Origin of the sequence: Rathayibacter sp. AY1B8 (assembly GCF_002932775.1) — a bacterium.
Lineage (GTDB): Bacteria > Actinomycetota > Actinomycetes > Actinomycetales > Microbacteriaceae > Rathayibacter.
Genome location: NZ_PSWJ01000008.1, coordinates 54158 through 110901, shown reverse-complemented (window position 1 = coordinate 110901; position 56744 = coordinate 54158). Strand labels below are relative to the sequence as shown.

Genomic DNA, 56744 nt, shown 5'->3' with positions numbered 1-56744 from the left:
ATGCCCACGGTGTCCGCGGCCTGCGGGTGCTCGCCCACTGCGCGCAGGCGGAGGCCCCACTTGGTCTTGAACAGGCCCCACCACACCGCGAAGATCGCGAAGTACATCAGGTAGACGATCACCGTCTGGTTGAACAGGACGGCGCCCACGATCGGCACCTGGCTGAGCACCGGGATCGGGAGGCGGTCGAACTTCACCGGCGAGTTGAACGTCGACGCGTCGGCGGAGAGGACCTGGGAGTAGAGGAAGCTCGTCAGGCCGGTCACCAGCACGTTCAGCACGACTCCGACGATCACCTGGTCGACCAGGTACTTGATCGCGAAGGCGGCCAGCACGAACGACACCAGGACGCTCGCGACCATCGCCGCGAGCAGGCCGAGCACCGGCTGGCGGGTGAGGGAGCCGACCATCGCCGCGGTGAAGGCGCCGGCGAGCAGCTGACCCTCGATCGCGACGTTGACGACTCCGACCCGCTCCGAGATGACGCCGCCGAGCGAGCCGAAGATCAGCGGAGTGGCGAGCCCGACGGTCCCGAGCAGCAGCCCCGAGACGGGCAGGGCGGCACCGGCCGACGCCCAGACGAGGAACCCGATCAGGAAGACCAGGGCGAAGACCGCCGAGAGCCAGAGCGGGATCCGGCGGCCGGCGCGGGTGAGCGCGGCCGACGCGACTGCCAGGGCGACCAGGAGGATCGCGACGACCACGCCCGTCCCCCGCGTCGGGAACGGGATGTCCGGCAGCGCGAAGAAGTCGGTCCCCGCGGCGAGGCGGAACGAGCTCGTCCCGTCGCGGCCGAGGGCCACGAAGAGGACGACGGCGAGCAGCGCGAAGACGCCGAACGCGATCGGCGCCTTCCAGCTGCGGATCACGACGCGGTCGGGGGCGGTGGCGACGGCGGTGCTCATGCGGACACCTCCGAGGTGCGGCGGGTGCGGCGCTTCGGGGCTGCCCCGGGCGTCGGGAGGCGGAAGATCGCGCGCACCAGCGGCGGTGCGGCGATGAAGAGGACGATCAGCGACTGGACGACGAGGACCACGTCGATCGGCACGCCCTCGGCGGCCTGCATCGAGTAGCCGCCCGCCTTGAAGGCGCCGAAGAGGATGCCGGCGAAGAACACGCCCCAGGGTCGGGAGCGGCCCAGCAGCGCGACCGTGATCGCGTCGAAGCCGATGCCCGCGTCGATCCCGGAGGTGAATCCGGTCGTGACCGTCCCCATCACCTGGGCGCTGCCGGCGAGGCCGAGCAGGCCGCCGGAGAGGAGCATCGCGTACACGTAGCTGTTCTTCACGTCGATGCCCGCGACCCGGGCCGCGTGAGGGTTCTCCCCCACCGCGCGGAACTTGAAGCCGATCGTCGAGCGGTTCAGGAGCCACCAGACGAACACGGTCGCGAGGACCGCGAAGACGAAGCCGAGCGTGAGCGAGTAGCCGGGGCCGAGGAGCGCCGGGAAGACCGCGGTCTCCTTCATCCCGGGCGACTTCGGGTTGTTCGAGCCGGGCGCCTGCAGCGCGCCGGGCGTCCGCAGGAGGTAGGAGATCAGGTAGAACGCGACGTAGTTGAGCATGATCGTGAGGATCACCTCGTGCGCGCCGGTGCGGGCCTTGAGCAGTCCCACGAGTCCGCCCCAGAGCGCGCCGCCCAGGATGCCGGCGGCGAGCGCGACGATCAGGTGCACGCCCCATGGGAGGTCGAAGGAGAAGCCGACCCAGCCCGCGCAGGCGGCGGCGATCAGCATCTGGCCGCGGCCGCCGATGTTGAACAGGCCGACGCGGAAGGCCAGCGCCACTCCGAGGCCGCCGGCGATCAGCGGGGTCGCGAAGGCCAGGGTGTCCGTCAGTGGCTTGATGCCGTTGGCGAAGCCCTCGCGGCGGAAGTTGTAGACCGAGCCCTGGAAGAGCGAGGAGTAGGCACCGGAGACGGACTGCCAGATCGCCTGCAGGGTGTCGAGCGGCCGGGCGAAGAAGTAGCCCGACGCCGCCTGGACGTCCTTGTCGGTCGCGGCGATCAGCACGCCGCCCGCGATGAGGGAGAGCAGCACGGCGAGCACCGACATCAGCGCGGTGCCGGAGAGGATCTCGCGCAGGACGCGGGAGGCGCCGCTCTCGAGCGGGCCGGTGCGCACCTCCTGATCCGGCTTCTGGCCGGGCTCGAGCCCGGACGCCTTCTCGGTCTCCGCGTCGGGATCGACCGCGGGCAGTTGCGCGTCGCTCACGCCGCCGCTCCCTTCTCGGCGGGCGTCTGCCCGGCCATCATGAGCCCCAGGACCTCGCGGGGCGTGTCGGCGGGGACGATGCCGATGATCCCGCCCTTGTACATGACCGCGATGCGGTCGGCGAGCGCCGCGACCTCGTCGAGCTCGGTCGACACCACGATCACGGGGACCCCGGTGTCGCGCGTCTCGACGATGCGCTTGTGGACGAACTCGATGGAGCCGACGTCGATGCCGCGAGTGGGCTGCGCCGCGATGAACAGCCGCAGCTCCCGGCTGAGCTCGCGCGCGAGCACCACCTTCTGCTGGTTGCCTCCGGAGAGGCGGCCGACGTGGGTGCCGATCCCCTGGGCGCGCACGTCGAACTCGCGCACCCGCTCCTCGGCGAAGCGCTCGAGCTCCTTGAGCCGCAGGCCCAGTCCCTTCACGAACGGACCGCGGTCGCTGCGGTCGAGCATGAGGTTCTCGGCGATCGTGAACTCGGCGACCAGACCGTCCTCGGTGCGGTCCTCGGGGACGAAGCCGACCCCCGACTCGAGGACGCGGCGCACGGACAGCCCGTCGAGGCGGCGCCCGTCCAGGGTCACCGAGCCCTCGACCCGCTCCTGCAGGCCCATGATCGCCTCGGTGAGCTCCGTCTGGCCGTTGCCCTGCACGCCCGCGATCGCGAGGATCTCGCCGCGGCGGACCTCGAAGGAGACGTCGTCGACGACGGCCTGACCGTTGGCGTCGCGCACGGTGAGGTTCGAGACGACGAGGGCCTCGTCGCCCGGCACCGCCTGCTCCTTCTGCACCGTCAGCTCGACGGCGCGGCCCACCATCAGCGAGGCGAGCTCGGCGTTGCTCGCCGTCGGCGACGCCTCCCCCACGACTCTGCCGAGGCGGATGACCGTGATGCGGTCTCCGACCTCGCGCACCTCGCGGAGCTTGTGCGTGATGAAGACGATGGCGGTCCCGGCCGCACGCAGCTGGCGCATGATCGCGATCAGCTCGTCGGTCTCCTGCGGGGTCAGCACCGCGGTCGGCTCGTCGAACACGAGCACCCGGGCGTCGCGCGAGAGCGCCTTGATGATCTCGACCCGCTGCTGCACGCCGACGGGGAGGTCCTCGACCAGGGCGTCGGGATCCACGTCGAAGCCGAAGCGGTCCGAGATCTCGCGCACCCGGGCGCGCGCGGCGGAGAGGTCCAGGCGCCCGCCGGCCTTCGTCTCCTCGTGGCCCAGCATGACGTTCTCGGCGACGGTGAACACGGGGACGAGCATGAAGTGCTGGTGGACCATCCCGATGCCCGCCTTCATGGCGTCACCCGGACCGGAGAAGTGCTGGACCGCGTCGTCCAGCAGGATCTCCCCCTCCTCGGCCTGGTACAGGCCGTAGAGCACGTTCATGAGCGTCGACTTGCCCGCGCCGTTCTCGCCGAGGAGGCAGTGGATCTCACCTGGTTCGACGGTGAGATCGATGTGGTCGTTGGCCACGAGCGCGCCGAAGCGCTTCGTGATGCCACGCAGTTCGAGCTTCATGGGACCAATCTAACTTTCGGTTCGCGCCACGATGCGCCGTCGGCCGGGATCGAGGGACGCAGCGGAGCCGATCGGCCCGCCGGACCGACGAAGAGGCCGGCGGGCCCGAGGTGTGCTCGGGCCCGCCGGCCTCTTCGAGGAAGCGGCTAGGACGCCGCGGGAGCGGACGGGGAGGTGACGGTGATGGAGCCGTCGATGATGCCCGCCTTGATGGTGTCGAGCTCGCCCTGCAGGTCGCCCGAGACCTTCGACTCGAAGTCGTGGAACGGCGCGATGCCGACTCCGTCGTTCTCGAGGGTGCCCACGAAGGGAGTGGGGTCGAAGTCGTCGGCTCCGGCGGAGCTGGTGACGTCGGTCGTGCCGGCCTCGATGCCCTTGAGGATCGAGGTCAGGTACAGGTCGGCGCCGTCGGGGTAGGTCTCGTACAGGTCCGCGTCCACGCCGACCATCGCGATGTCCTTGCCGGAGTCGCGGATCGCCTCGATCGCCGACTGGAAGATCGGACCGCCGACGGGGAGGATGACGTCCGCGTTCTGGTCGATCAGCGACTGCGCGGCCGACTTGGCCTCGACGCCCGCCGCGAAGCCGCCGGTGAAGGAGCCGGTCTGCGCGTCGACGTCCCAGCCGACGACCTTGACGTCCTTCCCCTTCTGCTCGTTGTAGTACTTCACGCCGTCGGCGTAGCCGTCCATGAAGATCGTGACGGTCGGGAACTGCTGGCCGCCGTAGGTGCCGACGACGCCGGTCTTGGAGTACGACGCGGCCGCGTAGCCGGCGAGGAACGCCGCCTGCGAGGTGTCGAAGGTGATCGGCTTGACGTTCGGCAGGTCGATCGACGCGTCGTCGATGATCGCGAAGTCGATGTCCGTGTTCGCCTCGGCCGCGGCCGACGTGGCCTCGGCCAGCGCGAAGCCGACGGTGATGATCAGGTTGCAGCCCTGGTCGACGAGGCTGGTCAGGTTCGGGGCGTAGTCCGTCTCGGACTCCGAGGTGACGGTCTTCGGCGTGACGCCGAGGTCCTCCGAGGCCTTCACGAGGCCGTTGTAGCCGAGCTCGTTGAACGACTTGTCGTCGAACCCGCCCGCGTCGGAGACCATGCAGGGCAGGAAGTCGCCACCGGCGGCGGCGCTGGAGCCGCTCTCCTCGGGGGCGGAGGCGCAACCGGCGAGAAGCGCGGTGACGCCGAGGGCGGCGAGACCGCCGAACGCGGCCTTACGCGAGGTGATAGTCAAGATGTCGTCCTCCAGGAATGCGGCCCCGCGCGACGAGCGCAGCAGGGCGTCGATTCCCACACGTTACCCAATGTGACAAGCCGCTCAGCCGCCCGGACGGTGGTGGTCAGGAAGAGTTACACAGTGTTGATCTTCGCGACATGCTGAGCGTGTCGCGGGGTGCGGGCGGCTGTGCTCGATTCCGAGCCGCGGAGCGGCTCGGCGCGGTCGGCTGGGCTCGATTCCGAGCCGCGGAGCGGCTCGGCGCGGTCGGCTTCGCGACGGGTGCGTTCCGCAGAGCGGGTCGCGTCGGGCTGGCCTGAATCGCTGGCACGCGATTCCGGCTCGCGGCCCTCTCCCCTGCTGCCGGATGTCGAAGGCGTTCGGAGGAGCTCCGCGCTGCGCGCGGTCGGGCTTGACGCGATGCTCCTCCATGGTGGTCGAGTTGCCGCGGAAGCGGCGGATCGAGACCCAGCCACCAGCACCCAGGGCGACGGCCGAGGCCCTCATCGAGGGTGGTCGAGTCGCCGCGCGAACGGCGGATCGGGACCGCCGCACGCGCATGAGGCGAGGGGCGGAACGGCGAAGCGCGGCGCCTCCGAGGGGAGGGCCGCGCTTCGACGGGTGGGACGGAGGGCTAGAGGACGTCGGTGCGGCCGGAGAGGCGCAGGGCGTCGACGACGCCCTTGACCTTCTGGGCGTTCTCGGTCGTGGTCACCAGGAGCGCGTCGGGGGTGTCCACGACGACGATGTCCTTCACTCCGATGAGGGCGATGGTGCGGTTGCCGCCGCTGACGACGATGCCCGTCGCGGAGTCGGCCAGCACGCGGGCGTCCTCGCCGAGGATGGCGAGGTCCGAGCGGAGTCCGCTCGAGTGCAGCTTCGCGATCGAGGCGAAGTCGCCCACGTCGTCCCAGGAGAAGTGGCCGGGCACGACGGCCAGCTTGCCCGCGGCCGCGGCCGGCTCGGCGACGGAGTAGTCGATCGCGATCTTCTCCAGGCCCGGCCAGATGCGGTCGACGACCGCGCCGCGCTCCGGGGTGTCCCACGCGGCGGCGAGCTCGAGCAGTCCGGCGAGCAGCTTCGGCTTGGCGCGGCCGAGCTCCTCGAGGAGGCGGTCGGCGCGGGCGATGAACATGCCCGCGTTCCAGAGGTACTGACCACTGGAGAGATAGGCGCGCGCGGTGTCGGCGTCGGGCTTCTCGACGAAGGAGTCGACGGCGAGCGTGTGCGTCGCCCCGTCGATCCCGAGGTGCTTCCCCGTGCGGATGTAGCCGAAGCCCACGGCAGGCTCGGTCGGCGTGATGCCGATGGTCGCGATGTAGCCCGCGTCCGCCGCGACGACGGCCTCGGCGACCGCGTCGTGGAACAGCTGCTGACCGCTGATGACGTGGTCGGCGGCGAACGAGCCGATGATCACGCCCGGCTGGCGGCGCTCGAGGATGGCGGCGGCCAGGCCGATCGCGGCGGACGAGTCGCGCGGCTCGCTCTCGAGGACGACGTTGAGGTCCTCGAGGCTCTCGAGCTGCTCCTCGACGGCGGCGCGGTGCGCGCGCCCGGTCACGACCATGATCCGGTCGGCGCCCGAGATGGGCGCGAGGCGGTCCCAGGTGTCACGGAGGAGGGTCTGTCCCGATCCCGTCAGATCGTGCAGGAACTTCGGGGCGTCGGCCCGGGAGAGCGGCCACAGCCTCGAGCCGATCCCGCCGGCGGGGATCACGCTGTAGAAGCGGTCGAGCGGGGCGCGGCCATCGGTCTCAGGTGATGTCATGTCCGCAGGATACAAGGGAGCCCGAGCGCGACCGTCCGTTCACCCGAGCGCGCGCCGCCGTTCATCCCGCCGCCGTAGCGTCCGGGGCGTGAGAGTCGCGGTCGTCACCGAGAGCTTCCTGCCGTCCTTGAACGGCGTGACCACGAGCGTCCTGCGGGTGCTCGACGAGTTCGCGAAGCGCGGGATCGAGGCGCTCGTCGTCTGCCCGGCCGCGGGGGCGCCGGGCCACTACGCGGGCCACCGCGTCGTGGAGCACCCGGCGATCGCCTACCGCGACTTCCCGGTCGGGATCCCCACGCTCGCCCTCACCCGGGAGCTGGCCGACTTCGAGCCCGACGTGGTGCACGTCGCCTCGCCCTTCCTCCTCGGCGCCCGCGCCATCGCCTCGGCCGGCCGGCTCGGGGTGCCGAGTGTCGCGATCTACCAGACGGACGTCGCGCGATTCGCGGCCCGCTACGGCATCCGCGGCGCCCGCGCCCTCGCCTGGCGGGTGATCCGCCAGATCCACGCCGGGGCGGACCTGACCCTCGCCCCCTCCACCAGCGCCCTCGACGACCTCGCCGCCGCCGGCATCGAGCGCACCGCGCTGTGGGGCCGCGGCGTGCAGAGCGAGCGCTTCCACCCGCGCCGCCGCTCCTCCCCCTACGCGCAGGCCGTCCGAGCCGGACTCGGCGCCGATGACGCGCTCGTCGGCTACATCGGGCGCCTCTCCCCCGAGAAGAGGGTGGAGCGGATGGCGGCACTCGCCTCCCTCCCGCACGCGGAGCTGGTCGTGGGCGGCTACGGCCCCTCCTCCGCCCGGGTCGCCGCCGCCCTCGGCCCGGCGGCGCGGATGCTCGGCCGGCTCGACGGCGACCGGCTGCCGGCGGTCTTCGCCGCGCTCGACGTCTTCGTGCACACCGGCACGGAGGAGACGTTCGGCCAGACGGTCCAGGAGGCGCAGGCGTCCGGCACCGCCGTGGTCGCGCCGCACGCGGGCGGCCCCACCGACCTCATCGAGCACGGCGTGGACGGCCTGCTCTACGCGCCCGAGAGCGACTCCGACCTCCGCCGGCAGGTGGAGCGCCTGGTCCGAGATCCCGCACTGCGCGCCCGGCTCGGCGAGGCGGGCCGCCGCCGCGTGCTCCACCGCACCTGGAGCGCGCTCACCGACGAGCTCCTCGCGCACTACGCGACCGCGGGGGCGCCCGCCCTCGCCCTGCCCCGCAGCTAAGGCTCGCCTAAGCCGCGCCCGCCTGCGAGCGCGCTTAGAATCGGAGGGCGAGTTTCTCGTCGCTCCCCGCCCCGTCCCCGTCCACGCGACGTGGGAACAGGTCAGGCCGTCGGAGCACAACCAGGGAGGGTTGTTCGTGTCAGTTCAAGCTGCTCAAACCCTCGCACCCCGGAAGCAGGGGAAGATCCGGCGTCCGGCCGGAACCCTGTACCGCGGTCGCGAAGGCATGTGGTCGTGGGTGCTCCACCGGATCACCGGTGTCGCCATCTTTTTCTTCCTCCTCGTCCACGTCCTCGACTCCGCTCTCATCGCCGTGAGCCCCGAGGCGTACAACGCGGTCATCGGCACGTACAAGAACCCGATCATGGGACTCGGCGAGACCGGGCTCGTGGGCGCCATCGCGTTCCACGCGCTGAACGGCCTGCGGATCATCCTGGTCGACTTCTGGAGCTGGGCGACCCGCAATCAGCGCGTCCTCTTCTGGGTCGTCATGGGCCTCTGGGTCGTGCTGATGCTCGGCTTCGCGCCGCGCCACCTGATCAACGTCTTCAGCGAGGGGGGTGCGCATTGAGCACCGTCGCCGCACCGCGGACCCCGCACACCCCGACCCGCTCCTCCGGCACCAACTGGGAGAAGTGGGGCTGGATCTACATGCGCGCCTCCGGCGTCGTGCTGATCGTCCTGATCTTCGGGCACCTCATCTACAACCTGCTGCTGGGCGACGGCATCAAGGCCATCGACTTCGGCTTCGTCGGCGGCAAGCTGGCGAACCCGTTCTGGCAGTGGTGGGACGTCCTCATGCTGTGGCTCGCGCTGATCCACGGCGGCAACGGCATGCGCACGCTGGTCAACGACTACGCGACCTCGCCCCTGCTGGCCAAGGCCTTCAAGGGCGGCATCCTCGTCGCCGTCGTCGCGCTGATCGCGCTCGGCACCTGGGTCGTCTTCGCGTTCGACCCGTGCCCCGCCGGCACCGCCGCGGACCTGCTGCCCTCCTTCTGCGCAGCGTGACCACGGTGCCGCGGATCGGAGAGGGGCCCGCGCCCCTCCCGGTCCGCGGCATCACGTCCCGGCACCTCCCCCTCCCATCCCCGTACGACGGAGCACCCACCCCGTGAGCACACCAGGCCACTCCCACACCGGCGCCGACCAGAGCGCCTTCGCGCAGACCGTCGGACCCGACGGCGTCCACTACCACCAGTTCGACGTCGTCATCGTCGGCGCCGGCGGTGCCGGGATGCGCGCGGCCATCGAGGCCGGCCCCAAGGCGAGGACGGCCGTGATCTCGAAGCTGTACCCGACCCGCTCCCACACCGGAGCGGCGCAGGGCGGCATGGCAGCCGCCCTCGCGAACGTCGAGGAGGACAGCTGGGAGTGGCACACCTTCGACACCGTCAAGGGCGGCGACTACCTCGTCGACCAGGACGCGGCCGAGATCCTCGCGAAGGAGGCCATCGACGCGGTCATCGACCTCGAGAACATGGGCCTGCCCTTCAACCGCACCGAGGAGGGCAAGATCGACCAGCGCCGCTTCGGCGGCCACACCCGCGACCACGGCAAGGCGCCCGTCCGCCGGGCCTGCTACGCGGCCGACCGCACCGGCCACATGATCCTGCAGACGCTGTTCCAGAACTGCGTCCGGCTCGGCATCAACTTCTACAACGAGTTCTACGTCCTCGACCTGGTGATGACCGAGGTCGACGGAGTGGCCAAGCCCTCCGGCGTCGTCGCCTACGAGCTGGCCACGGGCGAGCTGCACGTCTTCCAGGCGAAGGCGATCATCTTCGCGACCGGCGGCTTCGGCAAGATCTACAAGACCACCTCCAACGCGCACACCCTCACCGGCGACGGCGTCGGCATCATCTGGCGCAAGGGCCTCCCCCTGGAGGACATGGAGTTCTTCCAGTTCCACCCGACCGGCCTCGCCGGCCTCGGCATCCTCCTCACCGAGGGAGCGCGAGGAGAGGGTGCGATCCTCCGCAACGCCTCGGGCGAGCGCTTCATGGAGCGCTACGCCCCCACCATCAAGGACCTCGCGCCGCGCGACATCGTCGCCCGCTGCATGGTCCAGGAGGTGGCGGAGGGCCGCGGCGCCGGACCGCACAAGGACTACGTGCTGCTGGACTGCACCCACCTGGGCGCCGAGGTCCTCGAGACCAAGCTCCCCGACATCACCGAGTTCGCCCGCACCTACCTGGGCGTCGACCCCGTCGTCGAGCCGGTCCCCGTCATGCCGACCGCGCACTACGCGATGGGCGGCATCCCGACCAACGTCAAGGCCGAGGTGCTCTCGGACAACACGACCGTCGTCCCGGGCCTCTACGCCGCCGGCGAGTGCGCGTGCGTCTCGGTGCACGGCTCCAACCGCCTCGGCACCAACTCCCTCCTCGACATCAACGTCTTCGGCAAGCGCAGCGGCAACAACGCCGCCGACTACGCCAAGACGGTCGACTTCACCCCCCTGCCCGCCGACCCGGCCGGCGCGATCCGCGACATGCTCGCCTCGCTCCGCTCCGCGACCGGCACCGAGCGGATCGCCTCGATCCGCAAGGAGCTGCAGGACGAGATGGACAAGAACGCCCAGGTGTTCCGCACCGACGAGTCCCTCGAGGCCGTCACCGGGACCATCCAGCGCCTGCGCGACCGGTTCCGCAACATCTCGGTGCAGGACAAGGGCAAGCGCTTCAACACCGACCTCCTCGAGGCCGTCGAGCTGGGCTTCCTGCTCGACCTCGCCGAGGTCGTCGTCTACTCGGCGCGCAACCGCAAGGAGAGCCGCGGCGGCCACATGCGCGACGACTTCCCGAAGCGCGACGACGAGAACTACATGCAGCACACGATGGCGTACCTCTCCGGTGACGCCCACTCCTCCGACGCCGGTGACCACATCCGGCTCGACTGGAAGCCCGTCGTGATCACCCGGTACCAGCCGATGGAGAGGAAGTACTAGCCATGTCGACCGCTACCCTCGAGCAGCCGCCCGCCGCCCCCGCGGCCCCGGAGGCGTTCACCGTCACGTTCATCATCCGCCGCTTCGACCCCGAGGTGGACGCCGAGCCGCGCTGGCAGGACTTCGACGTCGAGATGTACTCGACCGACCGCGTCCTCGACGCCCTGCACCGCATCAAGTGGGACCAGGACGGATCGCTGACCTTCCGCCGCTCGTGCGCGCACGGCATCTGCGGATCCGATGCGATGCGGATCAACGGCCGCAATCGCCTGGCCTGCAAGACGCTGATCAAGGATCTCGATATCTCGCAGCCGATCTACATCGAGGCGATCAAGGGGCTGCCCCTCGAGAAGGACCTCGTCGTCGACATGGAGCCGTTCTTCGCCTCCTACCGCGAGGTGCAGCCGTTCCTGGTCGCCAACACCCCGGCGCCCAAGGGCAAGGAGCGCGTGCAGTCGGTCGCCGACCGCGCCCGCTTCGACGACACCACGAAGTGCATCCTCTGCGCCGCGTGCACGTCGTCCTGCCCCGTGTTCTGGACCGACGGGCAGTACTTCGGCCCCGCGGCGATCGTGAATGCCCACCGCTTCATCTTCGACTCGCGCGACGACGCCGGTGGAGCGCGCCTGGACATCCTCAACGACAAGGAGGGCGTGTGGCGCTGCCGCACGACCTTCAACTGCACGGAGGCGTGCCCGCGCGGCATCCAGATCACGCAGGCGATCGCCGAGGTGAAGCAGGCCGTCATCCGCGGCCGCGCCTGATCCTCCCCCTCGCGAACGCGTCCGGCCCGCCGGGATCCTCGGATCCGGCGGGCCGGACGCGTTCCTGCGTGCAGGCGGGCGCGTGCACGGGAGCGCCGCGAGGCCTCAGTACGCTGGAGGAATGACCGAGGCGGCCGACACTCCCCGCGGGATCCCGGGCCTGTTCGAGCGGGTCATGCGGACGCGGCCGGTGCGGGTGATGCTCCACTACTCCGAGACCGGCGGGCCCCTCTTCGCCTCCGGACTCGCCTTCCAGGCCCTGTTCGCGGTCTTCGCGGCGCTCTTCGTCTTCTTCGCCGTCTTCGGCTTCTGGGTGCGCGACGACTCGGTGCTGCGCGACTCCCTCCTCGATCTGGTGACCCGCTCCGTCCCCGGCCTGATCGGCGGGAAGAACGCGCTCGTGTCGGTGGACGACCTGCTCGACTCGTCGATCCTCGGCTGGACGGGTGCGATCGCGGCCGCCGGCCTGCTCTGGACGGCGCTGAACTTCCTGGGGAGCCTGCGCCAGGCGGTCCGGCTGCTCTTCTCGCTCCCCGGACCCACGACCCTCTTCGTCCTGCTCAAGCTCAAGGACGCGGGGCTCGCCCTGGTCTTCGGGGCGGTGCTGCTGGTCTCGGCGGGTCTCTCCGTGTTCTCGACCTCGCTGGTGGACGTGGCGTTCGGCTTCCTCGGGATCGGCAGCGAGTCGATGCCGGCCCGTCTCGCCGGCAGCGCGGTCGGCCTGCTGATCATGCTCGCCCTGGACACGGGCACCCTCGCCGGCTCCTTCCGCATCCTCTCGGGCATCTCGATCCCCTGGAAGAACCTCTGGGCGGGGTCGCTGCTCGGCGGGATCGCTCTCGGCGCGCTCAAGGTCCTCGGAACGCAGCTGCTGGGCGGCGCCTCCCGCAATCCGCTGCTCGCCTCGTTCGCGGTCCTCATCGGTCTGCTGATCTGGTTCAACCTCGTCTGCCAGGTGATCCTGATCGCCGCGTCGTGGATCTCCGTCGGGATGAGCGACGCCGGGATCTCGGCGCGCAAGCTCACGCCGGAGGAGCGCGAGAAGGAGCGGGAGGAGCAGCTGCGCACCGCGCGCCGCACCCTCGCCGAGGCCGAGCGCGAGCGGCTTCGCGCCGCGCTGCCGGAGGCGTCCCTCCTGAAACGACGGCGCCTGGAGCGCCAGCTCGCGCAGCTCGAGGAGGAGCTCGAGCAGCTCGCCGCCTGACCCGGCGGTCCGCTTCCCGGTCTTCCCGGCGTCGCCGCGCCCGATTCCGCCTGCCGATTCTGTCCGTTTCTGTTGACTTCCCTCCTGAACGGGTCTAAAAAGAGGTAAACGCAGATCCGAGGTCGGCAACGACACCGCGGATCCGGCGCACCACCCACGGCGAGACGACGGAGTCCACATGTACGCACCGGAGCGGCACCAGGCGATCCTGGACCGCGCCCGCACCGACGGGCGTGTCGAGGTCCGCGACCTCGCCCTCTCCCTCGCCGTGACGCCGGAGACGATCCGCCGCGATCTCACCAGCCTCGAGAAGCGGGGCCTGCTGCGCCGTGCGCACGGCGGAGCCATCCCCGTCGAGCGGCTGGGCATCGAGCCCGAGGTCGCCGCCCGCGAGGGACACCTCGCCGGCGAGAAGGACCGCATCGCCACCGCGGCCCTCGCCGAGGTGCCCGACGGCGGCTCGATCGCCATCGACGCCGGCACCACCACGGTGCGGCTGGCGGAGCTGCTCCCCCTGGACCGCCGGCTGACGGTCGTCACCCACTCCCTCCCCGTCGCGATGGCGCTCGTCGGCCGGCCCAACATCGACCTCCACCTCATCGGCGGGCACCTGCGCGGAGTCACGCAGGCCGCCGTCGGGCCGTGGGCCGCCCAGGCCCTCTCCACGGTCTCGGTGGACGTCGCCTTCATCGGCACGAACGGCCTCAGCCTCGAGCGCGGGCTCACCACCCCCGATCTCGACGAGGCCGTCGTCAAGTCCGCGATCATCGCCTCCGCCCGCCGGGTCGTGGTCCTCGCCGACCACTCGAAGTTCGGCCGGCAGGACTTCGGGCACGTCGCTCCGCTGTCCGCGGTCGACACCGTCATCACCGACGCCGATGTCGACGACGAGCTCGCCGACGACATCGAGTCGGCCGGCCCGGAGGTCGTCCGCGCATGATCGTCACCGTCACCGCCAACCCGAGCATCGACGTCACACTCTCCACGAGCGGCTTCGCCGTCGGCGAGGTCAACCGTGCGCACGACGTGCGGCGCGACCCGGCCGGCAAGGGCGTCAACGTCGCCCGTGCCCTCGCGCGCAACGGCGTCGAGGCGACCGCGGTCTACCCGGCCGACGCCTCCACCGGCCTCGACCTGTCCACGATGCTCCGGGCCGCCGGAGTCCGCTCGGCCAGTGCGGCGATCGCCCACCCGATCCGCACCAACATCACCGTGGTCGACGACCGGACGGGCCGCACCACCAAGATCAACGAGCCCGGCCCCGCCGTCACGGAGGAGGAGGCCCGCGCCCTCTCCCAGCTGATCGGCGAGCACGTCTCGGCCTCGCCCCGCTGGCTCGTCGCCTGCGGCAGCGTCCCCCCGGGACTGGGAGTGGACTTCTACCCCGCCCTCGGCCGCCTCGCCCTGCACTTCGGCGTCCCCCTCGCCGTCGACACCTCGGGAGCCCCCCTGACCGCGATCATCGCGGCCGGCACCGCCACCCTGGTGAAGCCCAACCTCGAGGAGCTCGAGGAGCTCCTCGGCCGCTCCCTGACGACGGTCGGAGACGTCGTCGCCGGAGCCCGTGAACTCCTGCAGCTGCCCGACGCGCGAGCGCTCGTCAGCCTCGGAGAGCACGGCGCCCTCCTCGTCACGGCGTACGCGTCGTGGTGGGCGGGCGCCCCCGCCGTCGTGCCCCTCAGCACCGTCGGCGCCGGCGACAGCACGCTCGCCGGCTACCTCTCGGCCGTCGACGCCACGGAGGCGGAGCGCCTCGCGACAGCAGTCGCGTGGGGTACCGCCGCCGTCCAGCTCCCGGGCAGCGAAGCCCCGGGTCCCGACTCCCTCCGCCTCGACGACGTCTCCGTCGTCGAGAACCCCGACCCCACCCTCCCGATTGGAGAACTGAGCGCATGACTGCTCTCACCGAGGCGTCGACGGTCATCGTCGACCTCACCGCCGCCACGAAGGACGAGGCCACCGCGCAGCTCGCGAAGACGCTCGCCGACGCCGGCCGCGTCACCGACCTCGACGGCTTCCTCACCGACGTCCGCGACCGCGAGTCGCAGATGGCGACCGGCATGCCCGGCGGCATCGGGATCCCCCACGCCCGCTCCTCCCACGTCGTCTCGCCCAGCGTGGCGGTCGGCATCGCGAAGCAGGGCGTCGACTTCGGCGCCCCCGACGGCCCGGCCGACCTGATCTTCCTGATCGCGGCTCCGGACGGCGCCGACCAGGCGCACCTCAAGATCCTCGCCCAGCTCGCCCGCAAGCTGATCCACGAGTCCTTCACCGGTTCCCTCCGCGCCGCCGCCAGCGGCCAGGAGGTCGCGGACATCATCGCCCGAGAGGTCGTCGTCTCATGAGGATCGTCGCCGTCACGAGCTGCATCGCCGGCATCGCGCACACCTACATGGCGGCCGAGGCCCTCGAGCAGGCCGCGAAGAAGAAGGGGTACGAGATCCAGGTCGAGACCCAGGGCGCCGCGGGGTCCGATCCCATGTCGGACCGGACCATCGCCGACGCCGACGTCGTGATCCTCGCCGCCGACCTCGAGGTCCGCGGCAAGGAGCGCTTCGCCGGGAAGCCCACCCTCGAGGTGGGCACGTCGGAGGCGCTCGCGAAGGCGGCCGACGTCATCGACCGCGCCGTCGCGAAGGTGCAGGACGCGCCCGCCGCGAGCCCCGCCTCCGGCCCGCGCTTCGTCGCCGTGACCAGCTGCATCGCGGGCATCGCCCACACGTACATGGCGGCGGAGGCGCTCGAGCAGGCCGCGAAGAAGCGCGGCTACCCGATCCACGTCGAGACCCAGGGCGCGGCCGGCTCGGACGAGATGACCGCGGCCGACATCGCCGCCGCGGACGTCGTCATCCTCGCCGCCGACCTCGAGGTCCGCGGCAAGGACCGCTTCGCCGGCAAGCCGATCCTCCAGGTGGGCGTCGCCGAGGCCCTGTCCAAGCCGGACGAGGTCCTCGACCGCGCTCTGGCCCTCCGCGGCTCCGGCTCCGCCGCGTCCGCCCCCGCCCGCTCGACTCCGGCCGCGGCCCCCGCCGCGCCGAAGAAGGTCGGCGTCGGAACACGCATCCGCCAGAACCTGATGACCGGCGTCTCCTACATGATCCCGTTCGTCGCGGCGGGCGGTCTGCTGATCGCGCTGTCGTTCCTGTTCGGCGGCTACCGGATCGTCGACTTCACGGCCCAGCAGATCATCGACGACGGCTTCAACGTCGCGAACATCACCGACTGGGCCGGAGTGATGTTCCTCATCGGAAGCGCGACCTTCGCGTTCCTGGTGCCGGTGCTCTCGGGCTTCATCGCCTTCGGCATCGCCGACCGTCCCGGCATCGCGCCGGGCTTCCTCGGCGGCGCGGTCGCGGTCACCGTCGGCGCGGGCTTCCTGGGCGGCCTCGCCTCCGGCTTCATCGCCGGCTACGCGGCCCTCTACATCTCGCGGATCAAGCTCCCCGCGGCGTTCAAGTCGCTGATGCCCGTCGTGATCATCCCCCTGATCGCCACCTTCATCACCGGCTTCCTGATGTTCGTGGTGCTCGGAGCGCCGCTCCGCGCACTGAGCGAGGGCCTGTCGTCCTGGCTCTCGGGCCTCTCGGGCGGCAACCTGATCATCCTGGGGATCATCCTCGGCCTCATGATGGCGTTCGACATGGGCGGTCCGGTCAACAAGGTGGCCTACGCCTTCGCGACCACCGGCCTCGCCTCCGTCCCCGCCGACGGCGACCCGAACTCCGTGCAGTTCAAGGTGATGGCGATCGTCATGGCCGCCGGCATGACCCCGCCGCTGGGTCTGGCCCTGGCCACGACGCTCCGCAAGCGCCTGTTCACCGACGCCGAGCGCCAGAACGGCAAGGCCGCCTACCTGCTGGGCGCGTCCTTCATCTCGGAGGGGGCCATCCCGTTCGCCGCGGTCGACCCGCTGCGCGTGATCCCGTCCGCCATGGTCGGCTCGGCCGTCACGGGTGCGCTCGTCGCGCTCTTCGGCTCCACCCTCCGCGCCCCGCACGGCGGCGTCTGGGTCACCGGGCTCGTCGGGCAGCCGATCCTCTACCTGGTCGCCATCCTGGTGGGCATGGTCGTCACGGCCGTCTGCGTGATCATCGCGAAGAGCATCAAGCGCGCCCCAGTGGTCGCCGAGGTGCCCGAGCCCGCCACCGCGCAGGCCGTCCCCGCCTGATCCCCTCCGACCGACCGTCCTGAGCGGTCCCGCCGGCGGTCGCCTCCGCGCTCCTCCCCCTCTCCGAGGGAGTGGCGTGAGGCGGCCGCCGGCTTCCGCGTTCCGGGGTGCGAGCGCGGCCGGGCGGCCCGCTCCGCGGCTCCGAATAGACTGCTCCGGTGACTCGCAGCACCCTCCGCATCGCCTCCGTCAACGTGAACGGCGTCCGCGCCGCCTACCGCAAGGGGATGGGCGACTGGCTCGCCGCCCGCGACGTCGACGTCCTGGCCCTGCAGGAGGTCCGCGCCTCCACGGACGACCTCACGGGGCTCCTCGGGGACGAGTGGGACGTGCTGCACGACGAGGCGACCGCCAAGGGGCGCGCCGGAGTCGCTCTCGCCTCACGCAGGCGCGCCACGATCCACCGCGTGACGTTCGGCGCCGACGACTTCGACTCGGCAGGACGCTGGCTCGAGGCCGACTACGAGGTCGGCGGCCGCTCGCTCACCGTCGTCTCCACCTACGTCCACTCCGGCGAGGTCGGCACCCCCAAGCAGGTCGAGAAGTACCGCTTCCTCGACGCGATGGAAGCGCGCCTGCCCGAGATCCGGGCGCACAGCGAGCTCGCCGTGGTGATGGGCGACCTCAACGTCGGCCACCGCACGCTCGACATCAAGAACTGGAAGGGCAACGTCAAGAAGGCAGGCTTCCTCCCGGAGGAGCGCGCCTACGTCGACCGCTTCGTCGGCGCCGAGGGCGACCCGGACTACAACGCCGGTGCCGGACTGGGCTGGGTCGACCTCGGCCGCCGGTTCGCGGGCGAGGTGCCCGGACCGTACACGTGGTGGTCCCAGCGCGGCCAGGCCTTCGACACCGACACCGGCTGGCGCCTCGACTACCAGCTCGCCACGCCCGCGCTCGCCGACCTCGCCCGCAGCTACGAGGTCGACCGCGCCGCCTCCTACGACACCCGCTGGTCCGACCACTCCCCCGTGGTCGTCGACTACGAGCTCTGACCCTCTCCCCCGCGAACCGACCCCTCGAGGCCACCCATGACTCCCAGCACCCCGGGCGCCAAGCCCGTCATCTTCTCCGGCATGCAGCCCTCCTCCGGGTCGCTGCACCTCGGCAACTACATCGGCGCGCTGACCCAGTGGGTCGCGATGCAGGAGGACTTCGACGCCTACTTCTGCGTCGTCGACCTGCACGCGATCACGGTCCCGCAGGATCCGCAGCAGCTCCGCGAGCGCACCCGCGCGACCGCCGCGCAGTACATCGCCGCGGGCATCGACCCCGCGCGCTCGACCCTCTTCATCCAGTCCCACGTGCCCGCTCACGCCGAGCTCGCCTGGGTCCTCAACACCCTGACCGGCTTCGGCGAGGCCAGCCGGATGACGCAGTTCAAGGACAAGTCGGCGAAGCAGGGTGCTGAGGCCGCCTCGGTGGGTTTGTTCACCTACCCGATCCTGATGGCGGCCGACATCCTGCTGTACCAGACGGACGCGGTGCCGGTCGGCGAGGACCAGCGCCAGCACCTGGAGCTCACCCGCGATCTCGCCGCGCGCTTCAACTCGCGCTTCGGTGAGACCTTCGCCGTGCCGGAGCCCCACATCGTGCGCGAGACCGCGAAGATCTTCGACCTGCAGAACCCGGGCGCCAAGATGTCGAAGTCGGCGGAGTCGGATGCGGGCCTGCTCAGCGTGCTCGACGAGCCGAAGGCGACCGCGAAGAAGATCATGCGCGCCGTGACGGACACCGAGTCGGAGGTGCGCTTCGACCGGGCGGCGAAGCCCGGCGTCTCGAACCTGCTGACGATCTACTCGGTCCTCGCCGACCGCTCCATCGAGTCGCTGGAGCAGGAGTACGCGGGCCGCGGCTACGGGGACCTCAAGAAGGGCCTCGTCGAGGTGGTCGCCGCCACCTTCGACCCGATCCGAGCGCGGACCGCGGAGCTGCTCGCCGACCCGGCCGAGCTCGACCGGGTCCTTTCCCTCGCCGCCGACCGCGCGTCCGAGACCGCGGAGCGCACGCTCGCCGCCGTCTACGACTCCGTCGGCCTCCTCCGCCGCGTCCGCTGAGGCGGCCGTGCTGCGGCTCGCGCTCTTCGACCTCGACGACACCCTCTTCGCCCATGCCCGCGCTGTGCGGGAGGGGATCGTCGCGTACGCCGCCTCGCTCGGCGCCGCCTACGCCGGCGAGCCGGCCGACGTGCAGCGCCGCTGGCACCTGCTCGAGGAGGAGCACTACCACCGCTACCTCGCGGGCGAGCTCGACTACGAGGGCCAGCGCCGGGCGCGCGCCACGGACTTCGCCGCGGAGGCCGGAGTCGGGCTGACTCCCGAGGAGGCGAGCTCCTGGTTCCGCGGGTACCTCGAGCACTACATCGCCGCCTGGACCCTCCACGACGACGCGCTGCCCGTCCTCGACCGGCTCGACGCCGCCGGAGTCCGCCTCGGCGTCATCACCAACGGCGTGCTCGACTTCCAGCGGGGGAAGATCGAGGGCACGGGCCTCTCCGGTCGCTTCGAGCACGTGATCGCCTCCGGCGACGTCGGCGTCGCCAAGCCGGACGCGCGGATCTTCGCGATCGCCTGCGAGCGGTTCGGGGTCTCTCCGGAGGAGGCCCTCTACGTCGGCGACCGGCTCGGCACCGACGCCGTCGGAGCGGCCGCTGCGGGCCTGCGCGGCGTCTGGCTCGACCGCGTCGGCGGTCCCGAGCACGGCCGCGAGCTGCCGCCCGAGGCGGTCGAGCTGGGCGTGCGCCGGATCGCTTCCCTGGACGAGCTGGACTCGCAGCTCGGGCTGCCGGCGGACTGAGGCCCCGCCCGGTCCGGGTCTCGATAAGCCGCCTGCAGCGACTACGCGACCAGCATGCAGGTCCGAATTGCCGGGTCTCGATGAGCCGTCTGCGGCGACCACTCGACCAGCACGGGTGTCCCCGAACCACCCCGTTGCGATACCCGTTGCGCCGTCGTCGGAACGACGAAGCGCCCCACCCGACCCGAGGGTCGGACAGGGCGCATCACCGTGAACGGACTCACGCCATCCGCTCGTCGCGCGAGGCGAACGGGGAGGACGCGTGTCAGCGTCGTCCCCTAGCCGGACGCGACCCGCTCCCCGAGACGCGACCACCTCGATGAGCCGACCGCGCCGCGGCAGGCAGGGACTGCAGCGGAGAAAACTACTGCACGTCCTCGTCGATCCAGTCGAAGGTCTTGGTGACGGCCTTCTTCCAGAGGCGGTACTGGCGGGCGGCCTCGTCCTGGTCCATCTGCGGGGTCCACCGCGAGTCCTCCTGCCAGTTCTGGCGCAGGTCGTCGAGGTTCTCCCAGAAGCCGACCGCGAGACCGGCCGCGTAGGCCGCTCCGAGCGCGGTGGTCTCCGCGACGACCGGTCGGACGACCGGGACGCCGAGGATGTCGGCCTGGAACTGCATGAGCAGGTTGTTGGCGATCATTCCGCCGTCGACCTTGAGCTCCTGCAGGGGGACGCCGGAGTCGGCGTTGACCGCGTCCAGGACCTCGCGGGTCTGGAAGGCGGTCGCCTCGAGCGCGGCGCGGGCGATGTGGCCCTTGTTGACGTAGCGGGTGAGGCCGACGAGGGCTCCGCGGGCGTCGGAGCGCCAGTAGGGGGCGAACAGACCCGAGAAGGCGGGGACGAAGTACGCGCCTCCGTTGTCCTCGACGGTGGCGGCCAGCGCCTCGACCTCGGGAGCCGAGCCGATGAGGCCCAGGTTGTCGCGCAGCCACTGGATCAGCGAGCCGGAGACCGCGATCGAGCCCTCGAGCGCGTAGTGCACCTCGCCGTCGCCGAGCTTGTAGCCGATGGTGGTGAGCAGACCGTTCTTCGAGTGGACGATCTCGGTGCCCGTGTTGAAGATCAGGAAGTTGCCGGTGCCGTAGGTGTTCTTCGCCTCGCCCGGATCGAACGCCGCCTGGCCGAAGGTCGCGGCCTGCTGGTCGCCGAGGATGCCGGCGATCGGGACCTCGCGCAGCAGCGACGAGGACTCGACGTGCCCGTAGACCTCGGAGGAGGAGCAGACCTCGGGGAGCATCGACTTCGGGACCCCGAAGGCCTCGAGGATGTCGTCGCGCCACTCGAGGGTCTCGAGGTCGAGGAACAGGGTGCGGGAGGCGTTGGTGACGTCGGTCTTGTGGACGCCGCCGTCGATGCCGCCGGTCAGGTTCCAGAGGACCCAGGTGTCCGTCGTGCCGAAGATCAGGTCGCCCGCCTCGGCCTTCTCGCGAGCACCCTCGACGTTCTCGAGGATCCAGACGATCTTGGTGCCGGAGAAGTAGGTCGCGAGCGGGAGGCCCACGATCGACTTGAAGCGGTCAGCGCCCTCGTCGCCGGCGAGGCGGTCGACGATCGACTGGGTGCGGGTGTCCTGCCAGACGATGGCGTTGTAGACGGGCTTGCCGGTCGTCCTGTCCCAGACGACAGCGGTCTCGCGCTGGTTGGTGATGCCGACGGAGGCGATGTCGTGGCGGGTCAGGTCGGCGCGGGAGAGAGCCTGGCCGATCACCTCGCGGACGTTGTTCCAGATCTCGATCGGGTCGTGCTCGACCCAGCCGGCGCGCGGGAAGATCTGCTCGTGCTCCTTCTGGCCGGTGGAGACGATCGATCCCTTCTTGTCGAAGATGATCGCGCGGGACGACGTGGTCCCCTGGTCGATAGCGATGACGTAGTCAGCCATGAATGATTACTCCTTCGTAACGGGGGGTGAAAGGAAGCGCGGCGGTCTAGAGGACCGGGAGCAGCACGAGCGAGGCGAGGCCCGCGAGCACTCCACCGACGATCGGGCCGGCGACGGGCACCCAGGCGTAGCTCCAGTCGCTCGAGCCCTTGCCCTTGATCGGCAGCAGCGCGTGCGCGATGCGGGGGCCGAGGTCGCGGGCGGGGTTGATGGCGTAGCCGGTCGGGCCGCCGAGGGAGGCGCCGATCGCGATCACCAGGATGGCGACGGGCAGCGCGCCGAGCGCGGCCAGACCGCCGTCGCCCTGACGTCCGCCGCCGAAGCCGATGACGACGAAGACGAGGACGAAGGTGCCGATGACCTCGGTGACGAAGTTCCAGCCGTACGAGCGGATCGCCGGACCGGTCGAGAAGACGCCGAGCTTGTTGGCCGCGTCGGGCTCCTCGTCGAAGTGCTGCTTGTAGGCGAGCCAGCAGAAGACGGCACCGAGGATCGCACCGATCATCTGGGCGAGGATGTAGACGAGGATCGAGACGATGTTGACGGGCACGCCGGAACCGAACTCGGTCGCTCCACTCGCGACGAGGCCCAGGGTGACCGCGGGGTTGAGGTGCGCCCCCGAGTTGTACGAGACGATCACACCGGCGAAGACCGCGAAGCCCCAGCCGATGTTGACCATGAGGGTTCCGCCGTTGAGACCCTTGCTCTTCACGAGCGCGACGTTGGCGACGACACCGCAGCCGAGGAGCACGAGCATGGCCGTTCCCACGACTTCGGCGAGGAAGACCACTCCGAGATTGTCCACGTTGACCTTTTCCTTTTCGTAAGACGGACGCGCACAGGCGTCCGCGGCGGGCTTCGATGCCCGACGGTGTGAAGTTATCGGCGCCCTGTCCTAGCGACAAGGAACGGCGCGTGCACGTTTGTGCGTTGTCACGACGGAAGCCCCGGTCGAGGTGGTCCTCGGTCCGGGGCTTCCGTCGATCCGCGCCTGACCGCCGATCAGGACGCGGGCACGGCCGTCGGGGTCTGCACCGAGGTGCCCCCGACGTCGACGCCGTTGTACTCCTTGAGGTGCGCGATGGTCGCGTCGACCTCCGACGCGCGGGCGGCGTCGTCCCAGCCCAGCACGGCGCCCGTGTGCTCGGCGAGCTCCTCGAGGAGCTCGCGGCTCAGGCCGCCCGTGAAGGCGTGGTTGGTGCGGCGCATCACCAGGTCGATGAGGTGCACCACGCTCTCGCGCTGGGCGAGGTAGCGGATCTCACCGGTGGTGAAGTCCTTGTCGAAGTCGAGCGCCTCGTCGTGTCCGTCGGCCAGGGCCTCGATGACCTCCTGCGCGCGGGTGCCGTAGCGCTCGAGCAGCTGGCCCGTGCGGGCCGAGGAGAGCCCGGAGCGGTGCTGGCTGATCCACTGCGCGCGGGACGCGTCGGTGCGCGGGAAGCCCTTGCCGCCTCCGATGGGGGTCTTCACGGTGGAGACGCGACGGGTCACGCCGATCCGCTTGAAGACCTCGTTCGAGAGGTGCTCCGACAGGGCGCGGAACGTCGTCCACTTGCCGCCGACCAGGCTGAGCACGGGCGAGCCGTTGCCGGGGAGCGTCGAGGGCTCGATGCGGTAGTCGCGGGAGACGAAGCCCGGGGCCTCGTCGTCGTGGCGGGGCAGCGGGCGGATGCCGGAGAACTTGAAGACGATCTGCGAGCGGTCCACGCGGATGGCCGGGAAGACGTGGTTCACGAGCTCGAAGAAGTAGTCGATCTCCTCCTCCGTGCACACCGCCGGCTTCGTGGGGTCGGCGTCGATGTCGGTCGTGCCGACCATCACGCGGCCCTTGAGCGGGTAGATGAGGACGATGCGTCCGTCGCTGTGCTCGAAGAACATCTCGCGGCCCTCGCAGGCCTCGACCAGCTCGGGGTTGTCGAGCACGATGTGCGAGCCCTTGGTGCCGCCCATGAACGTCGTGGTCGTGCCGAGGGCCGTGTTGGTGAAGTCGGTCCACGGTCCGGAGACGTTGACGACGACGTCCGCCGCGAAGGTGAACTCCTCGCCGGACTCGCGGTCGCGGAGGACGACACCCTTCTCGTCGGCGCCGACGGCCTCGACGTAGTTGGCCGCGCGGGCCTTGCTGCCGCCGATCAGCGCGTCGTGGAGCACGTCGAGCGCGAGGCGCTCGGGCTCGTGCACGGAGGCGTCGAAGTAGGTGGCGGTGTACTTGATCTTCGGGTCGAGCTTGGGGAGCTCGTTCAGCGAGCGCTTGCGCCCGTGGAACTGGTGGCGCGGGACCGTGCCGCCGTCGCGGGAGAAGAAGTCGTACATCGTGAGGCCGACCTTGATCAGCAGCGCACCGCGCTCCTGCGGCTTGCCCGACTTGTGGGTCAGGAAGCGCAGCGGAGCCGCGAGGATGCCCGAGAACGTCGAGTAGATCGGGATCGTCGTCTGCAGCGGCTTCACGTAATGGGGAGCGATCTTCAGCAGGCCGTTGCGCTCGTGCACGCCCTCGTTGACGAGTCGGAACTCGCCGTTCTCGAGGTAGCGGATGCCGCCGTGGATCATGTGGCTCGAGGCGCTCGAGGCACCGGAGACGTAGTCGCCGCGCTCGACGAGGGCGACGTCGACGCCGTTGAGCGCGAGCTCGCGGAAGGTCCCGATGCCGTTGATGCCACCGCCGATGACCAGGACCGTGGCGCGGGGGTTGTCGCGGAGAGCAGCGACGCTCTCGCGCAGAGCGGAGTTTCCGGGAGTTCCGTCGGACTGTGCCACTTCGTACTCGCCTTCGTGTCGTAGGGGTGTCGTCGAGGCCTCCGCACCAGCGTGCACCGGGGAGATGACCGATTGATTTCGCGGAGGAATACAGCCATCCTTGACCCGACAACACATCCGGTCAAGACGGGTGGAAATCCGTGCAGGGAGCGCTATGACCCCGGTGAGACCGGTCGTCGAACTCGACGAGACGACCCACGCGACCCATCCCGACAAGACGCGGGACGCGCTTCGTGCGGCCCAGCTGTACTACATGCAGGATCTGACGATGGACGCGATCGCGCACGAGCTGCACACGTCGCGCTCCTCCGTCTCGCGCCTGCTCTCGCACGCCCGCGCGACCGGCCTGGTCGACATCCAGATCCGCTCCCCCCTCGACCGGGCGAGCGCCCTCTCGGCCGAGGTGCGGTCCCACTTCGACATCACGGCGCACATCGTGCCGGTGCCGGACCACACCAGCGAGATCGACCGGCTCGAGCGGGTCGCCCTGTCCGCAGCGAGGATCCTCGGGCAGTTCATCGACTCGAACATGATCGTCGGCATCGCCTGGGGCTCCACGATGAGCGCGATCAGCCGCCACCTGATCGCCAAGGAGACGCACAACACGCAGATCGTGCAGCTGAACGGCGCCGGCAACACCGAGACCACGGGCATCAACTACTCGAGCGAGATCCTCCGCCGCTTCGGCGACGCCTACGCGGCGAAGGTCCAGCAGTTCCCGGTGCCGGCGTTCTTCGACGACCCGACCACCAAGCAGGCGGTGTGGCGCGAGCGCTCCACCCGACGGGTCCTGGAGCTGCAGCAGCGGATGGACGTGGCGCTGTTCGGGCTCGGGTCGCCGTTCGCGGCGGTCCCCTCGAAGGTCTACATCGGCGGCTACCTGGAGCCGAGCGACTTCACCTCGCTCAGCGGCTCCGGGGTCGTCGGCGACGTCGCGACGGTGTTCTACCGGTCCGACGGCAGCTGGGACGACATCCCCATGAACGAACGTGCAAGCGGTCCGGACCTCTCCACGGTGCGCCGCGCGTCGCGCCGGATCTGCGTCGTGTCGGGCGCCTCGAAGCTGCCGGGCCTGCGCGGCGCCCTGGCGGCCGGCCTCATCACCGACCTCATCCTCGACGAGGGAACGGCCCGCGCCCTCATCTCGGACTGACGCCTCCCGCCCCCTCCGCGGGACGCCGCTCGGGTACGCGGCACGCCGACCCAGGCGCACCGGAGCGGCGTCTCGCGGGAGCGGTCAGGACTCGCGGGCGTGCGCGTCGAGGAACTCGTAGACCTCGGCGTCGTCGATGCCGGGGAAGGTGCCTGACGGCAGCGGCGCGAGCACGTGCGCGTGCAGGCGCGCGCTCGGCCAGGCGTTGCCGTCCCAGCGCGCGGCGAGCTCCGACGGAGCGCGTCGGCAGCAGGACTCGTCGGGGCAGCGGGAGAGCTCGCGGCGGTCGGTGTCGCGGCCTCGGAAGAAGCGGGCCTCGGCGAACGGGACGCCCACGGTGATCGAGAACTCCTCGGTGTCGGTCGTGCCGGTCTGCGACGCCGACCAGAAGGTCCCCGCCGGGGTGTCGACGTACTGGTAGTACTCCGTCGTCCGGTTGGTCCGGGTGAACGCGGAGCGCGCCGACCAGTAGCGGCAGACCACCTGGCCCTCGACGGCCCCGGTGACGTCGGTCGGCAGCGGCAGCCCGTCGTTCTCGTAGGCCTTCTGGATCGAGCCGTCTCCCAACACGCGCAGGAAGTGCATCCGGATGTCGAGGTGCGAGGTGAGCAGGTTCGTGAAGCGCAGGGCGGCGGCCTCGTGGGTGACGCCGAAGCCGTCGCGGAAGTCCTCCACCGAGATGTCCCGCTCGCGCTTCGCCTCCTGGAGGAACGCGACCGCCGGCTCCAGCGGCATCAGGCACGCGGCGGCGAAGTAGTTGATCTCGAGGCGCTGGCGGAGGAAGTCGGCGTAGGTCACCGGCCGCTCGTGCCCGAGGAGGCGGTGCGCCATCGCCTGCAGCGCCAGCGCCCGCAGGCCGTGCCCCCCGGGGATCGAGGCGGGCGGGAGGTAGATCCTGCCGTTCGCGAGGTCGATCACCGAGCGGGCGGAGTGCGGCAGGTCGCCGACGTGGATGATCTCGAAGCCGAGGTGCCGGGCCATCTTCGAGACGGAGCTGTGGGTCAGTGCTCCTCCGCGGTGCCCGACGGTGCGGAGCATCTCGCCCGCCACCTCCTCGATCTCGGGCAGGTAGGAGCTGCGCTCGCGCAGCTGGAGCCGCTGGGCGGTGTTGGCCCGGCGCGCCTCCTCCGGTGTGGCACTCGCCTCGCTCCGTCGCCGGGCGAGCTCGCGGTAGACGCCGAGGAACGCCTCCAGTACGGGCGTGCTCAGCCCCTTGTTGACCTTGAACTCGGGCAGGCCGAGCGAGCGGTACAGCGACCCCTTCTGCACGCGCGCCAGCTCGATCTCGAGCGCGGCCCGCTCGCTCGGCGGCTCGTCCGAGAGCAGCGCCGCCAGCTCGACGCCGAGCGCGGCCGCGAGGCGCTGCAGGAGGGAGAGGCGCGGCTCGCGGCGGCCCGTCTCGATCAGCGAGAGCTGGCTCCCCGACACGTCGACGCGCTCAGCGAGCTGCCCGAGGGTCAGTCCGCGCCGGGTGCGGAAGTGGCGCAGGCGCTGCCCGAGCAGCACGGCGTCGGAGCCCGGGGCGGGTGTCGAGGGATCGGTCACGGCGAGCTCCAGCGGTCGGTTGTGACGGAAGCGCAAAAAGGCGGTTTCTTGACCGCCTGAGCGCCGGGAATACCCCCTGATCCTCCTCCATCCTGGCTTCAGGCGCCACTGAGCGCCCCTCCCGGCCCGGCCGGCCTCTTCCCGGCTGCGGCCGGCGACTCCCCACCCCCGTCGACGACGACCACCGAAAGCGGAGCCAGCATGAGCATCTACAGCAACACCGTCCGACTCGAGCCGAGCACCATGACCGCGCCGACGTCCGTCCCCGCGCCCGTCGTGCCGCCGGCGCCCCTCGCCCTCCGCCGCTGGGTGCGCGAGACCGCCGCGATCCTCCAGCCCGACTCGATCGAGTGGAGCGACGGCTCCCCCGCGGAGTGGTACCGCCTCACCGAGCGGCTCGTCGCCTCCGGCACGCTCCTCCCGCTCAATCCGGAGTGGCGGCCCGGCTCGTTCCTGGCCCGCACCGACCCGGACGACGTCGCCCGGGTCGAGGACCGCACCTTCATCTGCACGACCGACGAGGCCGACGCGGGACCGACCAACAACTGGCGCGAGCCCGCCGCGATGAGGGCCGAGCTCGCTCCCCTCCTCGACGGAGCGATGCGCGGACGGACGATGTACGTCGTCCCGTTCTCGATGGGGCCCGTCGGCGGTCCGCTCTCGCAGCTGGGCGTCCAGGTCACCGACTCGGCCTACGCGGTGCTGAACCTGCGGATCATGGCGCGCGTGGGCTCCGAGCCGCTCGCCGCCTTCACCGAGGAGACCCCGTTCGTCCGCGGCGTGCACACCGTGGGGCTGCCCCTCCGCGACGCGGACGGCGTCACCCGCGAGGACGTCGCCTGGCCGTGCAGCCCCGTGAAGTACATCACCCAGTTCCCGGAGACGCGCGAGATCGTCTCGTACGGCTCCGGCTACGGCGGCAACGCCCTGCTGGCGAAGAAGTGCTTCGCCCTGCGCATCGCCTCGGCGATGGGGCGCGAGGAGGGCTGGCTCGCCGAGCACATGCTGCTGATCCGCATCGTCTCGCCCGAGGGACGGCGCTACCACGTCGCCGCCGCCTTCCCGAGCGCGTGCGGCAAGACCAACCTCGCGATGATGCAGCCCGCGATCCCCGGCTGGCGGGTCGAGACGCTGGGCGACGACATCACCTGGATGCGCCGCGGCGAGGACGGACGCCTTTGGGCGATGAACCCCGAGACGGGCTTCTTCGGCGTCGCTCCCGGCACCGGGGAGACCTCGAACCCGAACGCCGTGCAGACGCTCTGGGGCAACACGATCTTCACCAACGTCGCGCTCCGCGAGGACGGCGACGTGTGGTGGGAGGGCCTGACCGACGAGGTCCCGGAGCGGCTGACCGACTGGCGCGGGCAGCCGTGGACGCCGGCGTCCGGCACGCCCGCCGCGCACCCCAACTCCCGCTTCACCGCGCCGGCCGCGCAGTGCCCGTCGCTCTCCGCCGACTGGGACGCCCACGAGGGCGTGCCGCTGGACGCGATCGTCTTCGGTGGCCGACGGGCGAGCAACGTCCCGCTGGTCACGCAGGCCACCTCGTGGCAGCACGGCGTCTTCCTGGGTGCGACCGTCGCCTCCGAGAAGACCGCGGCCGCGGAGGGCACGGTCGGGGAGCTGCGCCGCGATCCGTTCGCGATGCTCCCCTTCTGCGGCTACAACATGGCCGACTACTTCGCGCACTGGCTCGCGATCGGCGCTGAGCTCGGCGATGCGGCGCCGGCGGTGTTCCAGGTCAACTGGTTCCGTAAGGACGCGGGCGGCGAGTTCCTCTGGCCCGGCTTCGGCGAGAACGCGCGGGTGCTGCAGTGGCTCGTCCGCCGCCTGGAGGGGCTGGCGGAGGCGCGGCGGAGCCCCCTCGGCGACCTGCCGGTCGCGATCAACACGCACGGGCTCCGGCTCTCCGCGGCCCAGAAGGAGGAGCTGTTCTCCGTCCCTGTCGAGGCGTGGCTGGAGGAGTGCGCGCTCACGGAGGAGTTCTTCACGCGGTTCGGCGACCGGCTGCCGCCCGAACTGACCGCCGAGCTCCAGGCCCTGCGGTTCCGGCTCCTCGCCGAGAAGCTGCCGCTGGCGGCCTGATCCCCCTGACCGAGCCGGCGCCTGCCGGACACCCCTGTGGCCCGCGGGCGGATCATCCCCCTTTCCTCGCACCCCCGCGGGTCCACTCCCCCCTTCCGCTCCCACGACGACGGGCACCATGACCGACCGCATCACGCTCCGCTTCCTCGCCGCCCCGCAGGACGCCACCGCCGACGGCCGCAGCGCCCAGGCCGGCCGCGTCCTCGAGTGGATCGACAAGGCCGGCTACGCCTGCGCCGTGGGCTGGAGCGGCGGCTACTGCGTGACGGCGTACGTTGGCAACGTCCACTTCACCCGGCCCATCTCGGTCGGCAACCTGATCGAGGCGACCGCCCGCGTCATCCACACCGGGCGCACGAGCATGCACGTGCTGGTGCAGGTCGCGCAGGCGGATCCGCGGACCGGCCTCTACGAGGACGCCACGCACTGCCTCCTCGTGTTCGTGGCCGTCGACGACGAGAAGAGGCCGCGGTCGGTCCCGGAGTGGCGGCCCCGCTCGATCGAGGACCTGTCCCTCGCCGAGGGCGCCGCCGCGCGCATCGACGGCCGCCGACGGCTGCACGACGTGATGCGCGCCCAGGAGTACACCGAGGAGGGCACCGGTCCGCGGATCGTGTTCCGCTTCCTCGCGGCGCCGGGCGACGTCAACTGGGGCGGCAACGCCCACGGCGGGATCGTGATGCGCTGGATCGACGAGGCGGCCGACGCGGTCGCGCAGCGCTGGACCGGCCGCGACGCGGTGGCCGTCTACTCCGGCGGGATCCACTTCTACCGTCCGGTGCGCATCGGGCACCTCGTCGAGGTGGAGGCGCGCCTCATCCACACGAGCGCCCGGAGCATGCACCTGGCGGTGCACGTGCGCTCCGGGGACCCGCGGACCGGCGAGCTGGAGCTGACCACGCAGTGCCGGAGCGTCTTCGTGGTGCGGGGCGCCGACGGGGCGGCCGAGCCGGTTCCGCCTCTCGAGCTGCGGACCGAGGAGGACCGGCGTCTGGACGCCCATGCGCGCGAGCTGATCCTCCTGCGCGCGGCGCTGCCGCCGCTCCCGCTCGCGGGGACGGCCGGCGCTAGGGTCGGAGCGTGAAGCTGCCGATCCTCGTCCTCAACGGCCCGAACCTGAACCTGCTCGGCACCCGCGAGCCCGAGCTCTACGGCTCGGACACCCTCGTCGACGCCGAGGCGCTGGCGGCGGAGGCGGCCGAGCGGCACGGCTTCACGGTCGAGACCTTCCAGAGCAGCTCGGAGGGCGCGATCGTCGACCGGCTGCACGCGGCTCGCGGCTCCGTCTCGGGAGTGGTGCTCAACGCCGGGGCGTACACGCACACGTCGATCGCGATCCGCGACGCCGTCCTCGCGACCGAGCTGCCGATGGTCGAGGTGCACGTGAGCAACGTGCACCGGCGCGAGCCGTTCCGGCAGCACTCCTACCTCTCGGACGTCGCGATCGCCGTCATCGTCGGCGCGGGGATCGCCGGCTACGGCTACGCGGTGGACGTGCTCGCGCGAGCGGCGGAGAAGCCATGAGCGGCCTCGGACGCTCCTTCGGCAGCGCGGTCGACGCCTACGACCGCGGGCGGCCCGGCTACCCCGACGACGCCGTCGACTGGATCCTGGGGCACGCCCCCGCGCGGGTGGCGGGCGCCTTCATCCCGGAGCGGGCCCGCGCGGCGGGAGCCGACGCCTCCGATCGGCTGCGCGCCGTGGACCTCGGCGCGGGAACGGGCAAGTTCACCGCGTCGCTCGCGTCCCGCGGCCTCGACGTGACCGCGGTCGAGCCCGACGCGGAGATGCTCGCGCGGCTCGCCTCGAATCTGCCGGGGGTCCGCCCCGAGGAGGGGACGGCCGAGGCGATCCCCGCCGCGGACGCCTCCGCGGAGCTCGTCACCGCCGCGCAGTCGTGGCACTGGGTCGACGCCGAGCGCGCGGGAGCCGAAGTCGCCCGCGTCCTGGTGCCGGAGGGCGTGCTCGCGCTGGTGTGGAACATCCGCGACGAGTCGGTCCCCTGGGTGCGCCGGCTCGGCGAGGTCGCCGGAGCCTCCACCGCCGAGCGCTTCGAGACGCTCCGGCCGCCGCTCGGCTCCGCTCTCGAGCGGGTGGCGTTCGCGGCCTTCGAGTGGTCCTTCGAGCTGGACCGAGCCGGGGTGCGGGACATGTTCGCGTCCCGCAGCTCCGTCATCGCGATGCCCGACGAGGAGCGCGCCGCGGTCCTCGCGGCGGTCGACGCCGTGGTGGACGAGGAGTCGGGCGGGAGCGGGACCGTCGCGATGCCGTACTCGACGCGCGTGACGATCGCGCGCCGCTCCTCCTCCGCCTGACTCCGCGCCGCGCGCCGCGGACCGCCCCGCCCGCCGACTACCCTCGGAGGGCGCCGCACCGGCGCGAGCACCGAGAGCACGAGGAGAGACGCACGTGAGCATCATCGCCGCCGCAGACGGGTCCGCACTGGGCAACCCCGGCCCCGCCGGCTGGGCCTGGTACGTCGACGACGAGCGCTGGGCCGCGGGCGGCTGGTCGCACGGCACGAACAACATCGGCGAGCTCACCGCGGTGCTCGAGCTGCTGCGCGCGACCGCGCAGGAGGAGGAGCCGCTGCACATCCTCTGCGACAGCCAGTACGCCATCAAGGCCTGCACCGAGTGGCTGCCGGGCTGGAAGCGGAAGGGCTGGCGCAAGGCCGACGGCAAGCCGGTGATGAACGTCGAGATCATCAAGGCGCTCGACGAGGAGCTGCAGGGCCGGGCGGTCACCTTCGAGTGGGTGAAGGGGCACGCCAACCACCGGATGAACGAGGCCGCCGACGTCCGCGCCCGGAGCGCCGCGACCGCCTACCAGCGCCGGCAGCCCGTCGACGCCGGACCCGGATGGCCGACGGCCGCCGCCGTGCCCGCCGCGGCCGCTGCGCCCCCCGTCGAGGACTCCGCCACCCTCTTCTAGCCGCGTTCCCCCTGGGGCAGCCGCAGCAGCCCCGTCGCCACCAGCTCGCGCACCCGCGGCAGCACCGAGTCGGACACCGCCTCCTCCTCGACCTGGAGGAGCGAGGCGACCGCCGCCGCGATCGCCGCCACCGAGAGCTCGCCGTCGCAGGCGCCGACCACGGCGGCCAGCGCCGTGTCGACCTCCTCGACCCGGGCGAAGCCGCCGCCCTGCCGCAGCCGCAGCACCGTCGGATCGTCGTTGCCCGGCCAGTAGTGCCGCTCCTCCGTGACGTCTCCGGCGACGACCAGGGCGAGACCCGCCAGAGCGCGATCGTCCATCGACGCGAGGGCCTCGGCCGCGTCGAGGCAGGCGGCGAGGTGGCCGCCCAGGCCCGCGGTCGCGACCGGCGTGGTGATCCGCTCGAGGCGGCGGATCGGCGGGCGGGGCTGCTCGGGCAGGCGGAGCGTGACGTAGCCGAAGCCGACGCCGGTCACCCCGCGCCGCTCGAAGTCGGTCAGCCAGGCGTCGACCAGCGCGTCGAACGCGGGGCCGCGAGTCGTGCCGCCGTCCCGGATCCAGGTCTCGGCGTAGACCGCCGGATCCTGACGCTCGCGCTCCACGACCCAGACGTCCAGCGGAGAGGCGGTCCCGCCCATCCAGGCGTCGAGCCCCTCGGGCCCCGCCTCGAGCGCCTGCTCCAGCGGGCTGCGGGCGTCGGCGAGCCAGTCCGCGATCCGGTCGAAGGCGTCCGCGCCCTCCCGGTACTCCCAGTTCCCCAGGAGCTGCGCGACACCGCCGGGCACCAGGTGCTCGGCTGCTCCGAGGATCACGCGGCGCACGATCTCGTCGCCCTCCAGCCCGCCGTCGCGGTACTCGTAGGAGGGGACGCCCTCGACTCGCGGCGTGATGACGAACGGCGGGTTCGTGACGATGTGGTCGAAGCGCTCCCCCGCGACCGGCTCGTAAAGGCTGCCGAGGCGGAACTCGATGTTCTCGATCCCGTTGAGCGCCGCAGTGAAGGAGGCGAGCGCGAGCGCGCGCTCGGAGATGTCGGTGGCGACCACCTGCTCGGCGTGGCGGGAGGCGTGCAGCGCCTGGATCCCGCAGCCGGTCCCCAGGTCGAGCACGCGGCCGACGGGCCGCTGGATCATCAGGCCGGTCAGCGTGAGGCTCGCGCCGCCGACGCCGAGCACGTGGTCCTCGTCGAGCGCGCGGCCGAGGGCGAGCTCCCCGAGGTCGGAGGCGATCCACCAGGAGGCCGCGCCGCGCTGGTCGACCACGTCGTAGGGGCGCAGGTCGAGGGCCGCGGTGACGACGGCTCCGGCCTCGACGCGCACCAGGCCGAGCTCCACCGCCCCCTCCAGCGCGAGAGCGCCGAACGCCTCGTCCGCGTCGTCGGCCGAGACGGGATCGGCCAGGAGGAACAGGCGGGCGAGGGTGGCCAGCGCGTCGTGGTCGCCGCTGCGCTCGAGGGCGCGGCGGGCGGGGACCCGATCGCCGCGGTGCAGCGCCTCGGCCGCTTCGTCGCCCCAGAGCCCCCGCACGGCGTCCACGCCGTAGCGGGCGCGGATCAGGTCGTCGCGCAGGAGGGCGATGCGGGCTCGGTCGAACGGGTCTGCGGAGAACACCGCTCCATCCTCCTGCACACGGGTCGGCCACCGGGGCCGCCGCGGCCGTACGATCGGAGGCATGCCGCTGACCGGAGAGTACGAACCCAGCACGTCCGAGTGGGCCCGCGAGCAGGCGGAGCTCTACGAGCGGACCGGCGGAGCCGAGGGGAACCTCCTCCGCGGCCACCCCATCATCGTCCTGACCACCGTCGGCTCGAAGAGCGGGAAGCTCCGCAAGACCGCGCTGATGCGCGTCGAGCACGAGGGCGAGTACGTGGTCGTCGCGTCCAAGGGCGGCGCGCCCGAGCACCCCGTCTGGTACGGCAACATGCTCAAGGAGCCGCACGTCGAGCTGCAGGACGGGCCCGTGAAGAAGGACTACGCCGCGAGCGTGCTCGAGGGCGATCTGCGCGCGGCCTGGTGGGAGCGCGCGGTCGCCGCGTGGCCGGACTACGCCGAGTACCAGACGAAGACCGAGCGGCAGATCCCGCTCGTGCTGCTCACTCCCTGGTCCTGAGCGCGGCGGGCGGCTCGGCCCGTCGCTGAGGCGGCCGTCCTCCGGTCGAGGTCGCGCCGCACGGCAGGCGCCTCACGCGGGCGGCGAGCCCAGCGGATCCGGTCCGGCCTCAGACCCGGGCCGCGATGAGGTCGAGCACCTTCGGGCTCGAGAGCAGCGCGAAGTGGCCGACCACCGAGACCGCGATGTTCTCGTGCGCCCCGGCGAGGCGGCTCCCTCCGGGGATGTACTGGTCGCGCATCCCGTAGATCGACGTGATGCGCGCGTCGGCCTCGCGCTCGGCCAGCAGGGTTCGGATCAGCGGGCGGTGGGGCGCGAACTCCCGGAGCGCCCGCGCCGGGGCGATCCGTGCGAGCGACGAGCCGTTGAACGGGGTCGAGACGGCGATCATGCGCTCGATCCGCCCGTCCTCGCGGTCGTCGACGACCATCATGTGCTTGCCGATCAGGCCGCCCTTGCTGTGCGCGACGACGACGACTCCGCGCAGATCGTGCTCGCGCAGGTAGTCCTGGCCGAGTCCGGCCGACGCGACGATCGGCCGCGTGTTGTAGCCGAGCGCGGGCAGCACGTGGATCGGATGGCCCGCCGCGTGCAGCCTCTCGGCGATGGGCCGGAGGAACTGCCACGTCTCGTAGATCCCGGGGATGAGCAGCACCGGAGCGCCGTCGCCGGACGCGTACCGCGACACGTCCCAGCCCTCCCGCAGGTGCACGAAGCGCGAGCCGTAGGCGTAGCGGTAGTCGCGGAGGTACGCGCGCCGCAGCGAGGTCGAGCGGCGCGGGCGGGCGGAGTCACGCGCCGGCATGGGCCCGCTCCAGCTCCGCGATGTCGAGGCGGCTCATCACGAGCATCGCCTGCAGAGCGCGCGCGGACGCCTCGGGGTCGGCGCCTCCGAACAGACGCGGGAGGACCTCCGGCACGATCTGCCAGGACAGCCCCCAGCGGTCGCGGAGCCAGCCGCACCGGCTCTCCTCGCCGCCGTCCGCGATCAGGGCGTCCCACAGCCGGTCGAGCTCGGACTGGTCGCCGACGGTCACGACGATCGAGACGGCCTCGGTGAACGGGAACCGCGGCCCGGCGTTGATCGCCTGGAACCGCTGCCCGTCGAGCTCGAACGTCACCGACAGCACCTCGCCGGGCGACGGGGAGCCCTCCGGCAGCACCTGGCTTCCGGTGATCCGCGAGTTCGGCACCAGCTCCGTGTAGAAGCGCGCCGCCTCCCCCGCGCCGTCGTCGAACCAGAGGAAGGTGCTGACCGCGCCCATCGGAGTCTCCGTCCTGCGCGGGAGGGTCTCCGCGGCTCCCTCAGTGTGCCGCGGAGGCGCGCTCCCCGCGACGGATCACAGCGGGTTGACGCCGAACGCCGTGGCCAGCTTGTCGATCTTCTTGGCGCGGCCCAGCCGGGGCAGGTCGCTGCCGTCGCGGATGACGCGGCCGCGGGCCTCGAAGTCGTCGAGGAAGTCGCGGGCCCAGGCGACGTCGGACGGCGTCGGGCTGATGACCTCGTTGATCACGGCGAGCTGCTCGGTGTCGAGGCAGAGCTTCCCGGTGAGGCCGAGCGAGACCGTGAGCGCGGACTGCTCGCGCAGCACGGGGTGGCTGTTCGAGACGGTCGGTCCGTCGATCGGGCCGGGCAGGTCGCCGATGCGCGAGGCGACGACCAGGCGCGAGCGCGGGTAGGCCATCGCGAGGTCGTCGGCGCTGGTGCCGGTGTCGCGGCGGTAGTCGCCGCTGCCGAACGCGAGGCGGAAGGTGCCGCGAGCGCGGGCGATCGAGACCGCCTCCTCGATGCCGAGGGCGGACTCGACCAGGGCGAGCACCGGGGTGGAGCCGCCGAGGCGATCGAAGGTCTCGGTGACGTGCTCGGCGGCCTCGGTCTTGGCGAGCATGACGCCGGCGAGGCCGGGCAGGCCCTTCAGCGCGTCGACGTCGTCGGACCAGAACGGGGTGGAGTGGTCGTTGATGCGGACCCAGGCGCGCTTCTCGCCGGTCAGCCACTCCGCGACGTCGGTCCGCGCGTCGGGCTTCGCCTTGGGGTCGACCGCGTCCTCGATGTCGAGGACGATCTGGTCGGCGCGGGACGCGTGCGCGGCGTCGAACGTCTCGGTGCGGGTGGCGTTCACCAGCAGCCAGGAGCGCGCGATCTCGGGGGCGACGTCGCGCCCCTTCCGCTTCGCGATGGCGGTGGTGGTGGTCTCGGGCAACGTCACGTTCGGGTCCTCTCGGTGGCGCGGTCCTCGCTCCGCGGACGCCACCGCTCTGCGACGGCGCCGGGGACAAGGGTAGCGGCTCCCCGTCGACGGGGCTCCGGGCACTCCGGCGACTCTCCACTCCGGGGCTGCGACGCCCCGAGCGCTCCGGATCAGCGGCCCTCCGGACGCTCCCACAGCGTCAGCACGGTCGTCGGCACCCGGATCCGCTCGCGCGCGACGAACCCCGCCTCCGCGAGCACCGCGTCCGCCTCGCCCTCCGGCAGCGCCTGCCAGACCCGGTCCTCCCCGGCGAGCGCGGCGCGCAGCGCCTCGCCCTCCAGCAGGACGTCCGAATACGTGCCCGTCGTCCTGTGAGGAGCGGCGAGGGCGACATCGTCCACGCCCGCGAACGCCTCCGGGTAGGCGGCGAGCGCCAGGCGGGGCCGGAGCGAGACCGTCCCGGAGGAGCCGAGGAGGACGGCGTCGCCCGAACGGGCCCGCTCCTCGACGGCGGCCGCCAGACCGCGGAGGTCCTGCCCGGCCGGCTTCCCGGTGACCGTGCGCATCTGCACGAGGACCGGCAGGGCGGCCACCGCGATCAGGGCGAGGAGGGCGACGCCCGTCCGGGGCCTGAACGAGTCGAGCGCGAGGCCGAGGAGGACCGCGAGAGCGGGCGTGCTCGACGCGAGGTAGCGCGGGGTGAACATCGGCTCGACGAGGAGGGTCCCGAGCACCAGCACCGCGGTCGGCAGCACGATCCAGAGGACGAGGGCCGGCAGGAGCGGCCCGCGCAGGCCGCCCCGCACCGCGGCGACCGCGAGGAGCGCGACGGCGATCCCGGCCAGCCACCACGCGGATCCGAAGAACGGCTCGACCAGGACGGTGAACGCGGTAACCGGCTGCGAGCGGAGCCAGCCGACCTGGCCGCTCTGCCCGGCGGCGAGGAGCAGCACCGGCACGGCGCCCAGTGCAGAGAGGGCGCTCGCCGGGAGAGCCCGCACGGCACCCCGGGGCGCCGCGGCCGCGGCGAGCGCGACGAGAGCCGGCAGCACCAGCACGGAGTAGAGGAACACGGCGTTCGCCAGACCTGCGACGGCCGCGAACGCGGTCCAGCGCAGGGCGCCTCCGGAGCGGGCCGCCCGCACGACGAGGACCGCCGCCCCCACCACGAGCGCGGTGGCCAGAGCGGAGGATCGCGCCTCGGTCCCCGAGAACGAGGACCGCGGGAGCAGCACGAGCACCGCGGCGGCGAGGAGTGCCGCCCGGGGCCGGTCGAACGATCGCAGCAGGACGACGACGCCCGCCGCCGCCGCTCCCGTGGCGAGAGCGGACGGCGCGCGCACCGCGAGCTCCGACTCCCCGGCGATCGCGATCCAGCCGTGCATCAGCAGGCCGTAGACCAGGTGCACCGCGTCCTTCTCCTGCACGAAGGCGAGGAGCTCGCCCACCGGGAGCCGCGCCAGGCGGAGGGTCGCGGCCTCGTCGTTCCAGTAGGAGGGGATCCAGGAGCCGACGAGGGTCAGCGCGGTGGCGAGGGCGAGGACCGCGCTCGCGGGCAGGGTCCGGAGCGCGCGCATCCCGCCAGCGTAGAGGCCGGGCTCAGCGCGCCGAGCGCTCGGCGAGACCCTTCGCGTACGCGGCCTGGCCGACGTGCTGCGTGTCGTCGTCGATCACCGAGACCAGCCGCACCCCGAGGGTCACCGGCGGATCCCACTGCTCGTCGACGACGCGCTCGAGGTCCTCGTCGCCGAGCGTGTCGAGGAGGGCGAGCGTCTGCCGGTGCACGGCGTCGGCGTACTCCGCGAGCAGCGCGGCCGGCACCGCGGCGAGCGCCGCCACCTCGGTCGGCTCCTGCCCGTAGCCGGTCTCGTCGGGCCCGAAGGGCAGGCCGGACCGGCCGTGGAAGCCGTCGGCCGTCCACACCTGCTCGTGGCCGGCGAGCGGGGCGAGGTGGTCGTCCTGCACCCGGACGAGATGCCAGACGAGCCAGGCGGGCGAGTTCGAGCGGGCGTCCGCGCGGAACGCGAGCTGATCGGGGGTGCTGTCGTCGAGGACGGCGTGCACGTTCTCGTGCACCCGGCCGAAGGCGTCGCGGAGGAGGTCGATGGCTGCGCTCATGCCGCCAGCCTGCCGCTCCCGCGCCCGGTGCGGCACCCCCTCCGCGCGCCTCGGAGGAAGTGCGGAGGCGGGTGCCCGATACTCGGCCCGTGACCTCCGGATCCTCGAACCTGGCGACGAAGCCGTGGCTGACCTCCTACGCGGAGGGCGTGCCCGCCGAGATCGACCCCCCCACCCAGACCCTCGTCGACCTGCTCGAGGACTCGGTCGCGCGGTACCGCCGCGGCACCGCCCTCGAGTTCTTCGGCGCCGAGACCAGCTACGCCGAGCTCGGCGAGCAGGTCGCGCGCGCGGCGGAGGGCCTGCGGCGCCTGGGCGTACGCGCCGGCGACCGCGTCGCGCTGGTGCTCCCGAACTGCCCGGAGCACGTGGTGGCGTTCTACGCCGCTCTCCGCCTCGGAGCGATCGTGGTCGAGCACAACCCGCTCTACACGCCGCGCGAGCTGCGGCGGCAGTTCGAGGACCACGGCGCCCGGTTCGCGGTCGTCTGGGACAAGATCGCCGACGTCGTCGCGACCATGCCCGCCGACCTGGGCATCGAGCGCGTCGTCTCCGTCGACCTCACCCGCTCCTTCCCGCTCGGCAAGCGCCTGGCGCTGCGGCTCCCCCTGCCGTCGGTGCGCCGGTCGCGCGAGAAGCTCACCGCGACCCCCCGCAGCCGCTCCCTGGTGCCCTTCGCGTCGCTGCTGAAGAACCGCCGCATCGCGCGCTCGCACCCCCGCCCGGTCCTCGGCGACACGGCCCTGCTGCAGTACACGAGCGGCACCACCGGGACGCCCAAGGGCGCGATCCTCTCGCACGCGAACCTCCGTGCGAACGCCCTGCAGGGCCGCGCCTGGGTGCCGGGCCTGCGCGAGGGCGACGAGACGTTCTACGCGGTGCTCCCTCTGTTCCACGCCTACGGGCTGACGCTGTGCCTGACCTTCGCGATCAGCATCGGCGCGAAGGTCGTGCTGTTCCCGACCTTCGACGTCGGCCTCGTGAAGGCGGCCGCGAAGTCGTCGCCGCCCACCTTCCTCCCCGCGGTGCCGCCCGTGTACGACGCGCTGGCCCGCGCCTCCGAGCGCCACGAGCTCGACCTGCGCGGCATCCGCTTCGCGATCTCGGGAGCGATGAGCCTGCCGGTCGCGACGGTCGACCGCTGGGAGCGCGCGAGCCGGGGACTCCTGGTCGAGGGCTACGGAATGACCGAGAGCTCGCCGGTCGCCCTCGGCAACCCGGTCGGCCCGACCCGCCGGCCCGGCACGGTCGGCGTGCCGTTCCCCAGCACGACGATCCGCCTCGTCGACCCCGCCGATCCGTCGGTCGACCGCGGCCCGGGCGAGTCCGGCGAGCTCCTGCTCCGGGGGCCGCAGGTGTTCCAGGGGTACTGGAAGCGGTCGGAGGAGACGGCCGAGGCCCTCCTCCCCGGCGGCTGGCTGCGCACGGGTGACATCGCGACCGTCTCGGCCGACGGCTTCGTGACGATCGTCGACCGGGCCAAGGAGCTCATCATCACCGGCGGCTTCAACGTCTCCCCCTCCGAGGTCGAGGGAGTGCTGGAGTCGCACCCGGACGTGACGCGCGCGGCCGTCGTCGGGCTCCCCCGCGAGGACGGCGGCGAGAGCGTCGCGGCGGCCGTGGTCCTGCGGGCCGGGACGGCCGTGGATCCGGAGGCGCTGCGCGACTTCTGCCGGCTGCACCTGACGCCCTACAAGGTGCCCAGGCGGATCGTCCCGGTGGACGAGCTGCCGACCTCGCTGATCGGCAAGGTGCTGCGCCGCCAGGTGCGCGAGAGTCTGCTGGACTGAGGCGACCGGAGCGGGCGGTGGCCCGCGAGGAGGAGGACGACATGGCGAGGATCGTGCAGTACGAGCGGATCGGCGGGCCCGAGGTGCTCGAGACCGTCGAGGCGCCGGAGCCCGAGGCGGGGCCCGGAATCGTGGTGGTCGCCGTCCGCGCGGCCGGTGTGAACCCGATCGAGTGGAAGGTGCGCTCCGGCCTGCGCCCGAGCCCGCCGTTCGACGGTCCGCGGAGGCTCGGGTCGGACGGCTCCGGCGTGGTCTCCGCCGTCGGTCCGGGAGTGACCGGTTGGAGCGTCGGCGACCGGGTGATCGTCAGCGGCGCCACCGGCACCTACGCGACCGCCGTCGCGGTCTCCCCCGACTCCCTCGATCCGCTCCCCGACGGACTCGGCTTCGAGGAGGCGGCCGCGCTCGGCATCCCGGTCTCCACCGCCCACCAGGCGGTGGTCTCGCTCGGCGTCGCGGAGGGATCGACGTTCGTGGTCCACGCGGGCGCCGGAGCGGTCGGCCGGGCGGCGATCCAGTTCGCCGTCGACCGCGGAGCCCGGGTGATCGCAACGGCGAGCCCGGCGAATCACGAGGCGCTGCGCGCGCTCGGAGCGGTGCCGGTCGCCTACGGGCCCGGACTGCTCGAGCGGCTGCGTGCCGCGGCGCCCGAGGGCGTCGACCGCGTGCTCGACGCGGCCGGGACGGACGAGGCGCTCGCCGCCTCGCTCGCGCTGGTGGAGGATCCGCAGCACGTCGGAACGGTGGTCGCCGGTCCTCGGGCGGCCGAGCTGGGCATCCGGGCCTGGAGCGGCGGCAGTCCCGTGCCGCTGACCGAGGAGGAGCAGCGCCTCCGCCGCGAGGGGGTGCCGCTGGCCGCCCGGCTGGCGAGCGAGGGGCGCTTCGCGGTCGCGACAGGTCCGCGCCTCCCGCTCGAGCAGGCCGCAGAGGCGCACCGGCTCAGCGAGGACGGCCACGTCCGCGGGAAGATCCTTCTCGTTCCCTGAGCCGGGCCGGCTCCCGGCATCCGTCTCCCCACCGCTTCCCCCGCTCTCACCGTCGAGAAGGAGTCCCCGTGTCCACTGACGACACCACCCCCGTGATCCTGGGGGGCGCCCGCACCCCGTTCGCCCGCTTCTCCGGAGCCTTCGCGCCGCTCTCGGGCGTCGAGCTCGGCGCCGCTGCCATCCGAGGGGGTCTCGAGCGCTCGGGCGCCTCCGCGGCCGACGTCGACGCGGTCGTGCTCGGCCAGGTGATCCAGGCCGGAGCCGGTCAGGGCCCCGCCCGGCAGGCCGCGGTCCTCGCGGGCCTGGGCTGGGACGTCCCGGCGGTCACGATCAACAAGCTCTGCCTGTCGGGTCTCACCGCGGTGATCGACGCGGCGCGGATGATCCGGCTCGGCGAGGCGCAGGTGGTCGTCGCCGGAGGGCAGGAGTCGATGACCAACGCGCCGCACCTCCTGCTCGGATCCCGCTCGGGCCTGGGTGTCGGTCCGCGTCCGCTCGAGGACGCACTCCTCCACGACGGCCTGCTCGATCCGTTCGACCGCCGCCTGATGGGGAGGGTGACCGACGACGGCAACGCCGCACGGGGCATCCGCCGCGAGCGCCAGGACGCCTTCGCCGCGCTCTCGCACCAGCGGGCCGCCGCGGCACGGTCCACGGGCGTGCTCGCCGAGGAGATCGTGCCGGTCGCGGTTCCGCAGCGGCGCGGACCGGACCTCGTCGTGTCCGCCGACGACGGGATCCGGGAGGACAGCACGGTCGAGACGCTCGCCCGGCTGGCCCCCGCGTTCTCGCCCGAGGGCACGATCACGGCGGGCAGCTCGTCCCCGATCACGGACGGCGCCGCCGCGCTGGTCGTCGTGTCCCGCGGCTGGGCCCGCGAGCGCGGACTGCCCTGGCTCGCGACCGTCGCCGAGCACGGGCAGGTCGCCGGACCGGACAACTCCCTGCATTCACAGCCGTCGGCGGCGATCCTCCGGGCGCTCGGCCGCCGCGGTGCAGCGGTGTCCGACCTGGACCTGATCGAGATCAACGAGGCGTTCGCCTCCGTCGTCCTCCAGTCGGCGGACGATCTCGGCGTCGAGCCCGAGGCGGTCAACCCCGACGGCGGGGCGATCGCGCTCGGCCACCCTGTGGGCGCCTCCGGAGCACGGCTGGCCCTGCACCTGGCGCTGGCCCTCCGGCGCCGGGGCGGCGGTCTGGGCGTCGCCGCGCTCTGCGGCGGAGGCGGCCAGGGCGAGGCGCTGATCCTCGAGGGCTGACCGGCGGTCCGCCCCCAGGAGCGCGTCGGCGCCTCCGGCTACGCTCGCGGGATGAGCATCCTGAGCGCCGACGGCCTCGCCTTCGTCACCGAGCGCCACCTGGCCACCCTCTCCACCCCCGGCCGCCAGGGCCGCCTGCACGTGGTCGCCGTGGGCTTCACCTACGAGGACGGTGTCGTCCGCGTCATCACCTCCCGCGAGAGCCAGAAGGTGCTCAACGTCCGGCGGGGCGGCACCGCGACGGTCGGGCAGGTCGACGGCGTCCGGTGGCTGAGCCTGGGCGGTCCGGCGACGATCGAGGAGGAGCCCGACGCCGTGCAGCACGCCGTCGAGCTCTACTCCCAGCGCTACCGAACCCCGCGCCCGAACCCCCTCCGCGTCGCCATCCGCATCGACGTCGACTTCGCCCTCGCCTCCTCCGGCCTGCGCGCGGAGTAGCCGGGTGGCCCGCGGCGACGCGCTGGGCGGGGGCGGCGCCGTCTCCTCCCTCCGCACCTACCGCTACGTCCGCCTCTCCCTGGTGGCGGCCGTGGTGCTCCTCACGGCCGGCCTCGTCCACCAGCTCGTCGTCGGAGGCCCGCTGCGCTCGATCAGCGCCTCGTACTACACCCCGGTCCGCTCCCTCTTCACCGGGGCGCTCTTCGCGGTCGGCGTCGCGCTGGTCGTCCTCGCCGGGAGGAGCGTGCGGCGCTTCCTCCTGCTGCTGGCGGGCATGACGGCGCCGGTCATCGCGATCGTGCCGGTGCCCCTCGCCTCGGAGGAGCTGCAGCGCCTCGAGGGAGCGGCGTGCCCGGCGGGAGGGGCGTCGTGCCTTCCCGCGACGGCCGCGGATGAGGTCGCCGCCTCCCTGCCCGCCTACCTGGTCACGGCCGCGGCCGTCCTCGTCGCCTCCGTGATCCTGCTCGCCCTCGACCGGGTCCTCGACCGCTGGGCGCTCGTCCGCACCGCGATCGCCGCCGCCCTCCTGATCGCTCTGGCGGCCTGGAGCACGCTCCCGTCGTTCCTGCGGCTCGGCCACTACGCCGCCGCCGGCGTCTTCTTCCTCCTCATCGCCGTCACCGCGGGTCTGCACGCCGTCGCGGTGCGCGAGGAGGGAGCGAGCGGGCCGGGGACGCCGCGCTTCTACTCCCGCTGCTACGCCGTTCTCGCGGTGCTGATCGCCGCGGTCGATGCGGCGCTGGTGCTCCTGCTTCTCACGGGGCGGGGAGCGGAACTTCTCGGCGAGCAGTGGCTCCTGCTCGGCGAGGCCGTCGCGCTCGCCCTCTTCGGGATCTTCTGGGTGCTGCAGACCGTCGAGAACTGGGATCGTCCCGACGTGCTGCTCGTCGGCCGGGGCTGAGGGGGCCGGTGACGGACGGCCCCCTCAGCCGCTCAGCGCTTGAGGGTGATCGAAGAGCTCCGCCCGAGGTTCCCTGCGGCGTCGGAGGCGTGCGCGACGATCGCGTACCGCCCGGCCGGGTAGGAGGAGGCCGAGACGGTCAGGCGCCACGTGCCGTCCGACGCCCTCGTCGCGTCGCCCAGCCGCGTCGCTCCGCTCCAGAAGCTCAGCTTCGTCGTGCCGACGTCGTCCTTGGCGGTGGCGACCAGGGTGACCGAGCCGCGCACCGTCGATCCGCTCGTCGGCGCGGTGATGACGGTCTTCGGAGCCGTCGTGTCGCGGGACGGCGCGGGCGAGCTCGTGGGTGCCGGAGCAGGAGCCGCGGTGGGCGCCGACGTGGGAGTCGGAGTCGGAGCCGGAGTAGGTTCGTCACCGAGGCCCCAGGCCGTCCACAGCTCCTCCGCGATCATCGCCTGGCCGGCGACGTTCGGGTGGAAGTAGTCGACGTCCGTCGAGAGCTGGTCGAGCGAGATCGGAGCCGCCGTGAGGGCGCCGCCGTCCCACACGCAGTCGTTCGCGGCGGACGCGCAGGCCGATTCCAGTGCCTCGTTGAAGGCGGCCTCCCGGTCCTCCGCCGCCGCGAGCGAGGCGGTGTAGGCCGAGCCGATCAGAGAGGCTCCGGTCGTGGCGTCGACTCCGCGCTGGGTCCGGCAGACCCCGCCCCGAGCCCAGATCGCGGCGCCCGGCGTCGACTTCACAGCGTCCCACTCCGACTCGATGTCCGGGACCGAGCCGACGAACACCGTCGCCTCCGGCCACTCCTCGCCGATCGAGCGCAGGATCCGGGTCGCCGACGCGGCGAAGGAGGCCGCGGGCGTCATCGCGTAGCCGTCGCGGGAGTCGGGCGAGAGGCTCAGCGAGCAGAGGTCGTTGCCGCCGATCAGCAGCGTGACCACGTCCGGCTCCTCCCCGGCCGCGACCGCGGCGTCGATCCGCGACTCGACTCCGCTGATGACCGCACCCGACTTCGCGAAGTTCACCGCGCGGACCGCCGTCCGCGGATCCGCCGCCGCCATCCGGCTCGCGATCGAGTCGACCGCGGGCGCCGATCCCGTCGCCCAGGAGTTCTCGACGCAGTCGCGGTTCACCCCGCAGGTCGTCGCCGCGCGCGTGATCGAGTCGCCGAGCGCGAGCAGCGTCTGCGTCCCGGACGCTTGCGCCGGCGGTGCCGCCAGGAGCCCCGCCAGGAGCGCGATCGCCCCCGCGCCGACCCCTGCCGCTCTCCGCCGTGCCCTGTGTGCTGTGGTCCCCATGTCGTCCCGTCCCCTGGTCGTCCATCGTTCGAGTGCCTCGCGTGCTGCGAGAGCACGAGGGGCGAGCGTACGTCGCCGCGGATCCCCCGACGGACCGGAGGAGAACGGCTCCCGTCCGGCGCGGCCCGGATGGGGGACACGGAAGACGTCTGTCGGCGATCGGCGGGAGGGATCCGGAAGGGGAGAGACGAGCGGCCGCGAGCACGACGGCTGCTCACCGCGGAGGACCGGCCTTCGGCCGCAGGGCGGGAACGGCAGGGCAGACGGCGAGCGCGACCAGCACGTTCTCGTTGAGCGGGCCGCCGGGAGAACGCAGAAGGCCCGCTCTCTCGAGCGGGCCTTCCGTGGTGGTGGATCCGAGGGGATTCGAACCCCTGACCTCTTCATTGCGAACGAAGCGCGCTACCAACTGCGCCACGGACCCGTGCCTTCCGAGCCGTCACCGGCCCGAACAACTCGTCCACACTAGCACGGACGAGCAGGCGCCTCGCACTCGGGTCAGGCCCCGCGGCGGCGCTGCAGAGCCTGGTCGAGGTCGATCGCGTCGACGCCGTCCACGACGCCCATCGCGGCGAAGCGGGAGGAGGGACGCGGAGCCTCGGGAGCGGGAGCGGCGGCACGCGGGACGCGCAGCGGCGCCACCTCGGGAGCGGTCGCGGCGGCGCGCTGGGCGAGCTCCGCCTCCGCCGCGGCGGTGCGCAGGCGCTCCACGGCGTCGATCGACGCCATCGCGGAGGCGGCGACCGTGCCCCGGGAGAGGTACAGCGGCTTGGGGAGCGGCTGCGGCGTCCAGCTCGCACGGTCCTCGGCGGGCTCCTCGGAGGCGTCGTCCGCCGCCTCCTCTGCGAGCTCGGCCTCGAAGACCTCGGCGCGCCGGCGCTCGGTCGCGGCGGCCGTCGTCGCGGTCGCGGCCGGAGCGGCGGCGCGGCGGCGACCCGGCGCCAGCAGGATCAGCGTGCCGAGCCCCGCGACGGCGAGGAGCAGGCCGACGAGCGGCACCGCGCCCGTGCCGCCGAACGGCAGCATCACGAGCCCGACCAGCGCGGCGACCGCGCCGACCAGCACGGCCAGCGCGGCGCCCTGGCGCCAGCGCAGGACCGAGGGCCCTGACCGCGTGCTCCGCCGTGCGCTCGCGGTCGCCCGTCGCAGCGCGTCGCGCGCCGCCTTCTCCGCCTGTGCCAGCTCCATCGCCTGTGCCTTCTCTTCGGCTCGTCGTCGTGTCTCGGTCACCCGGAGCCGGCGCTGCTGCAGCGCCACCTCGCGGGCCGTCGCCTCCGCACGCACGTGCTCGGGCACTTCCGCGGTCTCGGCGAGGATCCGCAGCGTCTGCTGCAGCCTCACCGCGTTGCGCTCGGTCGCGTTGTACGACCGCCTGCGCATCCACGTGGGGATCAGGTAGGCGACCCACAGAACGGCGGCGAGCGCCCAGACGACGCCCCCGCCCAGCCAGTCGCTACTCATGCGGACAACGCTAGGAGCACCGGGCACTCCCGTCCGTCATTACGGGTAGGTGTGTCCGTGCGGATCGCGGATCAGTCGGGGCCCCGTCGGAGGGACACCGGCGCCGTCGGAGGGTCCGGAGAGACCCGAGCGGCGCGAGGCGCGGAGATCCGCGTCGGTCGGCACGCCGACCTCCGACGGGACCTGCCCGTCGAGGTAGCGGCGGAGCACGCCGCGGGGCACCTCCTCCGCCACGAGGGCGAAGCAGAAGTGGTCGCGCCAGTCGCCGTTGATGTGGATGAAGCGCCGCCGCAGGCCCTCGTAGCGGAAGCCGAGCTTCTCGACGACGCGCAGACTCGGCCGGTTCTCCGGGCGGATGCAGATCTCGATCCGGTGCAGGCCCAGGTCGAGGAAGGCGTGGTCGGCCGCGAGGGCCACGGCGATCGGAATGATCCCCCGCCCGGCGTAGCGCTCGGACACCCAGTAGCCGATCGACCCGGAGGAGAGCGAGCCGTACCCGATGTTCGAGATGTTGAGCTGCCCGGCGAGTTCGCCGTCCCAGTCGATGAGGAACGGCACTCCCCCGCCGGCCCGCGCGTTCTGCTGCAGCGAGCGGATGCTGGCGCGCACGTCGAATGCGGCGCCTCCCCGGGGGTCGGACGCCTCCCACTGGCGCAGCCACGACCGGTTCGCGATCAGCTCCCGCTCGAGAGGGCGGGCGTCGCGCACGCGGATGGGGCGGACGGTGACACGACCCTCGGTGAGCGTCGGGATCGGGAGCGGCATGATGCGACCCTACTGCTCCGCCGCACTGCGGGAGGGGGACTGGACTCCGCGGCGTTCCGTGCTCTCGGGGAACGGAGGAACGGAGGGGATCCCGTGCCGCAGCAGGGGGTCCCGTCCGTTCCGGAGGAGCGCTCGCCGGGGCTCAAAGGCCGGCGACGAAGTCCTTCAGCCAGGGCTTGAGATCCTTGCCGAGGTCGTCGCGGTCGGAGGCGAGCTGCACGATGGCCTTGATGTAGTCGAGCTTGTCGCCGGTGTCGTAGCGGCGGCCGCGGAACACGACGCCGTAGACGCCGCCGAACTCGGCCGGGTCCTGGGCCATGCGCTCCAGCGCGTCGGTCAGCTGGATCTCGCCGCCCTTGCCCGGAGCGGTGTGCTCGAGCACGCCGAACACGTCGGGCTTCAGCACGTAGCGGCCGATGATCGCGAGGTTCGAGGGGGCGTCCTCCTTGGAGGGCTTCTCGACCAGCCCGGTGATCCGCACCACGTCGTCCTCGTCGGTCGCCTCGACCGCCGCGCAGCCGTAGAGGTGGATCTGGTCGGGGTCGACCTCGAGCAGCGCGACCACCGTGGTGTCGCGCTGCTCGGCGACGTCGATCATGCGGGAGAGCAGCGGGTAGCGGGCGTCGATCAGGTCGTCGCCGAGGAGCACGGCGAAGGGCTCGTCGCCGACGTGGCGCTGCGCGCGGGAGACCGCGTGGCCGAGGCCCTTCGGCTCGCCCTGACGGACGAAGTGCACGTCGGCGAGGTCGCTGGCGTACTTGACGTGCTCGAGCTTCTTGTCGTCCTTCTTCTGGGACAGGTTCTGCTCGAGCTCGGGCACCGAGTCGAAGTGGTTGGCGAGCGCGTTCTTGTTGCGCCCGATGATCACGAGCACGTCCTGGAGGCCGGCGTCCGCAGCCTCCTCGACCACGTACTGGATCGCCGGCTTGTCGACGACCGGCAGCATCTCCTTGGGGATGGCCTTCGTCGCCGGCAGGAAGCGGGTGCCGAGACCTGCGGCGGGGATGACTGCTTTGCGGATTCGAGTGCCCATGGGGCGCCATCCTAGCGGCGGGGGAAGTCGCGGGAGTTTCGCGCCAGGACCGGCGACAGAAGGCGCCGGACCCCGTTCCGGGGCGGTCCGGGACGAGCGTCCCTCAGGGTCGTCCGCGCGGAGGCCGGCGCGGGGCCCGGTTCTAGACTGAGCGCATGCCAGCCGACATCACGCACGAGAAGCGGGCGCTGCGCGCCGAGCTGCGCGAGCGCCGCCGCACGCAGACCTCGACCGCTCGCGACCAGGCCGCGGAGCAGATCACCGCCCACCTGATCGAGCTCGCCACCCGCGTGGGGGCCCGCTCCCTCGCGTGCTACCTCTCCGCTCCGGACGAGCCGAGCACCCGGCCGTTCCTGGGCTGGGCCGAGAGCCACGGCATCCGCGTCCTCTTCCCCGTCTCGCGCCAGGACGGCCTGCTCGACTGGGCGGTCGGCGACGGCCACACCGAGACCCAGGGCCTGTTCGGCATGCCCGAGCCCGTCGGGCAGCTGCTCGGCCCCATCGCGATCAACGACGTCGACCTCATCGTCGTCCCGGCCGCCACCGTCGACCGGCAGGGGATGCGGATGGGCTGGGGGCGCGGCTACTTCGACAAGACCCTCGGCTCGATGGAGAAGTGCCCGCCGGTCTACGCCGTCGTCTTCGACAGCGAGCTCGTCGACCGGGTGCCCAGCGAGGTCCACGACCAGGCCGTCGACGGAGTCGTCACTCCCTCCGGCATCGTCGACCTGCGCCACTGACCCCGTCCTCCTTCTCCCCCACCCGCCTCCGAGGAGCCCCCTGTGCCCACCTACTCTTACCGCTGCACGCAGTGCGGCAACGCCTTCGACATCCAGCAGAAGTTCACCGACGACACGCTCACCGAGTGCCCGAGCTGCCAGGGGGCGCTGCGCAAGGTGTTCAGCGCGGTCGGCGTGACCTTCAACGGCTCGGGCTTCTACCGCACCGACTCCCGCTCCGGCGGGAAGTCGAGCGAGGGCGGCTCCTCCTCCTCGGGTTCCGGCTCGTCCGGCTCGGGCGCATCCGGCTCCGGCTCATCCGACTCGTCGTCGGGCTCCTCTGGATCGGGCGGCTCCTCCTCCGGATCCTCGGGTTCATCGGGCTCGGGCGGCTCCTCGTCCGGCTCGGGGTCCTCGGGCTCCGGATCGTCCTCCTCCTCGTCGTCCTCGGGCTCCTCCGGGTCCTCCTCCTCGGGTTCCTCCTCCGGGAGCTGACCCGCCACCCACCGCTCACGGCAGAAACGGAACGATCATGATCAACGGCTTCAAAGAGTTCATCCTCCGCGGCAACGTCATCGACCTGGCTGTCGCCGTGGTCATCGGCGCCGCCTTCACGACCATCGTCAACGCGATCGTGACGGGGATCTTCAACCCGCTCATCGGCGTGATCTTCGACGCCTCCTCCCTCGAGGCCCTGGTCTGGCCCATCCGACCGGGAGAGAACGGCGAGGACCCGACCGTCATCGCCTACGGCTCGGTCATCTCGGCCCTGATCCAGTTCGTGATCGTCGCCTTCGTCCTCTACTTCGCGTTCGTCCTGCCGATCAACCACCTCAAGAACGCCGCGTTCGCCAAGAAGGCCGCCGACGCCCCCGCCGCGGAGGACAAGGCCCCCACCGAGCTCGAGCTCCTCGCCGACATCCGCGACCTGCTCGCCAACAACGGCACCGCCACCACCGCGAACTCCGGCAAGCACGTCGACTGAGTTGCTCTGTCTCCTTCCGCCGGAGGCGGAAGAGGACCGCGGTCGGCTTCCCGATGGGGGAACGCTTCGCAGAGCGTTGTGCGAACGGTGCGTCCGAAACGTCGGCACGCGTTTCGGACGGCACCTGCACCTTCAGGAGGTCGCCGAACGGGACCTTCGGCGTCTCAGACGGGGGCTGATCGGCCCTGTCTCCACGCGCTCCTCGATACCGGCGGGCACCGGGCGGGAAGCGGTCGGTCAACGGGCACCGGTCGGGTGCGGTCGTCAGCGGGCATCGGTCGGGAAGCGGTCGGCCACCGTCGACGGGCCCGACGTGATCGGTCGCCAGGCGTCCGCGTGACGTGTCCGCTCGTCGAGCGGGGGCGTGCCGGGGTGAGGCCCGAGGTCGTCGACGGGACCGGCGTCGACTCGCGGACCGCCAGCCGCGCGGGTGGAATCAGTAGTGCGGGGGGACGTCCTGGCGCAGGCGAGCGTCGTTCGGGCCGGTGTCGGGGCGCGCGGGCGGCGCGGAGGGGTCGGCGACCGGAGCATCGTGCGGGGACGGATCGGTGCCGGGCTTCGCGGGGAGCGTCGCCCGCCGGCCGCCGCGGGTGCGCCGCAACGGGCGGTCGGCACCCGCGGGGGCGTCGGGATCCGGCGCCACGATCAGTCGCGCGGCAGCGGCTCGACGGGCTGCGTCTCCCCCGACGCCGGAGCGGCGGCGGCAGCAGGAGCGGCGGGAGCAGCAGCAGCCTCGCCGGCGGCGGGAGCAGGGGTCTGCTCCTCCCCTGCGGTCGCACCGATCAGCCCGGCCACCCGCGCGGCCACGGCCTCGGGGTCGGCGAACAGCTCGAAGTTGTGCACCCGCAGGTAGTGCCAGCCCAGCCGGCGCAGCAGCTCCGGACGCAGGCGCAGCGACACGCGCAGGCTCTGCATGCTCACGTCGCGGTCGGTCTCGACCACCACGGCACGTGTCCCGTGCGCGGCGACGAGGGCCAGCTTGCCCTTGTGCCCGATGTTGACCCGGAGTCCACGGCGCTCGAGGCGCGCGGCGAGATCCACCAGCATCGGCTCCGAGTAGTCGTCGCGGTCGCTCGGCTGGACGCGGTCCTCCGCCTCCGGCAGCACCTGCGCGAGCGCGACCATGCCGTAGCGCATGCGCGACTCGTCGATGTCGCCCGGGCGGAAGCACGAGACGATGTCCATCGAGCGGCGGGCACGGGTCATCCCGACCGCCAGCAGACGCTCTCCGCCCGGCTCCGCGAGCGCGCCGAAGTTCGACAGCAGGCGACCGTGGGGCGTCCGGCCGTAGCCGATCGAGAAGATGACGCGGTCGCGGCTCTGCGCGACCGACTGCTCCAGAGTCACGACGGCGAAGGGCTCGGGCCGATCGCCGAGGATGAAGTCGCTCAGGTCGGTGCGCTTGGCGAAGGCCGTCAGCACCGCCTGCTGCACCCGCACGGCGTGGCGAGGGCTCGCGGTGATGACCATCAGCGACTCGCGCGGACGGATCACGGCGTGCTCGAGCACCAGCTCGACCACCTTCGCCACCTCGGCGTCGACGGACTCGACGGCTCCGGAGTCGTTCTCGGGCATGCCGTGCCCGCTCGCGATGTAGTGGAAGCGGAGCGAGTCGTGTCCGAGGAAGGAGCCGGCCCAGGGCAGGGAGTCGATGCGGCCGCCGTAGAAGCGGCGGTTGACCAGCTCGGCCAGGTCCTCGCCGCCCGCGCGGTAGCTGCGGGTGAGCGTGACGGTGTTGAGCAGCTCGCCGAGTCGGGCGAGCGCCGACTGGGCGTGCAGCGCCTCCACGTCGGTCCGCGAGGCGGTGGAGCCGAACTCCGGCGTCTCGTCGACGCGCAGGCCGAAGGGAGTGGGGGTCTGCGTGACCGGGTCGCCGAACGCGACGACCTGCTTGGCCCGGCGGATCGCTCCGACGTTCTCGGCCAGCGTGGTCGCCCCGGCGTCGACGAGGAACACCGCGTCGAAGGTCGTCTCGGTGCCGATGCGGTGCACCTCGTACGGCGAGGCGAGCCAGGCCGGAGCGAGCACGCGCGAGAGGTGCGGAGCCGCCTTCTGCAGCTCCTGAGGGGTCGTCGCCGCCTCGGTGCGCAGCAGCGCGCGCAGCGCGTCGCGCTCCTGCGGCCAGTCGACGAGCCCGATCTTCCAGGTCTCGGAGAGCTTCCAGGCCAGCAGCTCGGCGCTCGAGGCGGCGTGCGCCTCGTCGACGAGCTTGAAGTCGGCCTCGAGCCGGTCGAGCACGCTCGTGTTGCCGCCGAGCAGCGCACGCTCGTCGGTCAGCATGATCTCGAGCGCCGAGCGCCACCAGGCCAGGTCCAGCTCGCCCGCGACCAGCTCGGCCGGCACGTGGCGGCGCGAGAGGTCGGTGAGCAGCGGGTCCAGGCCCCAGTCGCGCAGGGTGGCGAGGAGGGTCGTCCGCTCCTGGAGGTTGGCCAGCACCTCGCTGTCCTCGGCGAGGCCGGACACCATCGAGGCCAGCTCGGCGAGAGGGAGCGAGGCGAGCTGCAGGTTCGTCCCGCGGCGGCCGAGCGGCTCGTCGAGACGGCTCAGCTGGTCGGTCACCTGCTGGTAGGCCACCTGCACGTCGGCGACGCCGACCGGGACCTCGGGGATCGTGCCGGCGACCGCGTAGCGCTGCCACAGCGTCCGCTGCTGCTGCACCCGGCGGAGCGCCGCGTTGAGGTCGGTGACGTGCGCGCCGGGACGCAGGTACTCGCGGGCGAGCTTCTTCAGGCGCCGGCGGTTGGTGGACGACATCTCGGCGGCCTCGCGGCGCGGCGAGGTGGCGACGATGAGGTCCTGGATCGAGCGGTCGAAGACGGCCGGCTGGAACTTGTCCAGCGTCTCGCGGACGTCCTGCAGCAGGCGCAGGTAGATGCCGAGCTCGGCGACCGACTCGAACGGGCGCATCCGCGTCTGGCCGATGACGTCCTGGGCGCGGTCGAGCAGGCGCGGCAGGTCGCGCAGGTGCAGGCGCTTGGCCAGCTCGTGGGCGATCTCGGCGTCGGCGGTGGAGTCGAACTGGGCCCCGTACCAGGGCGAGTCGCCCGGGCCGTAGCGGAACTCGCCCAGGCGCGCCGACTCGATCAGCATCCGGGTCGCCTCGGGGCGGCTGTGCGCGAGAGCGGTGACGGAGCGGCGGTCGAGGCGGGCGGCGGTCGACGGGGGCGTCCGCAGCTGCGAGAGGCGGGCGAGCTCCTCGAGGGCCTGCAGCGCCGAGACGCCGAAGCTCTCGTCGCGCCGGGAGAGCGCGCCGCGGTAGTCGAGCAGCACCTTCCGCAGCCGGAGCAGGGCGTCGTCGATCTCGCTGACGGAGGGGCGCGCCGCCTTCTCGTTGCGGCCGATCGACTGGATGAGGTCGCGGCGGAGCGTGCGGGGCCCGACCGCGATGCCGCCCAGGCCCGCCGAGAGCAGGCGCTGGTGGATGCTGTCGAGGCTCGACCGGCGGGCGCTGACGACCAGCACGCGCTTGTGCTGGGCGGCCAGGGCGCCGATCGCGTTGACGATGGTCTGGGTGCCGCCCGTGCCGGGAAGGGTCTTCACGACGAGCGAGTTGCCGGCCGCGATGTTCGCGATCACCTGCTCCTGCTCGGCGTCCGCGTCGAGCAGGAGGTTGTCGGTCGCCGGAGGACGCTCGTCCTGCGGGATGATCGACGCCACCTTCTGCGACTGCTGCAGCGCCCGCTTGGCGGCCGGGTTCCCGGCGACGGCGTCGAGGACGGGGTGCTCGAGCATCCGGGCGTCGCGGAGCATGTCGCCCGCCACGTCGGCGAAGCTCGAGACCACGAGGCGCGGGTGCACGGCGAACCACGGCAGGTGCGAGGTCAGGCCGCGCAGCTGGTCGATGACCGGCTGCGGCTTGAAGACGCCGTTCTGCACGGCCAGCTCGACGAACTGCTCGGGGTCGATCGTGATGCCGAACTGCTGCTTGAGGGCGCGCGCGAGCTGCGGGTTGAAGTAGGGCTGGCCCTTGAGCTTGAGCTCGAAGTCGCGGCCGTAGCGGCGGATGGCGAGCGGGCGGAGGAGCACGGGAGCGGTGAACTCCGTGTCGCCGGCGCGCCACTGGGCGAGGCCGATGGCGAGGTGGACGCCCTCGATGCCGCGGACCGAGCGCAGCTCGATCCCCTTGTCGGTGATCGCGCCCGCGGCGTTCTTCGCGGTGCGCAGGGCGAGCTCGTCGCGGATGAGCGAGGAGAGGAGCGTCGTCTTGCCCGAGATGAACGGGGGCAGCCCGCCGGGGTGCGTGGTCGAGAGCTCGATGCGCGTCCGGGGCGAGTCCACGAAGTGGAGCAGGGGCGACGGACCGCCGACCTTGGCGAGCTCGTCGCGCCACGACTGCCACACCGGATCGGCCACGTTGCCGCCCTGGTAGCCGGCCTCGCCGCTCGTCACCTGCACGGGAGAGGTCGCCGTCGGGGAGAGCCGATGCGCGGACGCCTCCCCCTGGTCACCGGATTCGGGTGAGGTCGCCACCGGTCCGGCTCCTGGGAAATCGTCGACTCGTTGCACACGGACACCCTAAACCGGGCACCTCCGAAAGGCCGTAGCGACGCGGGTCGGCGGCACGGCACCTCCGAACGGCTCACCTGCCTGGAGCATCGGAGGCACGCGGAGCGCCGGGTCGGATCGGCGAGCGCGCCCGCCCGATCGGGGCGGGCGGGGGTCAGGAGGGCCAGACGGCCAGGGGCGGCGCCGTCTCGACCCGGCGCTCGTCGCCGACCACGCGGATCCGGCTGCTCACGCGGTCGTGCCCGGCGGCCGCGGCGACCGCGGTCATGACGAGCCGGGCGTGGTCACGCGTGAGATGCCCGAAGGCGCTCCGCAGATCGACGGGGCGGCCGGTGGCGAGCGACACGGCGATGCGCGCGACCGCCTCCTCCGAGAGGTCGAGAAGGCACGCCTGCTCGGCGAGGACGGCGAAGTCGATCCGCGGCGCGGCCTCCGTGGCGGCACCGGCCGCCCACGGGTGCTCGGGGCGGAGGCATCCTGCGCGGACGAGGAGCTGCTCCGCGGCCTCGAGGCCGGGCACGGCGAGGACGGGGATCATGCCGCGGTCCGCTCGGCGCGGCGCCCGGAGGCGCGGACCCCGACGGACACGACGGCCGACAGCAGGCAGGCGACGGCGGCGATCAGCGGCGCGAGCCAGCCGAGGACGCTCACCTCGTCGACGTCCGTGCCGAAGTACTGCCAGTGCGCGATGGCGTAGACGAAGAGGGAGAAGAAGCAGAGCGCGACGCCCGTGAGCGCCGACACCAGGTCTGCCGGACGGACGAGGGGCTCGTGCTCCGCCGAGACGGCCTGCTCGATCGCGGGCTCGGAGAGGGCGGCGGCCGGGACCTGCGGGAGGGTCGCGGTGGCGGGGTGCTGCGTCATGTCTCCGAGGGAACCAGCCTCGCGGTGTCACGGTCGTCACTCGCTGGCATGACGTCCTGAGCCGATCGGATGGTGGCGCAGTCGGCCGGTCAGGGAGCGACGGGACCGTCCGCTCGGGCCGGTCGGCGTCCGAGCGACGACTGGAACCGCAGCAGGTACCCGTCGGGATCGGCGACCACCAGCTGACGGACGCCCGCCTCCTCCGCTCCGACCCGGTACCAGCGGGTCTCGAGCGGCGAGAACAGCGGCGTCCCGGCCTCGGCGAGCGCCGCCGCCGTCCGGTCCGCGTCGTCGACGTGCAGCTGCAGGTTCATCCCCCGGCCGAGCGGGCGCTCCAGCGGTGCCGCGATCCAGTTGCGGCCCCGCTCCGCCTCTTCGAGCATCACGTGCGCGGAGCCGAGGACCAGGTACGCGAAGCCCTCCTCGGGCCGGGCGTAGTGGATCCGGAACCCGCAGGGACCGCACCAGAACCCCAGGCTCCGGTCGAGGTCGGCGACGAGCAGCTCGGGGACGAGATCGGGATCGGCCATCCGCGCGGTCTACGCCTCGGCGCCCTCGGGGCGCTTCGTGCGGCCCGGGAGCAGGAGCAGGCCCGAGACGCCCACGACGATCAGCAGGATGGCCGCGACCGTGACGAAGGAGGCCAGCGCCAGCACGGGCATGATGATCGTCAGGACGCCCGCGATGACCGAGGCGATCCCTGCCGCGATCGGCAGCCACGCGGGGCCGGCGACGGTGCGGCCGCTGGTGATGCTCGAGACGCCGTCGAGGATCCAGCCCGCGCCGATCACGAGGCCCAGGACGCTCAGCGACTCGAACGGGTTCGACAGGCACAGGATGCCTGCGACCAGGATCAGGGCGCCGAGCAGGCCCGCGAGCCAGCGCACCCGGGCATCGAGCCGCGAGGCGGTGAAGGCCAGCAGCAGGCGGAAGACGCCCGCGGCGATCAGGTGGATGCCGAAGACGATGGCGACGGTCAGCAGCGTCGGACCGGGGATCAGGACGGCGATGACGCCGAGCACGATCGCGATCAGCGAGACGGCGATGATCCACCAGCGCTCGACGGAGGTGCGGGACATCGTGGGCGCGGCGGTCTCGGACATGGCGTTCCTTCGCGTCGGGGAGTGCGGACCCCTCGAACGTTAGGGCACCGGGGCGGGGTGG

Annotated in this window: 52 protein-coding genes and 1 tRNA gene (1 of these 53 cut by a window edge); 28 read left to right on the top strand and 25 right to left on the bottom strand. The window is 72.3% G+C overall.

The features are described 5' to 3' along the window. The 5 genes from C5C63_RS07490 to C5C63_RS07470 form a co-directional block, all read right to left on the bottom strand. On the bottom strand, positions 1 to 905 hold the 5' portion of the coding sequence (locus C5C63_RS07490; RefSeq protein ID WP_104232837.1) for an ABC transporter permease. Its footprint begins 361 nt before the window's first position; the window shows 905 of its 1266 coding nt (coding positions 1-905); the start codon lies at positions 903 to 905; its stop codon lies off the left edge, out of view. After that, complete coding sequence (locus tag C5C63_RS07485) at positions 902 to 2212, bottom strand: ABC transporter permease (RefSeq protein WP_208543314.1); 1311 nt, start codon at positions 2210 to 2212, stop codon at positions 902 to 904. Before C5C63_RS07485 ends, C5C63_RS07490 begins: the two co-directional genes overlap by 4 nt. Further along, a complete protein-coding gene (locus C5C63_RS07480; protein ID WP_104325791.1) occupies positions 2209 to 3729 on the bottom strand; it encodes an ABC transporter ATP-binding protein in 1521 nt (506 codons plus the stop codon). Before C5C63_RS07480 ends, C5C63_RS07485 begins: the two co-directional genes overlap by 4 nt. Before the next feature lie 146 nt (positions 3730 to 3875). Beyond that, a complete protein-coding gene (locus C5C63_RS07475; RefSeq protein WP_104246690.1) occupies positions 3876 to 4961 on the bottom strand; it encodes a BMP family protein in 1086 nt (361 codons plus the stop codon). Positions 4962 to 5577: 616 nt separating this feature from the next. Further along, positions 5578 to 6711, bottom strand: a complete 1134-nt coding sequence (locus tag C5C63_RS07470) for a mannose-1-phosphate guanylyltransferase (protein WP_104223184.1) — start codon at positions 6709 to 6711, stop codon at positions 5578 to 5580. Between the two features lie 88 nt (positions 6712 to 6799). Here C5C63_RS07470 and C5C63_RS07465 point away from each other — a divergent pair, with 88 nt between their 5' ends. The 13 genes from C5C63_RS07465 to C5C63_RS07400 all read left to right on the top strand — a co-directional run bounded on the left by C5C63_RS07465 (position 6800) and on the right by C5C63_RS07400 (position 19806). Next, positions 6800 to 7924 carry a glycosyltransferase family 1 protein gene (locus C5C63_RS07465; RefSeq protein ID WP_181110574.1) on the top strand — a complete coding sequence of 375 codons (1125 nt, stop codon included), beginning with the start codon at positions 6800 to 6802 and terminating at the stop codon, positions 7922 to 7924. A 136-nt stretch (positions 7925 to 8060) separates the two neighbouring features. After that, positions 8061 to 8495 (top strand): succinate dehydrogenase, cytochrome b556 subunit, encoded by a 435-nt coding sequence (gene sdhC, locus C5C63_RS07460; RefSeq protein ID WP_374952907.1) that lies wholly within the window; start codon positions 8061 to 8063, stop codon positions 8493 to 8495. Then, the gene (locus C5C63_RS07455) at positions 8492 to 8935 is read left to right on the top strand and encodes a succinate dehydrogenase hydrophobic membrane anchor subunit (protein WP_104223187.1); all 444 of its coding nucleotides are present in this window, start codon (positions 8492 to 8494) and stop codon (positions 8933 to 8935) included. The genes sdhC and C5C63_RS07455 overlap by 4 nt, the downstream gene beginning before the upstream one ends. Positions 8936 to 9137: 202 nt before the next feature. Continuing rightward, entirely contained in the window at positions 9138 to 10874 is a 1737-nt protein-coding gene (sdhA, locus tag C5C63_RS07450) for a succinate dehydrogenase flavoprotein subunit (protein WP_244230709.1), read from the top strand. Positions 10875 to 10876: 2 nt separating this feature from the next. Then, a complete protein-coding gene (locus C5C63_RS07445; RefSeq protein WP_068254543.1) occupies positions 10877 to 11638 on the top strand; it encodes a succinate dehydrogenase iron-sulfur subunit in 762 nt (253 codons plus the stop codon). A 121-nt stretch (positions 11639 to 11759) separates the two neighbouring features. Beyond that, the gene (locus C5C63_RS07440) at positions 11760 to 12842 is read left to right on the top strand and encodes a YhjD/YihY/BrkB family envelope integrity protein (protein WP_104223189.1); all 1083 of its coding nucleotides are present in this window, start codon (positions 11760 to 11762) and stop codon (positions 12840 to 12842) included. Between the two features lie 178 nt (positions 12843 to 13020). After that, a complete protein-coding gene (locus C5C63_RS07435; protein ID WP_104226423.1) occupies positions 13021 to 13782 on the top strand; it encodes a DeoR/GlpR family DNA-binding transcription regulator in 762 nt (253 codons plus the stop codon). Beyond that, the gene (locus C5C63_RS07430; RefSeq protein WP_104325789.1) at positions 13779 to 14738 is read left to right on the top strand and encodes a 1-phosphofructokinase family hexose kinase; all 960 of its coding nucleotides are present in this window, start codon (positions 13779 to 13781) and stop codon (positions 14736 to 14738) included. The genes C5C63_RS07435 and C5C63_RS07430 overlap by 4 nt, the downstream gene beginning before the upstream one ends. Next, positions 14735 to 15187, top strand: a complete 453-nt coding sequence (locus C5C63_RS07425; RefSeq protein WP_104261596.1) for a PTS sugar transporter subunit IIA — start codon at positions 14735 to 14737, stop codon at positions 15185 to 15187. The genes C5C63_RS07430 and C5C63_RS07425 overlap by 4 nt, the downstream gene beginning before the upstream one ends. Further along, positions 15184 to 17010, top strand: coding sequence for a PTS fructose-like transporter subunit IIB (locus C5C63_RS07415; RefSeq protein WP_104232839.1), 1827 nt, complete (start codon positions 15184 to 15186; stop codon positions 17008 to 17010). Before C5C63_RS07425 ends, C5C63_RS07415 begins: the two co-directional genes overlap by 4 nt. 158 nt (positions 17011 to 17168) lie before the next feature. After that, positions 17169 to 18005, top strand: a complete 837-nt coding sequence (locus C5C63_RS07410; RefSeq protein ID WP_104263197.1) for an exodeoxyribonuclease III — start codon at positions 17169 to 17171, stop codon at positions 18003 to 18005. A 36-nt stretch (positions 18006 to 18041) separates the two neighbouring features. After that, a complete protein-coding gene (trpS, locus tag C5C63_RS07405) occupies positions 18042 to 19067 on the top strand; it encodes a tryptophan--tRNA ligase (protein ID WP_104325788.1) in 1026 nt (341 codons plus the stop codon). A 7-nt stretch (positions 19068 to 19074) separates the two neighbouring features. Next, positions 19075 to 19806, top strand: a complete 732-nt coding sequence (locus tag C5C63_RS07400; protein WP_104325787.1) for an HAD family hydrolase — start codon at positions 19075 to 19077, stop codon at positions 19804 to 19806. Positions 19807 to 20170: 364 nt separating this feature from the next. On the opposite strand, the gene glpK is transcribed toward C5C63_RS07400, so the two are convergent. The 3 genes from glpK to C5C63_RS07385 form a co-directional block, all read right to left on the bottom strand. After that, positions 20171 to 21685: a glycerol kinase GlpK gene (gene glpK / locus C5C63_RS07395; RefSeq protein ID WP_104226427.1), complete on the bottom strand. Its 1515-nt coding sequence runs from the start codon at positions 21683 to 21685 to the stop codon at positions 20171 to 20173. A 46-nt stretch (positions 21686 to 21731) separates the two neighbouring features. Continuing rightward, positions 21732 to 22442: an MIP/aquaporin family protein gene (locus C5C63_RS07390; RefSeq protein ID WP_374952909.1), complete on the bottom strand. Its 711-nt coding sequence runs from the start codon at positions 22440 to 22442 to the stop codon at positions 21732 to 21734. A gap of 245 nt (positions 22443 to 22687) precedes the next feature. Further along, complete coding sequence (locus C5C63_RS07385; protein WP_258065223.1) at positions 22688 to 24442, bottom strand: glycerol-3-phosphate dehydrogenase/oxidase; 1755 nt, start codon at positions 24440 to 24442, stop codon at positions 22688 to 22690. Between the two features lie 154 nt (positions 24443 to 24596). On the opposite strand from C5C63_RS07385, the gene C5C63_RS07380 reads away from it, so the two are divergent. After that, positions 24597 to 25595 carry a sugar-binding transcriptional regulator gene (locus C5C63_RS07380; RefSeq protein ID WP_104223198.1) on the top strand — a complete coding sequence of 333 codons (999 nt, stop codon included), beginning with the start codon at positions 24597 to 24599 and terminating at the stop codon, positions 25593 to 25595. 84 nt (positions 25596 to 25679) lie between these two features. Here C5C63_RS07380 and C5C63_RS07375 read toward each other — a convergent pair whose 3' ends face one another. Further along, positions 25680 to 27140 (bottom strand): helix-turn-helix domain-containing protein, encoded by a 1461-nt coding sequence (locus C5C63_RS07375; protein WP_104325786.1) that lies wholly within the window; start codon positions 27138 to 27140, stop codon positions 25680 to 25682. Positions 27141 to 27383: 243 nt separating this feature from the next. Between C5C63_RS07375 and C5C63_RS07370 the strand changes: the two genes are divergently transcribed. The 5 genes from C5C63_RS07370 (at position 27384) to C5C63_RS07350 (ending at position 32162) form a co-directional block, all read left to right on the top strand. Next, positions 27384 to 29228 (top strand): phosphoenolpyruvate carboxykinase (GTP), encoded by a 1845-nt coding sequence (locus C5C63_RS07370; protein ID WP_104325799.1) that lies wholly within the window; start codon positions 27384 to 27386, stop codon positions 29226 to 29228. Positions 29229 to 29346: 118 nt separating this feature from the next. Further along, on the top strand, positions 29347 to 30312 hold the full coding sequence (locus C5C63_RS07365; protein ID WP_104232844.1) for an acyl-CoA thioesterase: 966 nt from the start codon (positions 29347 to 29349) through the stop codon (positions 30310 to 30312). After that, complete coding sequence (aroQ, locus tag C5C63_RS07360) at positions 30309 to 30752, top strand: type II 3-dehydroquinate dehydratase (protein ID WP_104325785.1); 444 nt, start codon at positions 30309 to 30311, stop codon at positions 30750 to 30752. The genes C5C63_RS07365 and aroQ overlap by 4 nt, the downstream gene beginning before the upstream one ends. Beyond that, a complete protein-coding gene (locus C5C63_RS07355) occupies positions 30749 to 31543 on the top strand; it encodes a class I SAM-dependent methyltransferase (RefSeq protein WP_104325784.1) in 795 nt (264 codons plus the stop codon). Before aroQ ends, C5C63_RS07355 begins: the two co-directional genes overlap by 4 nt. A 94-nt stretch (positions 31544 to 31637) precedes the next feature. Continuing rightward, on the top strand, positions 31638 to 32162 hold the full coding sequence (locus tag C5C63_RS07350) for a ribonuclease H (protein WP_104232847.1): 525 nt from the start codon (positions 31638 to 31640) through the stop codon (positions 32160 to 32162). Here C5C63_RS07350 and C5C63_RS07345 read toward each other — a convergent pair. Continuing rightward, on the bottom strand, positions 32159 to 33772 hold the full coding sequence (locus C5C63_RS07345; RefSeq protein ID WP_258065225.1) for a methyltransferase: 1614 nt from the start codon (positions 33770 to 33772) through the stop codon (positions 32159 to 32161). The two genes, C5C63_RS07350 and C5C63_RS07345, sit on opposite strands and share 4 nt — an antisense overlap. 61 nt (positions 33773 to 33833) lie before the next feature. On the opposite strand from C5C63_RS07345, the gene C5C63_RS07340 reads away from it, so the two are divergent. Continuing rightward, positions 33834 to 34271 (top strand): nitroreductase family deazaflavin-dependent oxidoreductase, encoded by a 438-nt coding sequence (locus tag C5C63_RS07340; protein WP_104266849.1) that lies wholly within the window; start codon positions 33834 to 33836, stop codon positions 34269 to 34271. Positions 34272 to 34380: 109 nt separating this feature from the next. Here C5C63_RS07340 and C5C63_RS07335 read toward each other — a convergent pair whose 3' ends face one another. The 5 genes from C5C63_RS07335 to C5C63_RS07315 form a co-directional block, all read right to left on the bottom strand. Then, positions 34381 to 35076, bottom strand: coding sequence for a triacylglycerol lipase (locus C5C63_RS07335; protein ID WP_104249466.1), 696 nt, complete (start codon positions 35074 to 35076; stop codon positions 34381 to 34383). Beyond that, the gene (locus tag C5C63_RS07330; protein ID WP_104325783.1) at positions 35063 to 35536 is read right to left on the bottom strand and encodes a VOC family protein; all 474 of its coding nucleotides are present in this window, start codon (positions 35534 to 35536) and stop codon (positions 35063 to 35065) included. Before C5C63_RS07330 ends, C5C63_RS07335 begins: the two co-directional genes overlap by 14 nt. Before the next feature lie 75 nt (positions 35537 to 35611). After that, entirely contained in the window at positions 35612 to 36475 is an 864-nt protein-coding gene (locus tag C5C63_RS07325; protein WP_208543400.1) for a CoA ester lyase, read from the bottom strand. A 158-nt stretch (positions 36476 to 36633) separates the two neighbouring features. Next, entirely contained in the window at positions 36634 to 38040 is a 1407-nt protein-coding gene (locus tag C5C63_RS07320; RefSeq protein ID WP_104325782.1) for a glycosyltransferase family 39 protein, read from the bottom strand. Positions 38041 to 38062: 22 nt separating this feature from the next. Further along, positions 38063 to 38581: a DinB family protein gene (locus C5C63_RS07315; protein ID WP_104232851.1), complete on the bottom strand. Its 519-nt coding sequence runs from the start codon at positions 38579 to 38581 to the stop codon at positions 38063 to 38065. A gap of 89 nt (positions 38582 to 38670) precedes the next feature. On the opposite strand from C5C63_RS07315, the gene C5C63_RS07310 reads away from it, so the two are divergent. The 5 genes from C5C63_RS07310 to C5C63_RS07290 all read left to right on the top strand — a co-directional run bounded on the left by C5C63_RS07310 (position 38671) and on the right by C5C63_RS07290 (position 43955). Then, entirely contained in the window at positions 38671 to 40371 is a 1701-nt protein-coding gene (locus C5C63_RS07310) for a long-chain-fatty-acid--CoA ligase (protein ID WP_104325781.1), read from the top strand. 41 nt (positions 40372 to 40412) lie between these two features. Beyond that, a complete protein-coding gene (locus tag C5C63_RS07305; protein ID WP_104325798.1) occupies positions 40413 to 41357 on the top strand; it encodes an NADP-dependent oxidoreductase in 945 nt (314 codons plus the stop codon). Positions 41358 to 41425: 68 nt separating this feature from the next. After that, the gene (locus C5C63_RS07300) at positions 41426 to 42616 is read left to right on the top strand and encodes an acetyl-CoA C-acyltransferase (RefSeq protein ID WP_104325780.1); all 1191 of its coding nucleotides are present in this window, start codon (positions 41426 to 41428) and stop codon (positions 42614 to 42616) included. Positions 42617 to 42667: 51 nt separating this feature from the next. After that, positions 42668 to 43054 (top strand): pyridoxamine 5'-phosphate oxidase family protein, encoded by a 387-nt coding sequence (locus C5C63_RS07295; protein WP_104325779.1) that lies wholly within the window; start codon positions 42668 to 42670, stop codon positions 43052 to 43054. Between the two features lie 4 nt (positions 43055 to 43058). Further along, complete coding sequence (locus tag C5C63_RS07290; RefSeq protein WP_104325778.1) at positions 43059 to 43955, top strand: hypothetical protein; 897 nt, start codon at positions 43059 to 43061, stop codon at positions 43953 to 43955. Between the two features lie 32 nt (positions 43956 to 43987). Here C5C63_RS07290 and C5C63_RS07285 read toward each other — a convergent pair whose 3' ends face one another. The 5 genes from C5C63_RS07285 to galU form a co-directional block, all read right to left on the bottom strand. Next, positions 43988 to 45247: a GDSL-type esterase/lipase family protein gene (locus C5C63_RS07285; RefSeq protein ID WP_104325777.1), complete on the bottom strand. Its 1260-nt coding sequence runs from the start codon at positions 45245 to 45247 to the stop codon at positions 43988 to 43990. 348 nt (positions 45248 to 45595) lie between these two features. Beyond that, positions 45596 to 45671 (bottom strand) — tRNA-Ala (locus tag C5C63_RS07280). Between the two features lie 74 nt (positions 45672 to 45745). After that, positions 45746 to 46708: a hypothetical protein gene (locus C5C63_RS07275; protein WP_104325776.1), complete on the bottom strand. Its 963-nt coding sequence runs from the start codon at positions 46706 to 46708 to the stop codon at positions 45746 to 45748. Positions 46709 to 46747: 39 nt separating this feature from the next. Next, positions 46748 to 47473, bottom strand: coding sequence for a GNAT family N-acetyltransferase (locus C5C63_RS07270; protein WP_104325775.1), 726 nt, complete (start codon positions 47471 to 47473; stop codon positions 46748 to 46750). 142 nt (positions 47474 to 47615) lie between these two features. Next, positions 47616 to 48506, bottom strand: coding sequence for a UTP--glucose-1-phosphate uridylyltransferase GalU (gene galU, locus C5C63_RS07265; protein ID WP_104297210.1), 891 nt, complete (start codon positions 48504 to 48506; stop codon positions 47616 to 47618). A 155-nt stretch (positions 48507 to 48661) separates the two neighbouring features. Here galU and C5C63_RS07260 point away from each other — a divergent pair, with 155 nt between their 5' ends. From C5C63_RS07260 to mscL, 3 genes are read left to right on the top strand one after another with little or no spacing between them, the layout of a single operon-like run. Further along, a complete protein-coding gene (locus C5C63_RS07260) occupies positions 48662 to 49246 on the top strand; it encodes a 5-formyltetrahydrofolate cyclo-ligase (RefSeq protein WP_104223219.1) in 585 nt (194 codons plus the stop codon). 42 nt (positions 49247 to 49288) lie between these two features. Beyond that, positions 49289 to 49720: an FmdB family zinc ribbon protein gene (locus C5C63_RS07255; protein ID WP_104249457.1), complete on the top strand. Its 432-nt coding sequence runs from the start codon at positions 49289 to 49291 to the stop codon at positions 49718 to 49720. A 37-nt stretch (positions 49721 to 49757) separates the two neighbouring features. After that, the gene (mscL, locus tag C5C63_RS07250) at positions 49758 to 50210 is read left to right on the top strand and encodes a large conductance mechanosensitive channel protein MscL (RefSeq protein WP_181110573.1); all 453 of its coding nucleotides are present in this window, start codon (positions 49758 to 49760) and stop codon (positions 50208 to 50210) included. A 645-nt stretch (positions 50211 to 50855) separates the two neighbouring features. On the opposite strand, the gene C5C63_RS07240 is transcribed toward mscL, so the two are convergent. The 5 genes from C5C63_RS07240 to C5C63_RS07220 form a co-directional block, all read right to left on the bottom strand. Then, positions 50856 to 54680, bottom strand: coding sequence for a DEAD/DEAH box helicase (locus C5C63_RS07240; RefSeq protein ID WP_374954093.1), 3825 nt, complete (start codon positions 54678 to 54680; stop codon positions 50856 to 50858). Between the two features lie 190 nt (positions 54681 to 54870). Then, positions 54871 to 55254, bottom strand: a complete 384-nt coding sequence (locus tag C5C63_RS07235) for a hypothetical protein (RefSeq protein WP_104325774.1) — start codon at positions 55252 to 55254, stop codon at positions 54871 to 54873. Further along, entirely contained in the window at positions 55251 to 55580 is a 330-nt protein-coding gene (locus tag C5C63_RS07230; protein ID WP_104325773.1) for a hypothetical protein, read from the bottom strand. Before C5C63_RS07230 ends, C5C63_RS07235 begins: the two co-directional genes overlap by 4 nt. An 89-nt stretch (positions 55581 to 55669) precedes the next feature. After that, complete coding sequence (locus tag C5C63_RS07225; RefSeq protein WP_104325772.1) at positions 55670 to 56110, bottom strand: VOC family protein; 441 nt, start codon at positions 56108 to 56110, stop codon at positions 55670 to 55672. 9 nt (positions 56111 to 56119) lie between these two features. Continuing rightward, positions 56120 to 56683 carry an HdeD family acid-resistance protein gene (locus C5C63_RS07220; RefSeq protein WP_104232862.1) on the bottom strand — a complete coding sequence of 188 codons (564 nt, stop codon included), beginning with the start codon at positions 56681 to 56683 and terminating at the stop codon, positions 56120 to 56122. Positions 56684 to 56744: the final 61 nt, after the last annotated feature.

Coding starts and splice junctions, on each gene's coding strand:
- C5C63_RS07390 (WP_374952909.1), bottom strand. CDS start 22,442: ATGCTCGTGCTCCTCGGCTGCGGTGTCGTCGCCAACGTCGCGCTCGTG.
- C5C63_RS07440 (WP_104223189.1), top strand. CDS start 11,760: ATGACCGAGGCGGCCGACACTCCCCGCGGGATCCCGGGCCTGTTCGAG.
- C5C63_RS07445 (WP_068254543.1), top strand. CDS start 10,877: ATGTCGACCGCTACCCTCGAGCAGCCGCCCGCCGCCCCCGCGGCCCCG.
- C5C63_RS07225 (WP_104325772.1), bottom strand. CDS start 56,110: ATGGCCGATCCCGATCTCGTCCCCGAGCTGCTCGTCGCCGACCTCGAC.
- mscL (WP_181110573.1), top strand. CDS start 49,758: ATGATCAACGGCTTCAAAGAGTTCATCCTCCGCGGCAACGTCATCGAC.
- C5C63_RS07470 (WP_104223184.1), bottom strand. CDS start 6,711: ATGACATCACCTGAGACCGATGGCCGCGCCCCGCTCGACCGCTTCTAC.
- C5C63_RS07220 (WP_104232862.1), bottom strand. CDS start 56,683: ATGTCCGAGACCGCCGCGCCCACGATGTCCCGCACCTCCGTCGAGCGC.
- C5C63_RS07295 (WP_104325779.1), top strand. CDS start 42,668: ATGAGCATCCTGAGCGCCGACGGCCTCGCCTTCGTCACCGAGCGCCAC.
- C5C63_RS07425 (WP_104261596.1), top strand. CDS start 14,735: ATGACTGCTCTCACCGAGGCGTCGACGGTCATCGTCGACCTCACCGCC.
- C5C63_RS07480 (WP_104325791.1), bottom strand. CDS start 3,729: ATGAAGCTCGAACTGCGTGGCATCACGAAGCGCTTCGGCGCGCTCGTG.
- C5C63_RS07340 (WP_104266849.1), top strand. CDS start 33,834: ATGCCGCTGACCGGAGAGTACGAACCCAGCACGTCCGAGTGGGCCCGC.
- C5C63_RS07320 (WP_104325782.1), bottom strand. CDS start 38,040: ATGCGCGCGCTCCGGACCCTGCCCGCGAGCGCGGTCCTCGCCCTCGCC.
- C5C63_RS07230 (WP_104325773.1), bottom strand. CDS start 55,580: ATGACGCAGCACCCCGCCACCGCGACCCTCCCGCAGGTCCCGGCCGCC.
- C5C63_RS07365 (WP_104232844.1), top strand. CDS start 29,347: ATGACCGACCGCATCACGCTCCGCTTCCTCGCCGCCCCGCAGGACGCC.
- C5C63_RS07415 (WP_104232839.1), top strand. CDS start 15,184: ATGAGGATCGTCGCCGTCACGAGCTGCATCGCCGGCATCGCGCACACC.
- C5C63_RS07305 (WP_104325798.1), top strand. CDS start 40,413: ATGGCGAGGATCGTGCAGTACGAGCGGATCGGCGGGCCCGAGGTGCTC.
- C5C63_RS07270 (WP_104325775.1), bottom strand. CDS start 47,473: ATGCCGCTCCCGATCCCGACGCTCACCGAGGGTCGTGTCACCGTCCGC.
- C5C63_RS07355 (WP_104325784.1), top strand. CDS start 30,749: ATGAGCGGCCTCGGACGCTCCTTCGGCAGCGCGGTCGACGCCTACGAC.
- C5C63_RS07435 (WP_104226423.1), top strand. CDS start 13,021: ATGTACGCACCGGAGCGGCACCAGGCGATCCTGGACCGCGCCCGCACC.
- C5C63_RS07235 (WP_104325774.1), bottom strand. CDS start 55,254: ATGATCCCCGTCCTCGCCGTGCCCGGCCTCGAGGCCGCGGAGCAGCTC.
- C5C63_RS07370 (WP_104325799.1), top strand. CDS start 27,384: ATGACCGCGCCGACGTCCGTCCCCGCGCCCGTCGTGCCGCCGGCGCCC.
- C5C63_RS07285 (WP_104325777.1), bottom strand. CDS start 45,247: ATGGGGACCACAGCACACAGGGCACGGCGGAGAGCGGCAGGGGTCGGC.
- C5C63_RS07275 (WP_104325776.1), bottom strand. CDS start 46,708: ATGAGTAGCGACTGGCTGGGCGGGGGCGTCGTCTGGGCGCTCGCCGCC.
- C5C63_RS07330 (WP_104325783.1), bottom strand. CDS start 35,536: ATGGGCGCGGTCAGCACCTTCCTCTGGTTCGACGACGGCGCGGGGGAG.
- C5C63_RS07315 (WP_104232851.1), bottom strand. CDS start 38,581: ATGAGCGCAGCCATCGACCTCCTCCGCGACGCCTTCGGCCGGGTGCAC.
- C5C63_RS07260 (WP_104223219.1), top strand. CDS start 48,662: ATGCCAGCCGACATCACGCACGAGAAGCGGGCGCTGCGCGCCGAGCTG.
- galU (WP_104297210.1), bottom strand. CDS start 48,506: ATGGGCACTCGAATCCGCAAAGCAGTCATCCCCGCCGCAGGTCTCGGC.
- glpK (WP_104226427.1), bottom strand. CDS start 21,685: ATGGCTGACTACGTCATCGCTATCGACCAGGGGACCACGTCGTCCCGC.
- C5C63_RS07380 (WP_104223198.1), top strand. CDS start 24,597: ATGACCCCGGTGAGACCGGTCGTCGAACTCGACGAGACGACCCACGCG.
- C5C63_RS07430 (WP_104325789.1), top strand. CDS start 13,779: ATGATCGTCACCGTCACCGCCAACCCGAGCATCGACGTCACACTCTCC.
- C5C63_RS07335 (WP_104249466.1), bottom strand. CDS start 35,076: ATGCCGGCGCGTGACTCCGCCCGCCCGCGCCGCTCGACCTCGCTGCGG.
- trpS (WP_104325788.1), top strand. CDS start 18,042: ATGACTCCCAGCACCCCGGGCGCCAAGCCCGTCATCTTCTCCGGCATG.